Here is a 57,671-nt window from a genome sequence, read left to right on the forward strand (position 1 = left end):
GCGACCGCGAGCAGGCGGTGTACTGGACCGACATCCAGCAGTCGAAGTTGTGGCGCTACCGTCCACAGGACGGGGCAATCACCCGCTGGCCGATGCCGGAGCGTCTGGCCGCGATGGCGCTGTGCGAAGCGGACGGTTGGCTGCTGCTCGCCCTTGCCTCCCGGCTGGCGTTCTTCCACCCCGAACGCAACGAATTCCGCGACCTGCAGGACCTGCGTGGGTTGGCACCCACCGATACGCGTGCCAATGATGGCGCTTGCGACCGTCAAGGCAGATTCGTGTTCGGCATGCTGCATGAGCCCGCCGAAGGCCCAAAGCAGGCGGTAGCGCCGTTCCTCCGCCTCAATGCGGACCTTACTTTGGAAACCCTGCCGCTGCCGCCGGCCGCCATTTCCAACAGTATTACCTTCAGCCCCTCAGGCGACACGATGTACTTCTGTGATTCGCTACAGAAGCAGATCCTGCGATGTGATTACGGCAAGACGCTCGGGCCGGCGCAGCTGTTCGTTGACCTGCAGGCCGAACCGGGCGAGCCCGACGGCAGCACCGTCGATGCCGAAGGCGGCCTCTGGAACGCCCGGTGGGGCGATGCACGCGTGGTGCGTTACCTGCCCGACGGTACCGAGGATCGCTCGATTGCCACGCCGGTCAGCCAACCGACTCGCCCGGCCTTCGGCGGGCCTGGACACCGCACGCTGTTCATCACCAGTGCGCACGAGGGGCTGGATGCCGCCGCGCGTGCAGTCGACCCCCTTGCCGGGCACCTGCTCTCCATCGAAAACGCCGGTATCGCCGGCCTTCCCGAAGCCCGGTTCGCCGGCGACCCCAGCAGCTTGCCGCCCCGCGCACCGCGTGGGACTTCCGCGGAGATTCCATGAGCCTTTCCACCCTTGATATCAGCATCGTGCTGGCCTACCTGGCGGGCATTTTCATCCTTGCACAGTGGGTATCGCGCGAGAAAGCCGGCCAGCAGAAGTCTGCGCAGGACTACTTCCTAGCCAGCCGCAGCCTGCCGTGGTGGGCCATCGGCGCCTCGCTGATCGCAGCCAACATCTCGGCCGAACAAATCATCGGCATGTCCGGTTCGGGCTATGCGATCGGCCTGGCCATCGCGTCGTATGAGTGGATGGCCGCGATCACCCTACTGATCGTCGGCAAATGGTTCCTGCCGATTTTCCTGCGCAATGGCATAACCACCATGCCGCAGTTCCTGCAAGAGCGCTACGGCAACCGCATCCGCACCCTCATGGCGGTGTTCTGGCTGGGCCTGTATGTGTTCGTCAACCTCACCTCGATCCTGTGGTTGGGTTCGATTGCCATTGCCGGTGTTGCTGGCCTCAACCAGGACGTTGCACTGGTGCTGCTCGGCGCGTTCGCGCTGGCTTACCAGCTGTACGGCGGCCTGAAGGCCGTGGCGCTGACCGATATCGTGCAGGTGTGCCTGCTGGTGCTGGGGGGCCTACTGGTAACCGTGATCACACTAAGCAAAATCGGTGATGGCAGCGTCAGCGACGGTTTCATGCAGCTCTGGCAGCAGCACCCGGAGCGGTTCGAGATGATCCTGAGCGAGGACAACCCGTTCTACAAGGACCTGCCGGGCCTGTCGGTGTTGCTGGGCGGCATGTGGATCGCCAATCTCAGCTATTGGGGCTTCAACCAGTACATCATCCAGCGGGCACTGGCGGCCAAGAACCTGCGCGAGGCCCAGAAAGGGGTGGTGTTCGCCGCCTTCCTCAAGCTGCTGATCCCGGCCATCGTGGTTCTGCCCGGCATTGCCGCGGTGATGCTGGCGCCGAATCTGGAGCGACCCGACGCCGCCTACCCCACCATGCTGGCCCTGTTGCCCAGCGGCATCCTCGGGCTGGTCTTCGCGGCGCTGGTGGCGGCAATCGTCGCGTCGCTGGCCTCGAAGATCAATTCGGTGGCGACCATTTTCACCCTGGATTTCTACGCCAAGCGCGCGCCGGACGCCTCGCAGGCGAAGCTGGTGCGGGTGGGCCGCATTGCCGCCTCCATCGCCATCATCGTCGCGGTGATGACCGCACGCCCATTGCTGGGCGGGTTCGACCAGGGCTTCCAATACATCCAGGAGTTCACCGGCTTCTTCACGCCCGGCATCGTGGTGATCTTCCTGCTGGGTCTGTTCTGGAAGCGCGCCAATGAGGCCGGCGCGCTGGCAGCCGCCGTGGGTTCGTTCTTGCTATCGCTGGTGTTCAAGCTGCTGTGGCCGTCGCTGCCATTCCTGGACCGCATGGGCGTGGTGTTCTTGGCGACCCTGCTGCTTGGGGTCGGTGTTGCGCTGGCTACCCGCGCCAGTGGCGACCGCGACCGCATCCGTACCGATGACGTGGGCTATGCCACCTCCCCGTCATTCAACGTCGCCTCGCTTGCGGTACTGGCGATCCTGGTGGCCCTGTACGCAACTTACTGGTGATGGACATGCAACTGATGCTTCCCCTGCGCACCCTGATGCTGGCCGTGCTGACAGCCGTGGCGCTCCCTTCGCTGGCGGCCGAGGTGACGTGGACCGATACGGCCACGGTCGATGCGGAGAATGCGGGCTGGGGCCGCCTGGCACGGCTGCCGGACGGACGCTGGCTGGCGGTCACGACGCGCTATCCCGGTGGCGAGACCACCACGCTGCAGCTCTCTGTCAGCGACGACAAAGCCCGCACGTGGGCGCCGCTCTCCCGGGTGGAAGAGCCCAAGCGAAAGCTCGACAACGGCGAGCTGATGGTCCTGCCCGAAGGTCGCGTTCTGCTGGCGATGCGCTCGCTCATCGATGGCGTGTCTTACCGATTGAACGTGTATGCCAGCGACGACCAGGGGCGCAGCTGGCGGTTCCTCAGCACCATCACACGCAACGAATCCCCTGCCGGTCGCAAGGACCGGGGGGTGTGGGAGCCGGTGTTCACGCACCTGGAAGATGGCACCTTGTCGGTGGTCTACGCTGACGAAACCCGGGCGGACGAGCAGCCCTCCTATAACCAGGTGGTATCGCAGCAACTGTCCCGCGACGGGGGGCGCACCTGGAGCAAGGCGGTGACGATCGCCAACCAACCCGGTGGCGGTCTGCTCCGGCCTGGCATGCCTGTGATGGCGCGGCGTCCGGACGGCGGTTACCTGATGGTGCTTGAGACCTGCGGGGATGACCCGCAGTGTCCGGTTTCCTACAAGACTTCCGCCGATGGCCACACTTGGCCGGCAGGCCTGGGCACTCCGCTGGCGGACCAGCGCTGTGGCCCACACGTCATGACCACCCAAAGCGGCACCATGTTTGTCACCTCCTGTTCCAACGAAGTGAGCGCAAGCGAGGATGGCGGTGCCAATTGGAAGACAGTGAGGCCACCCGCATGGCCGATCGGCTTCCGCCACTCATGGCCGGCAGTGATCGAATTCGGCCCGCAGGAAATTGGCGTGGTCAATGTGGTCGACGGAAGCGTAAAAGTCCGATTTGGAACTTACACGTCAACGGATCGCAACTGAGTACCGCTAACCCTGGCTAGTGACCACATAGGTCAGCGCGTCGTCGGCTTCAACCGGCCAACGGCGGAGATGCTACTCAGTTCACCCACCTGACCAAGGTGACCCAGCGAAAAAACCCCCGTTCGGCTACTGCTTCTATGGCGGCAGCCATTGCGTCACAATACTCGCACCTGTTCCCTCATGCTCTTCCATTCCAATGAGCAATCGAATCCTCTGGCTCCTCACTCTGACAGCTGCCGGGCTTGCGATTTTCGACTCGTCCGCCGCCTCGTGGCCTGAAAGCCGTAGCGATGCCGTAAAAGTGGTCGCGGAGATCCGCCGAGTGGTTGCGGACGACGGCGTGGAGCGGCTGGAGAAGGTCCGCATCGGCGGCATCGATCAGTGGGTATCGATCCGTGGGTCGGATCGTCGCAATCCAGTGCTTCTCATGCTCCACGGCGGGCCGGGCTGGGTATCGATGCCCACCAGTTGGTATTTTCAACGCGGCTGGGAAGAGTATTTCACGGTCGTCCAGTGGGACCAGCGCGGCGCTGGCAAGACCTACGCCGCTAACGAACCGTCCGTGATAGCACCCTCCATGACGCGCGAACAGATGGTCGCCGATGCGGAGGAGATGGTTGCATGGCTGCGGCGGGAGTTCGGAAAGGAGAAGATCTTCCTGCTGGGCCACTCTTGGGGCAGCTACCTCGGCCTGGAGGTCGCGCAACGCCATCCCAATTGGCTGCATGCCTACATCGGCATCGGACAGATATCCAACGCCCCGGAGAGCGAGCGGCGCGGGTGGGCGTGGACCCTTCACCAAGCCAAGGAGGACGGAAACGCGAAAGCAGTAGCCGAGCTCCAAGAGCTAGCCCCGTATGCGCAAGGCGCCGCGCCGGTTCCCTTGCAGAGCCTCTTCAAACAGCGCAAGTGGCTCAACCACTACGGGGGCATGGTTCACAACCGCCGTGGCGGCGATGCGGAAGCTGCAGCGATAAAGCTCTCCCCGGAGTATTCGGATGCCGACGTCGCGGCCATCTGGAACGGCAACGACTTCTCGATGGAGCACTTGCTGTCGGAGGTCTTAACCCTGGACATGTCATCGGTGCGTCGCATCGACACACCCGTGTTTCTGTTCTTGGGCCGTCATGACCACAACGTGTCTTCGGAACTGGCCGCCGAATGGGCCGACAAGCTCGCCGCTCCCGAGAAGCAGATCATCTGGTTTGAACAGTCTGCTCACGAGGTCATGATTGAAGAGCCGGGCAAGACACTGCTTACCCTCGTCCAACAAGTTCGCCCCATTGCAGAACGCGCAGGCGATACAGCACCTTAAATGAGGGGGCCCGCCAAAGAGTAAGTTCCACGCACTTTTATGCCCACAAAACCAGCCATGGAAGGGCTACCAGCCCTTGCGCGATTGCGTGGAGTTTGGCCGCCAGCTCAGGCCGATCGACGCTAGCAGTGAATTCCTGCAGATCCATCGCGGGACCAATAAAGGCCGATGTCAGACGAGCGCCGTCCAAATCCAAATGGATCCACGTGCCCGCGCGATTCATGGAAAAACTGCGAAGGGCGCCCCGCCCGCTTTCCGAGAGCCTGACCCTGAACTGCGGGTGCCCACTGGCGCCGTAGCCAAGAAATCGAATCGCGCTGAGCTCGACACGAGGTTGTATCAATTGTTGGATCTTCTATTGCCGTGATGGGTCGGCCTCTTCCCGATGCCTCCCCGCCTGAAACGAATTTACCCGTGTCTCTCCTGCCACGGACCGCTCAGAGTCAACTGCAAGCCAGTTTACGTCGAGATCATCCGTGCACCACCTAACTTGCTGACTCATTCATTGACCGGATGCAAGAGAGACGCAAGACGTGGGTAGGAAGAGGGAGGGGACAAAGAGAGGGCGAAAGCGACAGAGCGCTGCCATCTCGCAGCCGAATGTAAGCGCGCGGCCGGTATCGGTGACCAAGCAGCACGCCTTGCTCCGGTCGCTCAGATATTGCCCGGACTGGAAGCCGGGCAAGCTGCAGCCCCGCCCAGATCCACCCCGCCGTCACCAGCACCAAGAATGGCAAGGCGAAGCTGAGGCCATGGCGGGCGCTGCGTCGATTGCATGCCAGCGGCAAGCATCACCGCTACGCACAGCATCGGGACCCACCAACCACAGCAGCCGCTATGCAGGTGGGCGGGCTACGGCCCAATCCGCGACCATCGCCGTCCAAACCTTCATCGCTGTGCCTCAATCCACTGTGCCACGTCGTCCACAAGCTGCGGAAGGACGTTGCCGGGCGTGTTGTATTCCTGCAGCGAACCCGGGCCTTGGCCGGCGACGCCCAGGTGGTTCACCGCCGGATAGTGTTTGAAGCTGACTTGGCGCTGGCGAGCCAAGCCGTGTTGCCACAGCTGCCAGTCCGTATCCACGACTTGGAAGTCACGGCCGCCTTGGAGCAGCAAAATGGGCAGTGCTGAGGCCTTGGCGTCGGCGACCGGATCAATGTTCTCGAACGCGCGCCAGTAACTCGCCGGCACGCCCAGTGGCAGGTCCTTGGCAGCAACCGGTGCCGTGCCCCGTGCGGCGGCGATCTGCCCGTCCAGTTTGTCCAGGATGGCCTGGTCGTCGGCGCTGATGCTCCCATCCAGGCCCAAGAGGTAGCGGTTCTGTTCCGGCAACACGGTCAGCAGCGAGCGGGCCGGCGCTGACCACAGGACCAGCCCCGCCACCTTGCCCGAGCGCTGCGCAATGCGGGGCGCCAGCATGCCGCCCTGACTGTGCCCCATCACATAGACGTGGTGCGCGTCGATGCCCGGGGCCTTGGCCAGGCCGGCGACGGCGGCGACGGCATCGTTGGTGGTTTCATCGTCCATCGTGTAGTCGTTGCCGCTGAACTCCTGCGGCCGTGCCTTGGTACGCTTTTCGTAGCGCAGCACCGCGATCCCGTGGGCGGCCAAGCCGCGCGCTACGTCCAAGAACGGACGATTCGGTCCAATCGTTTCATCGCGGTCCTGTGGACCGGACCCGTGCACCAGCACTACCGCGCGGAACGGCCCTTTGCCCTTGGGCAGGGCCAGCGTGCCCGGTAGGGCGCCCTTGTCAGACACCACGTCGAAAGGCAGCTCTTGGAAACTTGCATCAGCTGGCACTGGGGGCGCTGGCGGCGCTTGTGCGGTCGCCGGTTTGAAGTTCAGGCCGGCAACGCGGCCGCCGGCATCTACCGCTACTTGCGTGTCGATGTCGCCCACCGCAAACCTCAGCCGCTGTGTCACCACGCTCACCTCGCCGCGCGCAGTGACCTGTGCCGCGCCGCGATCTTGCAGCGCGCCGAACGATTGCCACAGGGCCTGCAGCTGCGCCGCCGGCACGGCCTTTGCCATCTCTGGAGTGAACATCGCCTCGGCCGCGGTAGCCTCACCGGCCTGAAGATGATCGAGCAGGGCGGCAGCGGTCTGTGCCGGCGGCGCAGCTTGGGCGAGCGTGGCGGTGAAAAGCAGCATCATGCCCATGCCCCAACGTGTCAGCGCGCGCATCTCGCACCTCCTTCTTGAGAATCCGCACCGCCGGCGCCGACGGCAGGTGGACCGCGTCGTTCAGTTCCGAGCGCGGCCGCCCTTGCCGATTCACTTCGTCTCGGAGCGCCCTTCGGTTCGCCTATCGGATTCGTTTCGATTTGAACAGTCAGGTAGCTCCAGCGTGTGCTCATGGCTTGATCTCCAATTTGGGGTTGAGATTAGGCAGACAGGCTGCCAAACGCTGCTGGCCTCTCATTCCAATGCGTCGGAATTCCATGCAGGAGGCCAGCCTCGGGCGTCACAGTGTCAACCAGCATGGCTTGCCCACCAGGCAAAGTTCATTCTGGACACCGGCTGCGCTTCGGAGCCTATTGCACCCTCGCCAGTCCCGTTTCCGCCTCTGGCGCCAGCGTGTGAATTACCTCCCCTTTTGCATTGAGGAACTCGATGGCGCCGTACCCCTCTTCGGTTACGGTCAGCCGCAGGCGTGTCTTGTCCGCTTTGTCGTTCAATGCGATCGCAGGGGCACCGTCTGCACCCACCACCATTCGGATGCGCGTGGACGTTTTAACCCCGGGAACCAAGCGGTTGTCGAGGGCAGGCTCACGCAGCAGCGGCGGTGCTTGGTTGATCGAGAACGCCACCTCGCCGTCCGGCGAGACGCGCCAGCCGATGGCATCCATCGCCGGGTGATCCAAGGCCAGAACGGCCATCCCCCCGGCCACGTCGGCGGTTCCGAAGCCGCCCCGCTCGCTGCCCTTGTCGTCGTAAAGCACCAGCCCGGCAACGTTGAACGCCCGGCGGTATTGGATCCCATCGATGATCGGCGCCGGCGTCCGGCCTGAAAGGGTCATGCGGATGACCCCGTTCTCATCGACGATATCGATGCGCTGTGCAGTGATCCGATCATGGTCGGGCTTAGCGACCTTTGTCTCCGGACTGCGGGACTCAATGATGCGCTGCAGCGCGTCCAGAGAGGGTCGGGACGGGGCTGAATCCTCCGTCGCATTTGAGAGAGGAGAGACAAACATGGAAGCAAGGAAAACGGCGAAGGCAAGTTTCTTCATACAAGTTCCCGTGACGGTTAATGCTTCTGGCGTAGCGCTTTGACGCTTCAGCAAGACCTCACCTCCACGTCACCCACGCCCCCGGCTGCACTGACTGGACGTCGATGGCAGTTCCCCGCGCCACCCTGACCAGAGCGCCCAGAGGATCGTCTACTTCCTGATACTCATCAACCCCCGATATGCCGTAGTGGATTGGGACGAGAAGCCGCGCGCCCAGGACGGTTGCAGCGGCGATGGCCTGCTCGGGCGTCAGGACGCCCGGCTGTCCGCTGACAGGCTTGCGCCATCCGAACTTGGCGCCATTGATCGGCAGGAACGCCACGTCGAAGGGTCCGAGCTGACGACCGATCTTCCACCAGTGGCCGTGCCACATCGTGTCTCCCCCATGGAATATCCGGCGGCCGGCCGCCGACACCACCCAGGAGGCCTGGGTGTCGCCGTATCCGTCCGAGGCGGGCACCGGCGTGGCGGTGAAGTCACCCAGCAACTGCGGCTCCCAAAGGCGTGCTGGCCGTGCCCGGGCACCTCCAGGGATGGGAAGCGGATGGGTTCCCTCGGGGTAGATCAGGCTCCCGCCGTTCCGGAGTGCCTGCGCCACAGCCCCGGCGTCGAAATGGTCCGAGTGGACGTGCGTCAGCAAGACCGTTGTGTCGCCCACCCCGCCCTCAACGGGAACCAGGACGTCCGGCAGTGCCCTGCCCCACTCCGCAGCATTGGTCAGGGGGTCGATCAGCAGGGTTGAGCCTGGCAGCTGCAGGCGAATGCCCGCCCAGGCAAGGCGCTGAATCCGCAGGTCGTCCGACGCTGGCCGTGCGACGGCGTGGGAGACCGGCAACAGCGCGGCCGTGGCGCCAGCGGCGAGGCCGGAAAGAAAGACGCGACGGCCCATGCGTGCGCCATCTGGCACGTCGCCGCTCATGCGACATCCGCCGAGCGGGCCAGGTAGGTGTCCAGCTCAAAGATGCCCTGGGATTCGATGGCCTCCAGATTGCGCAGATGCCACGCCGTTTCGAACGCGCTTGCCTCGACGCCGGGTGCCAGGCAGTCCCCGATCCGAAGGGTGGCCAACCGGGACGCCAGCGATTCACCCTCGCCTTGCGCGCGTATCGCCACCACGCTCTGGCGGATCCGGTCCAGGTAGTGCAGTGCGTTGTCTAGCACGGCGGCGTCAAAGGGGCCCATGTGCCCACCGACGACAGTGCCGCGCCCGAACTGCTTCACCCGACCAATGGCCGTTCGAATCTGGACCGGGTCGGCCTTTGAGAGGTAGACGATGTTGCCCACGATGTTGTCGCCGACACAGACCAGGTCGGCGGTGGGAACATCCACGCTGATGTGATCCATCGTCTTGCCGGGGTTGTGCAGCAGGCGAAGCTCGTGGCGGCCCCAGCGGATACGCATCGCGCTGTCGAACACCACCTGCGGCTCGCAGTAAAACGCGTCGACACGGCGGTTCTGTGACAGGAAGGTGTGGCGGTAGTTGCGGTGCGCGATGACCATGGCATCGGGGAAGGTCGAGAGCCCCGCGATGTGGTCGCTCATGAAATGGGTGGCGACGATGACGCGCACCGTTTTCCCCAGCTCGTCGCAGATCAGCACGCGCAACGCAGCCGCGTCGGCCGCACTTCCGAGTGCATCCACCAGCAGCGCGTCATTGCCATCGAGGAACACGGTTGCAACGGATTGGTGGTCCTCGCCGACGCACAAGAACACGTCCGGACCCAGCGGTTTCAGATGCATGTCGGCTACCCTTTGAATGGAGGCCGCCATGATTGACGGACGGACAGACGCCGACAAACGAGAAAATTTGACCTTCAGATTAGTAAAACTAACCTGATAAGATCGGCCATCCGTGCTGGCAGGAACCCCCTGATGAAGCCGCGCCACGCCCCTCCCCTCACTGCGTTGAGAGCGTTTCAGGCCGCTGCACGTTCCTTGAGCTTCCAGAAGGCGGCCACCCAGCTCTTTGTCACACCGGCCGCGGTGAGCCATCAGGTCAAACGCCTCGAGGCCTACCTGGGCACCGAGCTCTTCGAGCGTGGCCATCGTACGGTGACGCTCACCCCGCAGGGCGCCGCCCTTGCGGCGTCGCTCACTGAGATTTTCGGGATGCTCGATCTCGCACTGGACCGAGCCGCACCGGCTGAACCCGGCCACCTGCGCGTCAGCACCATGGAGTCTTTCGCCGCGAAGTGGCTGGCGCCCCGGCTTCATCGGTTCCACGACGCCCACCCGGATATCCACGTTCGGCTTTTGACGACCGATCAGCTGGTCGACGTTGGCCAGGACCAAGTTGATGTCGCGATCCGATACGGCCTGGGGACATACCCGGGCGTGCAGGTCGAGAAGTTGATGGACGCCCCGGTGTTTCCGGTGTGCGCCCCGGGCACGTCACGGAAGGATGGCAAGCCGATTGCATCGCCCGCCGATCTCGCCGATGTCGCGTTCATCCATGATCAAAGCGCTGAAGGACGTCCGGGCGTTCCCGATTGGGCGGCGTGGCTGCAGGCGGCTGCCTTGCAGGGCGTATCCGCTAACGCCGGCCCCTTGTTTCCCAGTATCTATCTAGCCCAGGAGGCAGCGGTCAACGGGCACGGCGTTGCGTTGGGATTGGCTCCCCTGGTAGAAGAAGATCTGCGGCGAGGACGGCTTGTTAGGCCCTTCGACGGCAGCCTGCCTAATGCGTATGCGTTCTGGGCGGTCCGCCCGCTCGCCGCACGTCGTAAAAGCGCAACAGACGCCTTCTGTCACTGGCTGCAGACGGAAGCCACCGGAACTCTTTCCTCACCCGCCTTGCAGCGGACCGGTGCGCCTTGACCCCTCGACGAATCAAGGGCCGGTCCGAAGCCGGTGAGCAGGCTCGGGGGCGCCAGAGCCAGGGAGCCGGGGCATCCGCTGCGGAGAGGAGGTGGTCCGTCACTACAGCCCCATCACGCTCCGGCGGAGATGCTGCGTTTCAGCCCCCCCCTGTTCAGGAGCAGCGATGCCCACGTCAGCATCCTTCGTTATCCGCTCCTTTGAAGCGATCTATGCCTCGTCGGGCGATGTGGAGCGCATCCTCGCCCTGACTATGGAGTGTGGCGAGTGCAAGGCGACCTCATCCTCAGGAACGGGCTCCCTGGTTCAATTGCCTGGTGGTGCACTGTTCCGGTGCGCCCATTGCGGTTGCCACCAAGCCGTCAGCAACGCTCGGCTGTCGGCCATGCAGTGCCCGACTGGCGGGGGGATGTCCGTATCGAGGCCGCTTCCCCGAGAGGCGACTTCGGCACGCAAGCCCATCTGCGCCAGACCGCCGTCGCTGCCGCTTGCAATGACGAGGTAGCCACCTCATAGGGTGACCACAGCCAGTCGCTGGATCTTGGCGCGCTTGGATGGCCTTCGCTGAACGGAAGGCCCCGGACCCCGCGTTGGTAAGTTCCCTGTAAGTTCGGATGACCAAAGCTCGTAGCGTCCTCCCACGACGCTACTTTCATGCTCAAGTCCGTACTCGCCCTTCCGCTCCTTCTCCCCACCGTTGCCTTGGCCCAAGGCGTTTCCAGCAGCAGTGACTTGCTCGCCGATGCTCAAGACGATCGGTGGTCCCTAGGCGTCGCCGTTTCTGTCCGCGATAGCCCCTATGCCGGCGAAGGCACCCGCGTTCGCCCCCTCCCCTTGGTGACCTTTGACGGGCAGCGCCTCTTTTGGCGCGGGCTGTCTGGAGGGGTTCACCTTATCCAAGGCGAGGCCTTCTCCTTGGATGCGGTCCTTTCTGGACGCTTCGACGGGTTTGACATCAAGGACCTTTCCCGCGCCGGCCTAGCCCGCAATGGCCTGGACGCTACTGCCTTGGAGGACCGCGATGACGGGCTCGACGCCGGCGTGGCCGCCAGCTGGCGAGGGCGGGCCGGGGAGCTGAAGGTCAGCGCCTTGGCCGACGTAACCGACACCAGTGGGGGTTACGAGCTTGCTGTGGACTACGGCTATGCCCTGCAATGGGGGCGCACCACGGTCGTGCCTGGTGCCGGGGTTCGATGGATGTCCAAGGATCTGGTCAACTACTACTACGGGACCCTGGACGAAGAAATCAGTCGGGGCGTGGCAAGCTACCAGCCCGGCTCAGCGCTGGTTCCCCAAGTCAGCGTGGGCTTCTCCCGCCCATTGGGGGGCAAATGGCGGGTGCTCGGCGGCGTGGACTACAAGTTCCTGCCGAACGAACTGGCGGACAGCCCCCTTCTGGAGCCCGACTCGAACGGGTCCGCCGGGGTGCGCTTTGGAATATCCCGGAGCTTCTGATCGTTCATACTAAAGCCTGAGCCCCCATGGTCCCCTCCGTGCCCGCCCCGGCCGTTTCCAATCGAATTGCCTTGGTTGAGGATCATCCACGCTTGGCCAGCTTGGTTGAGCGTGGACTGGGGGCTGCAGGCATCGCCGTGGACACGTTCGCCACCTTGGAGGCCGCCTGGCACGGGCTGCTGCGCCTTCCTTACGCGCTGGCCATCGTAGATCGCGGGTTACCCGATGGCGACGGCTTGACCCTGATCCGAAGGTTGCGCGCGGCGGACAATCAGCTCCCGTGCCTGATGCTGACCGCCAAGGACGCGCTGCATGACCGCGTGGCCGGGCTGGACGCGGGGGCCGACGACTACCTGCCCAAGCCCTTTGCCATAGAAGAACTCACAGCGCGCGTGCGAGCGCTGATGCGACGGCCCGCAGAGTTCCGCGAGCTTCATCTCAGCTACCACGGTCTTCAGATCCTGCCCGAACTCAGCTGCATGCGGCACCAGCAAGAGCAGATCAGTCTGGCACCGGCAGAGCTGCAACTCATCATCCTGATGGTGAGGGCCGCCGGCCAAGTGGTCCGCCGCACCGCACTGGAGGCTGCCGCTTGGGGCGTTTCAGACGCTGTCACCCCCAATGCCTTGGACGTCGCTTTGCACCGCCTACGGAAAAAGCTTGCTGCGATTGACGCCCCGCTTGCCCTCATCAACGTGCGCAATTTGGGCTTCTCTCTCCTCCCCTCCGATGCTGCCGCGTAGCCTGACCGCGCGCTTGATGATCGGCACCATGCTGGCGGTGTTGGTCGCCGCAGTGGCTGCCATCTTGGTCATGCTCGCCATGACATCTCCCAAGCTGCCTGAGCGTTTACTTCGCACGGAACTGCAAGAGGAGCTTGATCACCTGATCGAAGGAATAAGAAGAGATGCGAAAGGGAAGTTCTTCGTCGACTTGAAGCCACAGAACGTCAACGCTTACGACGCCATGACCAAGGACTCTGCCTATTGCATCGTCGATAGTGCCGGAAACACTGTCCTCCAAAGCTCGCCCGGCCCGGCCTTGGATGCCCTGACAGCGCTGCCTACAGGCTCTGAATCGATGATGGTGCCGAGCAATGGGACGGTCGTTCGTCTTCGAGTGATGCAAGGCCCAGTGGACCTCCAAGGCCATCGCTACGTTGTCCGGGTGGCGCGCAGTGATCGGCTCGTGCTGACACTCAGTGACTACGCGGGCACACTCTACCTCAGGGCGGGCTTGACGACGCTGCTCTTGGCGCTCTTGACCTTCGCGATCGTGGTGTATTGGACCATTAGGCGAATGATCGCTCCTCTCAGGGAGGTCTCGGCGGTCGCCGCGCAGGTGAACCCCAGAAGTTTAGGAACCCGGCTCCGCAGCGAGGGGCTTCCCGCCGAAGTCATTCCGTTGCTGGAGGCCTTCAATGGCGCCCTCGCCCGGCTGGAAAACGGCTTTCGGGTTCAACAGGAGTTCCTGGCTGCGGCGGCGCATGAACTGAAGACGCCCCTGTCCCTGCTAACCGCGGAGATTGAGCTGAGCAACGCGCCCAATAGGGAACTGCTGCTGCAGGACGCCGGGCATATGGCGCGCCAGATCCATCAGCTGCTGCATCTGGCGGAAGTGAGCGAGGCCCACAACTACAGCTTCGAGTCGGTTCGCCTTGCGGCGATCCTTCAGGATGCGGCCGACTACCTGATACGCATGGCCGAACAACGCACGGTGACGGTTGAAGTGAACGACCAATGCGGGCAAATGCCGGTGCTGGCGGATGCGTCGGCGGTGTTTGTGCTGGCCAAGAATCTGATTGAAAACGCCATCCACCATGCGCCCCTGGGCGGTCGAGTGCGCATCGAATTATTCCTTGGGGGCTTCTCCGTGCAGGACGACGGCCCCGGCGTAGCCCCTTCGCAGCAGCCCCTGTTGTTCAAGCGTTTCTGGCGAGCCAAGCCGCGGGACAGCACGGGGGCTGGACTTGGATTGGCGATCTGCTTGGAAATCTGCACCTCCCACGGATGGGCTCTCCGTTATGATGCACCCCAAGACAGAGGTGCGCGATTTGTCGTGGATACAAACCCGCCACTTGAGTCTCAACTCGACCTACCGCACTGAGTATTCTCGGGCGACCAAGGCGGGAGTGTTAGCCCAAACGCCATGCGTTCCGTCCTGCCCGCCTACTAGAGAGAGAGCAACAGTGCCCAATACAGGTCGTTTCCACCTTCTGGATGTTGAAGGTTTGAGAAGTGAGGACGACCGACTCTTGGAGTTGACAAGGGTTTTTTGTCGCTGCCTTCAATGCAGTGCGGCGTTCACAGCCACGCCCGCTCAAGGGCTTGAACCCTTGGATGGCGGTGCCACGCTCCGCTGTCCCAAGTGTGGCGAGCACCAAGCCATCAGCCTAGTCCGATTTGAGGACTTCGCGCGCCGGCATGGGACGAGCGCTTCTTAGGCCGGCGTTGCTTGCGGAGCTGTTCGCCTAGACTGGATCGGGCGGACCCAAGGGTCCACGGTTTGCACTGGATTGGGATCGGTAGTCCAACGTCACGTCGTTGATCAGCGACGCCACCGCAGTCGCCAATCGCCTTCCGTCTGAAATGGAGCCGTAGAAGCGGATGGAGGCGCCGTCGACTTCCACCCCGGCGACGCCCAAGTCGTTCTTCAACGCATCAATACGCGCGTCGAACAGGGCAAGCCAGCTGGGATGCGGCGCCACGTCCAGCATGGCAACGATCGCCTCGTCTTCCGTTTGATCAACGTTTTCCTGTAGATCAGGGACGTCGAAGCCCAGAAGTCTGGGCGCACCGGTATCTGGGGATGCACTGCTCATGGTCATATGATATCGCGAAGCGCTGTCCTTTCCCTGGCTCATCGCGCCCCATTGGATTTCAGCCCAATGGGGCGCATGCCCGGGGGCTATCGCGGTTGTTTCACTTCAGCGGCGCATCGCTCTGTTGATACGTGCCGACGACGACGCCTTTTGCCAAGACGTGTCCCGCCGCGGCCTTAAGGACCTCATCCCGCGTCGCGCCCGGACGAACGTCGAGTGTCCTGTCCAGCGCCAGCACCTGGAAGTGATAGTGGTGTGGCGGGTCGCCCACCGGGGGCCTGGGCCCGTAGTAGCCTACGGAACCGCGGCTGGTTGCGCCTTGGAGGAGCCCTGCCGGGTTGGTCAGCCGGGGCTGGACTTGGACGCCCTCCGGCAAGCTGGTCACGGATGCGGGGATGTTCCAAGCAACCCAATGCACGAACGGCTTGATGGGCGTGGAGTCCGGGTCCTCGACAATCACCACGTAGGTCACCGCTTTCTGCACTGCATCCCACATCAGCGGCGGCGACAGCCCTTCGTGATACGCGCTGAATCGAGAGGAGAGCGCCTGACCGGCCTGGAAGGCCGGGGACTGGACGGCAACCGCGGGGGCCTGCGCCACGCGATCGAGGGCTAACGGGACGCCGTTTCCGGTCGCCACCTGCTTTTCAAGGGACTGCGCCGGGATGGCGGCGGAGGCAGCGGGAGCGGCCTTTCCAGCGCTGTAGCTCACGCGGTAAATAATGCCGTTGGCGTCGTCACCCACCAAGAGTGCCCCGCCCCGCGTGACGGCCAAGCCCACGGGGCGTGCGAAATGGGTCCGGCCTTCATCGGTCAGGAATCCGCTGAGGAAGGGCTCGAATGCGGTCGGCTGCCCGTTGCGGAACCGAATCCGCACAACCTCATAGCCCGAGGCCGGCTTCCGATTCCATGACCCCCGCATGGTGACGAACGCGTCACCTCGGAAGGCAGCGGGATACTGGTTACCCGTGTAGAAGACCAGCTGCATGGGGGCCGCATGCGCGGTATAGCCCAAGACCATGGGTTCGCTCATCTGAGTCCACTGGGCCTTCGTGATTTCCCCTAGAGGCGTGCTCTGTGGATTCTGCCCATCCTTGCCCCAGATATGCGGCCAACCATACTGCTTGCCTTTGACGATGTGGTTGAGTTCCTCCGGTTGCACGTCGTCGCCAAGGAAATCAATGCCGTGATCCATCCCCCACAGTTCGCCGGTCTTCGGATCCCAAGCGAAGCCCGAGGTGTTGCGCAGTCCACTCGCAAAGATCGTGCGGCTCTTGCCGTCCGGCGAGGCGCGCAACAGGGTCGCGTGCTCAGGATTGGATTCATTGCAGGCGTTGCACGAGGAACCCACGCTGATATACAGCATGCCGTCAGGGCCGAACGCCAACGTCCGGTTGGGGTGCTGCCCGCCGTCCGGGAGATCATTGATGATTCGCTCAATGGCTCCCAAAGACCCATCGGGGTTGAGAGGCGCCCGGAACACTTCGGTCGCCGTGGCCATGTAGAGGTGGCCGTCGCCGATGGCCAATCCATGGACACTCGGACGGTGGGCCACGGTCCGCGGGGCTTCATCCAAGACTCCATCCTCGTTGGCGTCCTTTAGCAACAACACGTCCCCTTGGTCACGGCGGGAAACGTAAATGTCGCCGCTGGGCGCCACGGCAATGATGCGGATGTTCTGAAGTTCCTTGGCGAAGGCTTTTGCCTCGAAGCCTTGGGGCACCTTTAGGCCGGCGATGCGCTCGTCGGTCGCCGGAACCTTGTCGGGTTTGAACGTATTGACCCGGGCGGGGACATCCGTCCCGTCGCCCTGCTGAGCAAGGGCCGGCCACGCTAACGTCGTGAGCAGGGCGGCGCATACGAGGGTCCGTTTCATGGGCGAGCGTTCCAAAAGGTTAACTGGGACCTGAAGGATCGTCCCGCACCGATCAACCGACCGCGAAAGCAATGCGAGCGCCGCGTGATCCGTCCATATTCCGAAGGTCTCAGACCTGACGGCGTTTCACCCTACTTGTGGGAAGTTCCCGTAGACGTTGCGTTTGCATCCGGGTCCGACGGCGCCTCGGGCTTGTCCTTGCCAGCGTGAGCATGAGCAGCGGTCGGGTCCTCGATCTGGATGACCTTCCCCTTCTGCCACGCATCGGCGCCCGCATCGATGGGGGGCGCTCCGATGTCGGCACGGCGCTTCCGCTTGTCCTCACTACTGACGCCCAACCTTGCGTCACGGGCAGCGACCATGGCTGGGTCCGCCTGGCCGTCTGCGGTGAACCCCATCATCAGCTGCGGCATGCCTCGGGGCAGGTCCTTGTCCAGGTCTGTGTGCCAGGTGTGCCAAGTCTTGCCATACGTGTGGATGAGCTTCTCCATCAGCGCATGCTCGGCCGCCTCGGGAATCCCTGGCGCAATGAGCTGACCGGATTTCACCTCTTGAACGTGGCTGTGCCACAGCGCTTTTTCCTGTTCAGGAAGGCCCGCAAACAGCTTCTCACTGATGATGTATTCCACCCCCATCAACTTGGCGTCTTTCACATTGCCATCGTAGATCGTGCACTGGATGACATCCTCGTTGAGGATGGAGCAGTAGTGGTGAGCCTCCATTTGGACCTTCATCTGGCCGTTGTAGAAATGGAACCCGTCCAGATAGGCGTTGATGGCGTCGACCGGAGGCCGGTCCTGCAGCACGGCCGCCCCGGTCTCGAGCGCTTTGGTCTTCGCGCTTTCTTCGGCCCCGGGCGCTTGGACGCTGGACTCTGTGTTCCCACCGCCGCACGCAGACAGGACAAGCGCGACGGCGGCGCAAACGATAGATCGACGCATAGTGATTCCTCCTGAAAAGCAACGGCAGCTGGTAAGTGGGATCAGTCGTCCTGTGCCCACCGTGCCAAGTTCTGTTGGATTGATTCGATACCTTCCCAAGGATCCTTGCGCCTGCGTTTGAGCTTGGCGGGCACGTCCTTCATGGTGAAGCTATCGGACCGGGTGAGCTTCGACAGCTCGCTCCACGCGATGGGCATTGCCACCGGCGCGCCAGGCCTGCCTCGCAAGGAATAGGACGCCACGGCGGTAGCCCCTCGGCCGTTGCGCAGGTAGTCGACGAAGATGCGTTTGTTGCGCAGGCTTTTGGTCGACGTCGCTAAGAATCGCTGCGGCTCGGACTGTGCCAAAGCGTCTGCGAATCCATGGGCAAACCGCTTGGTCAGATCCCAATCGCATCCCGGATTCAACGGCACCACCACGTGCAAACCTTTGCCTCCGGAAACGCGCAGGAAGGACTCCAGCTCCAACTGCTGAAGGAGCTTCCTTATGTCGGTTGCAGCTTTCTTGACCTCGGAGAACGGCACGTCTGGGCCCGGGTCAAGATCGAACACCACACGATCGGCGCGGTCGGGCGAATCGGCGTGGCTGCCCCAAGGGTGGAACTCCAAGGCGTTGAACTGCACAAGCTCCAAGAGACTGGCGGCGTCTTCGACCACCAGGTAGTAGGCATTGATCCCGCTGTCTTCCTTGAGCTTCACCGAACTGACCAACTCCAGACCCGCAGTGTGGTGTTTCTGGAAGAAGCACGGCCGGCCGGTGCCAGCTGGGCAGCGGATGATCGACAGTGGACGCCCAACGATCTCAGGCAGCAGATGGTCCATAACCGCGCTGTAGTAGTCCCACACATCCTGCTTGGTGGCCTTGATGTCGGGGAAGATGACCTTGGCCGGGCTTGAGAGCTTTGGGGGAACCCGCTCTCCGGCATCCGCCCTGCCCTTTCTGTTCGTGGGTTTGACGGCAACACCGCGCTCGGGTTTGGTGACGGCTTGCTTTCCACGTCTGTTCGGCTTGGCAGATACAGCACCGCCGCCGGAATCGTTGCTCCGATCTGAGTCCTTCAGATCGGCCACGTCTTTGTCGGGCCGCACCGCTTTCAGCGACGCTTGGCGCAGCAATTGTTGCCCGCCAATGCCTCGGTAAAAGACCTCGACGACAAACCGGGGCGCAAACCAGGTGGCGGCCCGCAAGTCGGTCTCTGTCGTTGGGACATGTGCGGTGGGCTTCTTCCCGCTGGCGGTGCCGATCAGCGCCGTCAGCTCCCCGATCAGGGTGTCCGAAAACCCCGAGCCGACGCGCCCCACGTAGAGCCACCCATGCTTGGGGTCGGGCTTGGCCAGTAGCAACGATCCGAAACCAGTGCGGCTTCCTTTGGGTGCCGTGTAGCCGACCACGGCAAATTCGTCGCTGGCCAACTGCTTGGTCTTCTTCCAATCCTCGCCTCGGCCGCCGTGGTAGCCGCGATCGGCGCGCTTGGAGATGATGCCCTCGAAATGCTGCTCACCCGCCAAACGGTAGGCCGCCTCCCCATCGCCGGCGATGTGCGAGCTCATGGCCAAATGGGTCGGGGCTCCCTTCAGGACGTCTTCCAACAGCGCCTTTCGTTCCAGCAGCGGCGCATCCGCGATGTCCACGCCATTAATATGCAGAAGATCAAAGAGCGCATACGACAGCGCACCCTGGCGCTCGCCAGATAGGGTGGCTTGAAGCAGATTGAAGTCTTCCTTCGTCCCGCGCCCCGCGATCAACTCCCCGTCCAGGGCGGCGGATTTCAAACTAAGTGCAGCGACGGCGTCACGTATCTCGGGAATCTTGTTGGTCCATTCCAACGCGTTTCGCGACCACAAGCGAACCTCGCCTTCCGCCACCGTGGCCAGGATCCGGTAGCCGTCCCATTTGATCTCATGAACCCATTGGTCACCCTTGGGTGGCAAGTCGCCCAGCTTGGCCAACTGGGGTTCAAACGGGCCTTGGGGGGCCTCGGCCTTTTTACCACTGGTCAGCGCCAACGCCCTCTTGGCCCAATCCACGCGTCGAGCGGGTTTTGCGAAGGGGATCGCCCTGAGCCGCTTCTTGTCGGGCTTCCCGCTGCCGGCCCGTTTGAGGTCTGCGGCAGGGGGCGCGGCGACATCGCCCAACAGGTCATCGGCTTCGACCTGGCTGGCGTAGGCATCGGCCTCCTTGAAGAGAAGCCACTGCGGTTGGCGCGCCGGCTTGCCGGACCGGACCAGGTGCCATCCGCCTTTGAGCTTGGAACCGAACAGTTCGAAGCGCAGATGCCCTTTGGCAAGTTGGGCCTCGGGATCCCCTTCGGTGGCCCAGACCCCGTGATCAAACTGGGCGACGTGACCCCCGCCATATTCGCCCTTCGGGATGTCGCCTTCGAAGCTGGCGTAGTCGACGGGATGATCTTCCACCTCAACGGCCATCCGCTTGACCTTCGGGTCGTAGCTTGGCCCTTTGGGCACGGCCCAACTCTTCAGCGCGTCACCGACTTGGAGGCGGAAGTCGTAGTGACGACGGCTGGCATGATGCAACTGAACGACAAAAATGGCTCGCTGCCCGGGGGGTAGTGCCTTGCCGGGTTCGGGCTCCTTGGTCTTGCTAAAGCTGCGCTTGCGGCGGTATTCGGTGAGGGACATGCCCCGCGCCCGTCACTTACCCAGGTGCTTACGAACCGCCGCCGAGGTCGGGCCAACGGCCTTGACCGCTTCCCTGAGCTGCGCAGCCGTGGCGCCCAAGGCCTTCGTCCAATACTGGAGCTCGTATTCCTCATTGACGTTGATGCGATCGCGATCGGGTGATCCAGTCTTCTTTTTGTCGTCGCTCATGGTGTTGTTACTCCTTGGCAAGTAGCCCGTTTCTAGCCCTGCGCCCGTCGGGTCCCCGTGAATTGACGTTGCCCACCCCTTCACACCTACTCCTCCGGCAGCTCGTCGCCACTTCGCTGCATCCATATAAGGTCCTAGCTCGACTAGACACACCAGCAGGCAAGGCCGGGCAAGGGCACTGCTTAAAGGCTTGGTGAGCGTGGCACTTGCAGACGATCGACCAGTTCGGGGCAGAAGGCGGGGCATGCTCCGCGAAAAGATCTCGGGGAAGGTGACTTTTCGGATGGAGCGATCTGGTCGCCGCAGGTTAATGCAAATCTTCCGAAATTCAGCCCGCTTGGACTGTAGCAAGCATTCCGCTTACCCGCCTCGCCGCGCTTGGGGGGTCTAAGGCCACGCCATGGATATAGACGAAGCAGCCATAAAACTTCGCCGACGCTAGTTGCATCCCTTCCGCGCGAGACATCTCCCTCTTGAGGGCCTTCAGCCACCGCCTAGGCACCGGGGCGTCAAGCTCCACCACTACGCCAGCGCCTCCCACCTCAACCGGCACTGCTTCGACGCGCACGACTTTTGGCGTTGGAACAGGCTTAGATGTCGCGACCATGGCTGCTTCCTCCGGATAGAAGGAGGAGATTATGTGCAATGGACGCCAATGCCGCGTTAACCCACAACGCAGCCGACCTTTCGGAGACGAAAAACACCGGCAGCCTCGGGGTAAGCGGCCTACATCCGATGACGCTGCGGCGTGCGCGTCGCGTGAGCCAGAGACCGTCCACTGCCTTAATGTGCGCCATTCAGGCAGACCTGCGCGCCCTCTTGACCGGTGTCTTCTTGGGAGAAGCCTTCTTGAGGGAGGCCTTCTTGGCGGCCTTCTTTGGCGGCGCACGCTTTTCCTCCTCCTTTCCCGATTTTGCTTGAGCCTTGGAGGCCGCCTTTACGGGAACACTCTTGGCGGGCGTGCGCTTGTTCGTCTCCAGGCTTTTCTGCAAGAGAGACATGAAATCAACCACGTTCGTGGCGGTGTCTTCTTGATGCGCGGGTTCTTCAAACTTGGTTGTGGCGCCTACATCTTTGACCCGCTTTTGAATGATTGCCGAAAGCCTTTCGCGGAACTCGTCGTGATAGCTCTCCGGGGCCCACTCGCTGGTCATCGAGTTGATCAACTGCTTAGCCATCTCCATTTCTTTGGGAGCGATCCTGTAATCACCCGTCTGTCCAGCCGGCAACTTGCAGTCATCCGGTGCTACCAATTCCTGAGGATATCGAAGCAGGATGAGGACCAAGGCGTCACCTTCAGGCATGACCGCGCACAGGTATTCGCGGGTGCGAATCACCACTCGGGCGATACCGACCTTTCCTGTGTCCCTCAGCGTTTCCCGAAGCAAGACATAGCCCTTCTCGGCCTTCTTTCCCGGGACTAGGATGTAAGGCTTTTCGAAGAACCGCAGACCGATGCTGGATGCGTCGACGAACGCCTCTACGTCCACGGATTCGTGGGTCTCGGGGGCCGCAGCGGCAATGTCTTCCTTCTCCACGACAACGTAGCTTCCCTTGTCGTATTCAAAGGCTTTGACAATGTCCTTCCACGGTACTTCTTCGCCGGTGTCAGCGTTTACCCGCTCAAATCGAATCGGCTTCTTGTCTCGGGAGTCGAGCATCCGGAAGCTGAGATCAGTTCGGCGCTCCCCTGACATCAGCGATACCGGAATGTTGAGGAGACCAAACGACAGCGATCCACTCCAGATAGGCCTGGCCATAGCAATCCTTGTGGCCGTGGTCCGGCCGTTCCCTCCTTCTATCGCCCCTACCATCGCGTATCCGTGAACGGTGCGCCAAGGCGTGGCTCACCGCAGAAACCAGCCTTGCCGAGAGGGCGGCAAGAGCGGGCGTTTGACTGGCCACTCCCGCCGACAGATCCCTGGAACGGACCACCTTCCTGAAGTGTCGCGATCCACGTCCCAGTCATCGCTTTCCAAGGTCTCTTCCAAATCGCTTGAGCAGCTCACGGCTTGGTAGATGGCGTCTGCTACTGCCTCCATCTCGTGGTCAAACCAACGACAACCGTCGGGCGAGACCTTCGTCGGCCCGTCCCCTAGTCCCGGGAATCCGGGCACCAACTCCTGAAGATGCTCCGCCGCGTCACGCACCGTAAGACAGCGAAAACCCTTCATTGAGGCCCAGATCTCAAGTCGACGCACGATGGCAGGAGTCATGACCCGGCCCTCATTCCGCTCAGGAGTTCAGCCTCGTTCCTCGGCTGTCACAGTCAGGCGATAGCAATGTAAAAAAAACCTTAACTCGCGGTTTGGTGCTGTGAACCGTGACGTGGTGCACCCGGACCTGAACTATTTAGGTTCTTGCCTTTTCTTTGCCATAACGCTCACCAAGCGAAGACGAGAGAGTTCCTATGGTCCTGCCACCACCCCTCGATGAATGAGCAAATGGGAAACGTCTTTTTTAACCGGGTTGCTTGTAGCGTTTCCAAGGCTTCCGGATCGCTGAGTGCATTTGTAGCCGCCTTGGGTGTTGTCGTCGTATGGGCAGGGAGCGGCCCGCTGTTTCGTTTCAACAACACTTGGCAGCTGGTCATCAATACGGGCACGACGATCGTAACGTTCCTGATGGTTTTCCTGATCCAACACACCCAAAACGCAGACACTGCGGCCATTCATATCAAGCTTGACGAATTGATCCGCGTCACGCACAACGCGAACGACGAACTGCTCAATCTTGAGGAAATGGACCAAGACAGGTTGGAGGAGATCCGCCAGCGTTACGAGCAGCTCGCAAAGACGGCCGCTCACCTGAAGGCCAAGAAAGACCGCTGCATGCCTGGGGCGTGCGAGGAAGAGGAACCCGCCGGTGTGTAGTACCCCTTCACGCCAACCCGATCGAAACTAACGTCGCGAAGCATAGCGTCTAACACCCACCCACTCTAGGAACCGCTGACATGGCGATTAAGACTGCCGAAGACCTCTTCATCCACGAGTTGTCTGACATCTACAGCGCTGAGAAGCAGCTCACCAAAGCCCTGCCTCGCTTGGCTCGCGCGGCCTCCAATCCGGACCTTGCCACCGCCTTCGAGACTCATCTGGAGGAAACGCAAGGGCAGATCGAGCGCATCGACAAGGTCGTTGAACTGCTGGGGATCCGTCTCAAGCGCATCAAGTGTGCCGCGATGGAGGGGCTTGTCGAGGAAGGCAAAGAAGCGATCGACAGCATTGAAGAAGGGCCGGTCCGCGACGCGGCCTTGATCGGCGGGGCGCAAAAGGTGGAACACTACGAAATTGCATCCTACGGCACCATCGCCGCGTTGGCCAAGCAGCTGGGCTACAAGGCCGCGATTCCGCTTCTTCTCGAGACCCTTGAAGAAGAGAAGGCGACCGACGAAAAGCTTACCCTGCTGGCGCAGTCCGGCGGGAACGCGGCTGCTGCGGCCGCCTAGTTCCGAGCGCTGCCGCACCGCTGCGGCAGCATTTCGTGTTGCCTGCACTTTTCAGGAGCCAGCCGTGGAAAGAGATCAAAAAGACCCGCCTCTTCTGGGGGAACACAGCGCGAAAGAAACGCCTCAAGAGCAACGAGCCCGAGAGGCACGCACCCACCGCAACCATGAGGAGGCGTTGGAGGAGACATTCCCAGCGAGCGACCCTATCTCACCGTTCGTGCCTGCCAAGCCGCCGGCGGAGGAAGGTGACCCTAGCTCGTTGGAAGCGGAGAACGCTGGCTATAACCAGCGCGGTCACGGTAAGGGCGGCAAAGCGGGCGAAGGAGAGGCTGAGGGCATCCCGGAGCGCTCTGGAAGCACCCAGCCCAACTTCGGGCAAGTCGGCAGCACAGGGAAAACACCAGGCTTCGGGAGCTGATCAAAAAAGGCGGCGCCACGGTGTCGCCTTTCCTCAAAGCCACGGCGCCCCTACGCGCAGCGGATTCAACACCCTGCGGCCTAGCAACCGCACTATTTGGGTAGCATCGGTCATGTGGAAGAGAAACGGATTATCGATAGTTTTGCTTTTTCTGCTCCTTTGCTTCCTGGCGGGACAGGTCTGGACCGGTTTCTTGGCGCACAATGAGGAGTTGCGGGAGGCGCACAGGCCGCTTTTGGGCCTGTGGCAGTATCTGCACAGCGGTCACTTCGTCAGCGCTACCTTTGAGAATTGGGAAAGCGAGTTCTTGCAGATGGGGATGTATGTGCTTCTGACCGTCACCCTTCGCCAAAAGGGATCAGCAGAGTCTCGGCCCTTGTCGCCCGATGAGGAGGAGGAGCGTGTAGAGGACGGACCTACGCCGTGGCCGGTTCGTCGCGGGGGCGTGTGGAAGGCGCTGTATGGCCATTCCTTGGCGATCGCCTTTGGCCTCCTATTTGCTATGAGCTTCTCTCTTCACTTGGCCGGCAGCTGGCACGCGGAAGTTGAAGAAATGCTGTCCAAAGGACTCCCTGCTCCGACGTGCTGGGAGCACCTTTGGAGCAGCAGCTTTTGGTTTGAGTCGTTCCAAAACTGGCAGAGCGAGTTCCTCGCCGTGTTGTCGCTGGTGATATTGACGATCTTCCTTCGTCAGAAGGACTCGCCTCAGTCCAAGCCCATGGCCGCACCCCACAGCCAAACGGGCGATTGAACGACTTAGGAATCCCCATGAAGAAGCCGATGCCCGCCCTGCTGATCGTTGACATGTTTAGCCGATTTGATTTCCCCGAGGCGGACCTGATCCAGGACAGCGCTCTGAGCGCCGCAAAGGCTATCGCCCGGCTTCGACAGCGCTTCAAAGACGAAGAGAAGCCGGTCATCTACGCCAATGACAACTTTGCAAATTGGCAGATGGATTTCAAAGAACTCGTCCAAGAGTGCTTGGTCACGGACGGCATCTCCGCAAAAATTGCGACGCTGCTCCGTCCCAGCGCGGATGACTACTTTGTTCTGAAGCCCAAGCACTCCGCGTTTCTCGCAACCCCCTTAGCTGTCCTTCTCGCGAAGTTGGGATGCAATCAGTTGGTGGTGTGCGGGATGGCCGCAGACTCCTGTATAGCCTCGACCTGCTTTGACAGCAATTCCCGAGAATACGAGACTGTTCTTATTCCCGAGGCCGTCGCCGGAATAGGAGCCAGGAAGGCCAGAGCGCTGCAGCTGCTCGAAGATGCCCAGGCAGCGAGGCTCGTGCCGATAGAGCGCTACCTCCGCTAGGACCAAGGCACGTTGCCGGCGAATGCCCGTTGCCGGCGATCCAGGCAGGCTTGGACCGAGGGGCCTCCGCCAGCCGGGGTAGAACATCTGCCCCTCATCTCCTGACAGCTCCGCCTTCCGTTGAAGGAGGCGCTTGATGGGGACTGCAACAGGTGGCACATTTTCTCCTACCTTATAGGAGCAGACCGTTGGAGTTCGAAGAAGAACAGCTTGAATTGATGGCTGACCTCAGCATGGTGGCGCAAGGGTTCCGGCCCTCCCCGTCACGATCGATGGAGCTCGTGGCGGCGGGCTTGGTGTGGGTGCTCATCGCCAAACCACCGCAGCATGGCCTCACAGGCTTGGGCAAAACGAGGTTAGTGTCCCTCGTGTGCGACGGATCCCGCCTTGACCCTACCGAACTGGCCGCGGTCGCAGAGCGCCTTACGCCTTCTGTCACTGACTTTGCTGCGGGGACGGCCTTCTTGGATGAACTCGAATCCCAAGCCAGATCTGGTCAAAAGCTGCTCCCCAGCTTGGAGCAGGGCACTTTCTTGCTCTGGCTGCTCGCTGAGATGCCCAGCACTGCGTCGGCCCCCGCCCCACCTTCTGATTCTCATTGCGAAGAGCCCCTGACCTGACCCTTCCTGGACGATGACCGGGTCTGCTAGCGTGGCAATCCCTATGGAGGAACACTGAAGTGGACATGGTCTGGACCCCGCCCGAGGGAAAGCAATTCGGCAATCTTGTGCTGGCCGACGAGCACACCCTGGTCGCAGAAGGGATAGCGAAGTTGCTGGAAGATAGCTTTTCAAGGGTCTCGATTGCATCAACGGCCGACCGCTTCCGAGAGGTTGTCCGCAATGTCCGCCCGAGCTTGGTCATCACAGACCTCTACCTGCCAGGCTCCGGCTGCATCGAGCTGATGGAGGGAATACTGCAGGAGCAACGAGCACCAGCTTTCATGTTCCTTCCTGCAGAGGCTGACCCAGATACTGTAGCGAGGGCGATGGCGGCCGGCGCGAAGGGATTCCTCCATCGGCGCTGCGGAAGCCAAGAGCTGTTCCGAGCGATCGATTGCGTCATGGGCGGCTGCACGTATGTGGCTGCAAGCTTGCTTGTCTCGCCGGCCGGTGCGCCCAAAAGGCGAAAGGCGATGCTAACCACCAAGCAGCTACAGGTCTTGGAGCACGTGGCCTTGGGCATGAGGGCGCAGGAGGTCGCGCAAAGGCTTCACCTTTCCACCCGGACTGTGGAATCGCACAAGCGCGCGATCATGCGCCAACTTGATGTGCGCACCTCTTTGGAAATGGTGCGGGTAGCACGGGATGAGGGAATTCTCGCGTAGGAGCTTTTGAGCATAACAAAAAGGCCCGACACAGACGGTCGAGCCCTGACACCATCAGGCAAGGAGAACTTACTCTTCCTCGTCTTTGCTGCCCTGCTGGCCCGAACGCTCGCGTTTGTCGTTCTGGTCCTGCTGCTGCTGCCCCTGGCGCTGGGTGTCACGATCCTGTTGCCCCTGCTGCCCCGGCTGGTTCTGCTGGCCCGGCTGGTTCTGACCCGGATTCGGACTCTGCTGATTCTGATTTCCCATGATCGTTCTCCACGTTCGGCGTCACCATGAAGCCGATGGCCCCACCGTACTACTCAAATGGTTAGGACACCGTGGCGTTCACGGTCGCCGCCTAGACGCGCCCGGCACTTTTTTGAACTGTTCACGTCCTCTCGTGGGACCCCCACCTAGTCGGCGGCGCGTCGACCGACCAGAACTCGTACAGCAGTCGCAGCGCTGGGTTGTTTTCTCCATCCTTTTCTAGGTAGGGATGGCTGCGCTCGTTCCATCGGGCGGCCTCAATGCGTTGGATCAAAGATGCATCGGCGTGCTGACACGCCATTGACCAGTTCCAAAAATAACGCTCGCTCACTTCTCCACTGAACAGCACGCGGATATCGGCGTGGCGGCTCGAGCTCTTGATGCGATCAAAAACAGAAGCGACGCCCTCGTCTGGGCCTTCAAGGTATTGAAGAAGGCTCGTGCCGTCATATAGCAACACCCCTGTGACATCGGCTATGCGGTTCTGAGCCGATGCATCAACGAGGATTGCTTCCAAGTCCGCGTTCTGGAGATCGGATGAGGAACGGCTCGCGTAAGCCAAGGCAAAGATTGGTGTACTGTCAGTCATCAGCAACACGATATCGCAGGGATCGCAGACCTTGGACCCTCACTCTCTTGCACCGTCGACGTCGCTGAATTGTTCACAGAAGATCTATCCACGAATTGATCCTAGCGGCCAAATGTTGATCATATCCGTAGCCCGCGCGTTCGCGGGCTGGGACGGCCCATACGGGAGGACGTGTTGTCATGTTGGTCACTGACAGATTTATCATCACGAACGTCACCGAGATCAAACGCTTGAGTGCCAGCGAGCCAACGCATGAAATGGGCTGGCAAGAATCGATTTGGCTAGGCGCCGAGAGCATGGATGCAGAATGCCTGTCGTGCCATGGGCGGTGGCTTGCTGTGTCAACGGGCCCCTCCCAGTTCGAGCGGGACGATGGCGCCACAGTGGTGCGCTGTCCCAGGTGTGGCGCCACAGAGGCCGTTCCGGATCGGGCGCTCCGTGACGAGGCAACCCTCTAGCTGGAGGGGTTTCGGTCCGCCCGTTGTCCTTCCTCGCACACCGCTTGGGCGAAGAAGAAAAAGGATTCCGGAGATAACGCCCCTGCGGGAGTCCGCGGAGGCTCGCTGGAGGTGGGCTGCACCGAGCAGAACTTACCTTGAGTACGCCGTGTGATTTTTCATCGGATATGCTCCAAATTGGTGCTATAGATCTAATCCACCGTGGACTGAACGCAGCGCGACCGCTATGAGCTTACCTATCACCGATGCCCAAGAACGGATGGCGGTCTTGGGAGCGATGCACGTCTTAGACTCGGAGTCCGGGCCTTCTCTAGACCGCATCACCTCACTGGCGGCGTTTGCCTTTGGGGCACCGGTTGCGTTCGTCTCGATACTTGAGTCAGACAAACAGCGCTTTATCTCTCGAATCGGCCTGCCTGTGGCGGAGACCGACATCAGAATGTCGATTTGCGCGCACGCGATTGCATGTAGGGATGTCATGGTTGTTCCCGACTTGCTTGCAGATGAGCGCTTCAAGAGCAACCCGCTGGTGGTTGCCCCTCCGCACCTTCGGTTCTACGCGGGTGCACCGCTGGTCGCTAAGAATGGAGTAGCGATTGGAGCCATGTGCATCATGGATACCCGGGTCCGGGAATTTTCAGAAGCCGACCGCGCCCAGCTCTCCACGCTTGCCCAACTGGTGATTGGGCAACTTGAACTGCGGAACATGTCAGGCCGCTTGGAGCCTGTCAGCGGCATACCGAATCGACACCAGTTCCAGATCGACTATGACGCCTTGGCCCAGCGACACAGCGGTCGGCGTATGTTCGCGGTCTTGGTCGATGTGTTTGACATCCCGCGAGCGAACGAAGCCGGCCAAGCGTTGGGTATGCGTCCGCTGGAAGTATTGATTCGGCGGGCCGCTGTGAGACTCAAGCTCGCCTTGGAAGGCTTGGCCGACGTCTACCACGTCGGAGTCACGCGGTTTGCCTTCTTAGTGGAGTTGTCCAGCGCGGCGGAGATGGAAGCGCTTGTGGATGAACTCCGGCAGCGAATGACCCGGCCACTAATGGCCGCTGCCGTTCCCATGTCCCCCCGCTTCCATGCAGGGGTGTGCGCGGTGACACTGGGCGAAGACACCAGTGACGATGTCATTCGGAAGGTGCTGATAGGACTCCACCAATCGTTTGAAGCCCGACATCCTTTCGCGTGGTATTCGGAGCAGCGCGACACCAAAATGCGGCGTGGGTATCGCTTGGCGGCCGACGCCGAGCGAGGGCTTCGAAAAGACGAGTTCTATATGGTGTATCAGCCGAGGTATCGCGCCTCGGATCTCCAGCCCGTCTCGGCAGAAGCCCTGCTCCGGTGGACACATCCTCGGCTCGGCCCGGTGAGCCCAGGCGAGTTCATCCCGGTCTTCGAGCGAACTGCATTGATGCAAATGGTAACGCCGTGGGTGCTCGATGCAACGCTCGATCAACTTGCCGCGTGGAGGGGGGCAGGCCATTTCTTGGCGCTGTCCGTCAACCTTTCGGGTGCTGACTTGTCATCTGAAGATGCTTGGAACAGGCTGCGCGGCAAGCTTCACGCTCGATCGCTCCCGTTTGATTGCATTGAGATCGAAATCACGGAAGGCGAATGGCTGCGCGCGGACTCTGTCGCCGGACGCCAAATCAAAGCAATGGCCGAGGCCGGCATCAAGATTGCGATCGATGACTTTGGCAGCGGTTATAGCAATTTTGGTTATCTGTCTGATCTGCCCATCGATACCATCAAGATGGACAAGTCCCTCATCGATAACCTAGAAACCGACCCAAAGGCCAAGCCAAAGGTAACGGCCATCATCAACTTGGCGCGAGAGCTTGGCTACCGCACCGTGGCCGAGGGCGTGGAGACGCCCGCCCAGTTGCATTTCCTGCAGGCTCAAGGATGCGATCAGATCCAGGGTTACCTCCTATCTAAGCCGGTCAGCGCTGAGGCGCTGCTCAAAGTGTTTGATAGGGCTTTGGATGGGCGAGGCCCCCAGGCCTCCTCCGAGATCGCGTGAGACCCTAAGGTGCGACGTTCGTGGTCTATGACGTGGAGGCGAGGGTCAACTCTCCCCCTGACCAGTCCGCCGGTGACGCCAACGGAGCTCCACACGATCTCCAAGACCGCGGCTTGTCGGCCTCAGCGTCCCACTCGCCCGTCCGTGCGCTTTTACGTCAACGCCTAGATTTGTAACGCTGGCATCGAAGGTGCTGAGGAGCGGGTCTGCTCATCGGCGCAGGCGGCCGCGCGTGCGGCTTTGGAAGCCTTGGGCTTCTTCGGCGCTCGGGTTGGGGTCGTCTCCTTTGTGGAGGCGACCAGCCGCGCTACCCGGTTGTGAGTGGCCGAGCCAGACGCTGAGCCGAAGCCGACAAAGAAGAGCCAGTAGCCATCCAAGCGTACGGCCACCTCCTCCATCCCAGGCGTTGAATCCACGATATCGCGCAGATGGTCCACCCATTCTGATGAGGGCTCCCGGTCCAGCTGGGCCACGACGGCTACCTCGCCAGCGTCCAGATCCATCACTTCAATGCGGAGAACTTCGGGAGCAAGGGTGGCGGTTGCCATGGCGGGGGCCTCTGTCGGTCTTTGCCGGAGTATCCACAGGGCCTGCCAACGAGGTGTCAACTTCCGATGACCGGAGCGTCAACGGCCCGGGCAGGACCGAGTGCCACAAAAGCTGGGGCCCGAGGCCCAGCTGCATTCAAGCGGCACGTTCCTTAGCCATGCCACCCATGACGGGGCCCGCGGCCAGGCGACGTCCAGAGGAGTCGGTCAAGGGCTTCCCGCGGCACCCATCCCGTAGTCGTTTGACAGGTGCATCAATGTGGAGTCAAGCGGCCTCATCATGTTCCTTGCCCCAGCATTCCCGGCCCACTGGCCACGCGCCCGCACCAGCACCAGCACCGTGGCGCAGCAGACCGATCAGTCGACGCCCGAAGGGGTGCTTGCGATCAGTCAATTCAGAGGGGGCTGCGCAAGCTTCTTTTTGGCTTGGAAGAAAGGCTACTGTGATTACGGGGCATGCCTTGCGCGGCGACCAGGAAACCAAACGAACCTGCCCTCGCATCGGCAAGTGCGCGCCATCCCACCGACCGCCCCCCTCTTTCGAGGGGATGTGGGGAGTGTGGAGGGGCGACCAACATGAACGGATGAAGTGAGACACCCGTCCCATGACCTCGGTGAAGAAAAACTGCAATTGGGGGAGCCAGAGGTGCTGAAGGCGCTGGAAGTGCGCAGGCTGCGGGTTGGATTACACCCAGATGGTTGAGGCGATCTGACGGGAACGCCGCACGGCCTCCCCGGCCAAAACTTCGGCCTCAAGCAGTGCAAGCTCCAACGAAGGAAATGGACGATCCAAGTCGGCGATTGCCACACCGATGTCGGGAAGAACCGCGAGCAATAACCATCGATCAGGGGCGTCCCGCCAGATCTCGGCCGTGTATTCCACCCCTTCCGTCGTGAGGCGAACGGAATAGAATCGCTCGTCTGAATGGTGTGTCCCCACGCGCCCACCTCCAAGCAACTTCCGGCCCAGGCCCTTCGCCCTGTCGCCGCCATGTCATTCCACTGATTGTACTGTCCAACCAGTGTTGGCCGTCACATTAAGGATGGCCTCTTCTCCGCCGGCCGCGTCCCAAATATTAAGCAGCCCCTTGTTGATCTCCCCGGCAACCTTCTCAAGCTCGATCAGGTTGTGCAGAGGGCGGAAGTGCCGCTGGACTGCGGCGTGCGCGTCAAAGTGGGGGTCGGCGTCCTCATCGACCGCCAACACCTCATCGACCAGCTGTGCCGCGGCGCTGGGCGCCAACAGAAGCGCTCTGGCCTCGAACAGAGCATTGACGTGGATCCAAGGCTCTTCCCGGTAGTCGACCTGCACCCCCACTTCCCGCCCGATCAACTCAAGCTTTCTCAGGACCGCCTTGTTCGCCAGCGGTCTTGCCCCATCGGTCCAACGGTCAGGAAATAGACCGGGACCGAGCGTTTGACAGAAGGCTTCTACCGCCAAAGCAGTGAGAACCAGCGCTCCCGTCACCACATGTAGTTTCGCAGCCCCCTGCTCGCGAGCGGCCCTCCTGAGGGTGCGAGCGGCATGATTCATCTCGGGCCATGGACGGTAAGACGCCTCCCCCACCACCCGCGTGTTCTTCTTCATGTTCAACTGCATGCCCCCCTTCTGGCGGCGGGAGTATGCCAGAGCCGATTCGGCTTCTCACCTGCGGCAGCTGCACCGCCCACGGGGAAATGTGACGTAGATCGTGGCTCCTGTCAGGGGCTATCCCCAACAGCTTCCGTCGCCGGAGCGCCGCAGCGGCCGACTCCAAAAACCTCCAGCGCCATCGTTAGGCTTCCCCACTTATCAATTATCCGAGGAGCGGATCAGCGACAGGGGCGGCCATAGCAGCGCTCAGGATCCCAGCCACCAGCTCGTTTTGGCTGCGGGGGGAACAGCGGCTCGGGAGTGCCCAAAGGCCTTCTCTGTTTTGCTCAGCCGCCCAGTCTTCCCCGCTGAGAGACACGTAGTGAAGGTGAGGCCGCCGCGCCGCGCGATGGATTGCGTCTGCAAGCGCTTCCATTTCGTTGCCAAACCACCGGTAGCCGTTGACGCAGATCGCCAAGGGCTGGTCCGCTGGGTGGGGGTAATGGGGCAATATCTCTTGAAGCTGCTGCTGCGCTGCGCCAACCGTCAGGTGGCGGAAGCTGGGCAATGCCGCCCAATGAGCCATAGCGGAAAGGGCGCCGGGGGTCATAGCGAAGGTCCAGTCAGGCAGGAATGAGCGGCAATAGTCCCGCCGCGGAAGTACAGGCCCCGTGATCATCCCTTACCGGGCCTCAGCCAACCGGAATCATCCCATTGGCGTCGATGCGCGGCAGCGGCAGCGAGGCGGAGATCCCGGCATCTCTTTGGCCCCAGGTCCCTCTAGCGCCTTGGCCAGGCTTGGGGGCGACCAGGGCCTTGCTCGGATGCCCAATAGGCCTTCGCCGTCAGAACGCTTCCGCCAAGCGGGACTACTCTGAAAGACGCTTTGCCATCCCTTCGAGCTCTTCGAGAACTGCTGCCAGCCCCTCGTTGCTGTCCAAGGCAAGGTCGTAACGACTGCGGCGAGCTTGGTCGCGCGCGCTTATCCAAGCCCGACCCTCGCTCCCTAAGATGAAGTCGGTCGCATCCATCAAGCACTCCAGCCGACCAGCCCGCGCCATGCGCACCAGCTCCGCGTCGTAGGCTTCTGCCAAGGTCATCCTTCCTATCAAAAACGACTGCCGAGGATTTCCGAGTCTGGCCCCGTCTACGTGGAATTGCGCAACAAGCGACTCCAGCAGGTGGCCCGTATCTAGGAGCAGCGCCCTTTCATCCTCCAAGGGCTGGCCACGGTCGCCTTCACTGGGGCTTAGGATGGCTTCGCCCGCCCGTTTGAACAGAACAACTGCGCGATCACGCGCCCGTTGGCACAGCGTCAGTCTGTCGCTGTCGGTGTAAGGATTTTTCATGGCCGCGGTCCTAAGCCTTGGTCCTTTTCACAACGTCAACCGGCGTGACGAAGCATGCCAGCACCTACAGCCCAGCAACCTGAATAGGGACGTAGAGTCGCCACGCGTTCAACTTACGACCAACAGCGCCGATGTATCAAGCGAACGAATGCGTTGCCGGAGTGGTCCGTCAGAGGGGCCAAGAACCTGGGCAGCAGCGTCTGGACTCCGGCGGGGAGCAAAATTGGCCCCCGCCGCCCCACGGAAGCGGGGCGTCTGTGCTCGGGGCCTGCCCCATTGGGCCGAACTCCAGGGAAGCAGCGAGGGCGTGTCGGGGCCCCCGATCCTCTTTGGGCTCAGTAACGGCACGCGCAGTCTCCAACACAGGTGAGCAAATACATGGGATGCGGCTTACCGGCTTCCCCCTGAACAAACAAAGTGCTATCAAATATCAGCGTTGGCGAGGACCTCCAAGCACAGCCATTGCTTCCGAAGGCTTAGACAGATGCGCAAACGCAACAGAACCCACGATGGCTTGGCTTTGGCAGCAGCCGTTGGGCTGTCCATGCTGACGACGCTCCTGATCACGCAGGCCGTCTTGTACGTCCAAGACCTCGAGCGCGCCACTGGGGCCGCCAAGCTGGCATTGAGCCAGGCCGAGGTCATAGCAAGAAGCAGCTCTGCGGCCGCCGTGAAAGCCCAAGCAGAACGTGGGGACGACTGCTCTGAAGATGACCTGCGCAATCTGAAATCTATTGCCTTCGGCTCGAGCTACATGAGCGACGTGGGCAAAGTCAGGGATGGCGAAATTATCTGCACCGCCCTGTGGGGAGTTCTGAAGGAGCCTATGTTGCTTCCTCCCCCACGGTTTGAGCGGAATGGGGCGCGGATCTGGCGATCGTCCGATTTGAGCAATTCACCCTACGTGGGCACCAACGTCGTCGTCCGAGGGAATGTCGCCACAGTCACCTCTCCTTCTGCATTTGACAACGTTGATCCCTCTCGGACGAGCACCATCGTGGTCACCACCGCCAACGGGGCCTACACGTTTAAAGCCGTAGACCCAGACCCACGTGCGGTCCGCGCGGGCCGAAAGGACACAATTCAACGGGCGGTGTGTAGCGACATATCGGGGGTGTGTGCCACCGTGACTTCCCCACGCACCGGCCTGTGGTCGCTTCCCCCCCACTCGTTGGCCTGGTTTGCGGGGCTGGGTTTGATCATGGGCCTCTGCCTGGGGTGGCTAGCTGTGCGATACCGAAACTTAGAAAGGAGCCTGGACCAGCGATTGCTGAGCGCCATCCAGAATCGGGAGCTAACGATCGTCTTTCAGCCGCTGCGGCGTATTTCCGACGGCAGCTTGGTTGGCTTCGAAGCGCTTTGCCGATGGCATGCATCGGCCAACGAAGAGATCGGCCCCGATATCTTCGTGCCGCTGGCGCAGGTCAACGGATTTGGTCCGCTGCTCTCGCGGTATGTTCTTGCGACATCGCTCGACGAAATCCAACCATTGCTATGTTCGGATCAGGAGCTGTACGTCTGCATTAACGTGGAACCGGAAGACATCGCTGACCCGTCGTTTCCCCGTTACGCCTGTAGCCAGGTTTCAGGGCGTTCCCTGCTGCCGTCCCAGATCTGCTTCGAGGTGACCGAACGCAACGACATCGTGACGCCCGAGTTTTTCGACAACATGGCAGCGCTTCAAAGAGCCGGGTTCCGATTCCTCATCGATGATTTTGGGACGGGGCATTCCAACTTCTCACATTTGGCACGGACCGGCTTCAACGGCATCAAGATTGATCGGCTGTTTACGGGGGCAATCACGACCGATTCACCGCTTCGGTCGGTATTGCCGGCCGTCTATGAGTTAGCGCTCAAGCTGGATCTTGACGTCACTATTGAAGGAATCGAAACGCATGCCGAGGCAAGCCTGCTCCGAAACTTGGCCCCAAAGGGCATCGGACAAGGTTGGTACTTCGGCAAACCGGTGAGGGCCGACAGCTTGGAAGCAGTGCTTCCGGCCGATGCTAGCGAAGGACCCTGAATGCCCTGCTCACCGCCCCTCCACATCGCTTCCACACCGATACTGCAAACATCCTTATCAGCTTTGCAAAGTCCGCCACAAAGCAAGGCCAGCTGTGCTCCCTGGATTGCCTGCCCGCCCCTTCTCCCCTCAGTAGGCTGCGGTGACTTCTCGGCAATGACGTTCCTACCCAGGCCGTCGTGACCAGTGGGCGCGGCTTTTTTGTTGTTGCAGAAAGGCGGGAATGCAAAACGCCAACGCCTGCTGCCTTGGCGGGTTCCCAAGCGCTGGGGGCAACTAAACCTTGAGTTCAATCACGAATTTTTTTCAGAATGCTCGAAGGACGGCTGTTCACCTCCAGCTGTCCACCGTACGCTTAGGGTGGCGCGAACTCACCGAGCTCCGGCAGCCGCTTTGCGGTGGACTCTAATTGTTCGCCCTGGCGCCATTTGACCAAGAAGGGACGCAGGCCGCATGCGGCATTTTGCAAGGCACCTCAACCTACAACGCCTGATCGTCGGATTGGCCTTCTTGTCAGCGGGGGTCATGTTGGCAAACGCGGTCTTTGCTGCTTACCAGGTTCAACGCGAGCAACTCATCGCCAGCGCCCTTGAGTCCAACCGGGTTTACGCCCACAAGCTCGCGCAGACCACCCACAACTTCTTGGTATCAACGCAGCAGCAACTTGATTACAGCGCGCGCGTCATCGGGACAAGCGGCATTGATACGGAAATCGGCGCATCTGAGGCACATCGGCTACAGTCCCAGACCAACGCGTTCAACTCGGTGATCGTGGTAGACCGCCAGGGGCTTGTGAGGGCGGCCTCCCCCGCCTTGCCCCAGATCGAAGGACGTGTGCTCTCGAGCTTGGCAAACTCCTTAGCAATCGCCAGCCGCGCGCCCTTGGTGAGCAACCCGTATGTTTCTGCCACCGGCAAGTTGGTGCTGACCATCTCCCAGCCCATCTTTGACCCGTCGGGGACCTACCAAGGCTATATCAGCGCGTCCATCCACCTGAAAGAGCCCAATGTCCTTCACACCCTCCTTGGAACGCACTACTACAAGGATGGCTCGTATCTCTACGTCGTGGGTCAAGACGGCAAGCTTCTGTATCACCCCGAGCCCGATCGGGTCGGCCAGTCCGCCCTGAAAAATGAGGTGGTCAGAGCAGTCTCGCGCGGGGAGGCCGGCGCCATGCCGACGATTAACAGCCACGGAGTGCACATGTTGGCAGGGTTTGCCCCCATTCCCGCTGTCCACTGGGGCATCGTTTCGCAGCGCCCCGTAGAGGCTACCCTTCAGCCGCTCAAGCGCTTGACGAACCTGGTCCTCTTGAACGCGGCACCTTTGGGATTGCTGTCGCTGCTCTTGATCTGGATCGTATCCCGCCGCATCGCGCGCCCCCTTTGGCAACTTGCGTCCACCGCGCAGAACAGCGACGTATCACAAGCCATCTCGACGGTGACGGCCGTGGACACTTGGTATTACGAGGCGGACCAACTGCAGAAGGCCGTGCTCATCAGCTTCAACGCATTCAACGATCGGATTGGTCGGCTGGATCGCGCAGTACTGACTGACCCCCTTACGGGCTTGCTCAACCGGCGCGGCTTGGAAAGAGCACTGGAGATCTTGGCGAGCTCCAATACCCGGTTTGGGGTCATCGCGCTGGACATTGATCACTTTAAGAACGTCAACGATATCCACGGACATGAGGCCGGCGACGTGGTCATTGCCGGCGTGGCAGACTTGATGCGACAGAACTCAAGGGTGGAAGACATTCTTTGCAGGATTGGTGGAGAAGAGTTTTTGCTATTGCTGCCAGACATCAGCGCGGAAGTCGCCGAGTTCGTTGCCGAGAGGCTTAGAAAAAGCATTCACGATCACGGCTTCCCCATCGTCGGCAGCATTACCGCCTCAATGGGCATCAGCCACTTCCCCGAGACGCACGAGGATGCCGACCATGCCATTCGGCAGGCTGACAAAGCTCTGTACAAGGCCAAGGGAGAAGGACGAGATCGGGTGGTGACCTACCGCCGCAGAAGAACGGATCGTTGAAGTCAGAAGGCGGGGCCGCAACTGGGCTAGGCTAACTGCGCCTGGTTTCCTGCGGCGACCATGGATCTCCGATGGACATGACGCCTGTTCAAGCTCTTGGCTGTCGCGGCCAGCATTGCCCAGTTCTCATGCGAAAAGTATCCGCCTTGGCATGATGCAGAGTTTGCTCGGCAAGGATTTGAAACCCCGATAGATCCTCGCATAGTCGGCTCCCGCCGCGGCACATCGCTTTGAACTCCAGCCGGTTGAACTCCAACAGGTTTAGCTCGATAAGCGCTCTCCTCTTGACCGGCGCTGGAGATGACGCTGCCACTCCGTTGCTAACGCCCAATTGATGGCAAGCAATGCTCCTCCCTCTCACCACGCGCCTCAGCACCGCTTGAAGCAGGAGCATCAACACTTCACTCCGCTCCGCGGCGCACCAGGAACTCCACAAACGACTCTTCCTCCGCCTCCTTCGCGTGGTCAAGTGCACCGCCTTCGTTGACATCCGCCCCGCGGTCAAGCAACAGCGTTGCGACGATGATCTTTTCATCGCTGCTCAAAAGTTCGTCTCGCGCCAGCCACACCAAGGCCGGCTCATCGTCTTCGTCTTCAGTGCAAGGATACGTGTCGGCTGCAAGGCCCGCGTCCAACAGTGCGGTCACCAGCTCCAAATCCGCTTCAAGGCATGCGTGGTGGAGTTGAGGAAAAGGAAGCTCCTGCCCGCGCACTAGCAGCAGCGGAGGCAGGCCATCCACGGCCTCATGCATCTCGTCGAAGATCGCTTTGAAGTCAGGGTTCGACGCATATGCCTTGCCCCAACCCAGTGCTTCCGCTTTTGCTTCCATGCACAGAATCCTTCTTGGTTAGATTGTATGGCTCTCGGACCGCGGCCTATGGGCCCGGCGCGTGTCCGACGTGACCGTGGCCATCCCTACCGCTTGATCTTCTTCAGCAACCAGAGCGCCGCCTCGGCCCGTTCCTCTGGGGAGAGCTCCTCCAACGCCAGAATTACGTCGGCGGTGTGATCGTCCTTAGCCACTAGGTAGGCCATCGGCACCTCCAGGGTGTCCGCCAGCTTGCCCAGCGCATCGAGATCGATGCCGCTCGTCTCGTTCTCGTAACGGTTCACTCGGCTGCTGGCCAGCTTCTTATCAAGCCCCATAAGCACCCCCAGCGCGCGCTGGCTTGGGATGGCGCGGAGCTCTCTGGCCTGCTTCAGGCGAGCGGCAAATAGCGAACGGGGGGAAGCCTTGGGCACGTGAACAGATGTTGAAAACTTGGGAAGACAGCATGACTTGGTCCCTCAATGCATGGCAGACTCTTCGTGAAATGTAGCACTCTCCCGACCAACGACAGGCGTTTTCATGAAGAAGATCAAGACAAGGATGGCCGCCAGCTTGGCTGCGGCGTTGCTTTTGGCCGCCCAAGGCGCAGGCGCGCAAAGCCACCCTGAGCAGGAAGAGGTTCCTAACAAGCCGGGCTTTTTCCGGCAGTTGGGCAGCAGCCTCAAGAACGCCGGGCAGCAGATGGTCGGCGTGAAGCCGGCCCAGGGCGGCTCCAAGACCGATGGTGCCCCTGGTGCGATCTACACCCCGATCAGTGGCGCCAGCAAGCTGCCCAACCTCTTCAGGTCGGACAACCACCAACAGGCCCAACTGGGAAAGCTCGATTGGCCCCGCGTCGCGTTGACGTTTCAGGAATGGGGCGCCTCTCTGCCGTGCTGGACCGTTGAGGCCCGGATTTGGACCAGTTCCACCGTCTCGACCACCGAGACGTTCAAGGCGTGCTCGGATGCCCCATTGAGGGAGACCGACGACCTCGGTGAGGTGGCCGAACTCAACGACGCGGCCCTTTGGAAGGGCAAAGACACGCTGCGCGGCATTCGGGTCCTGCCGAGCAAACCGAACACCGGGTCCACCCGGTCCACTGGGCCCAACCCGCCGGCGCAGCCGTTCCAGGTCAACGTGAGCCGGGATGCCGTGGCCAACCGTGCAGTCGAGGTCGCGCTACGCGCTGCCTGGGTTAGCGGCTTCATTCAGACCTCGGACCTCCACCCGGGCCCGTCGGGAATCCTGACCCCATTTAGGGATGGCCGCATGTGGATCGCCGGGTTCAAGCCGGAAGGCAACCGCGACCGCTGAAGCACCCCGGGCCTTGCGCCCTCACCAAAAGGGAAACGACATGAAAGCATGGATCCTGGCCGCTGCGGCGGCCCTCACGCTGACTGCCTGCAGCGGTAAGCCCTCCGAAGCGGAGGCCAAGCAGGCACTGGCTGACCTGATGGCTCAGAGCGCATCGGCGCCTGTCGTCATGATCGATGGGTTCACCCTGACGGGGTGCACGCCGGCGGAGGAGACGGACGGCTATCGGTGCGATACCCGAGGCACCGTCGTGATGGACGTGATGGGCAACCGAGTTCCGCTCCCCGTCGACAAAAACCTGCGCTATGCGAAGGTCGACGGCGCTTGGAGGGCCTACGTCCAATGAAGACTCAGTCTCCCTCCCGGCGCTTTGACGGCACCAAGGTAGAGCCTCGGGCTAAAAGGCTTATGACGCCGCGAAGCCGCTTCTTCGCGTGGTATGCCTGCTCGCTCATCATGCTGGGGCCATTGGGGTTCGTAGTCGGCCCGCTGGGGGCCAGTTACATGACCGGGCGCGCCGAACGTGCATATCCCCAAGAAGCCTACGCGGCTCGGCAGCGCGATGTGGGGTTCAACGTCGGGCAGTGGTGGATCATGGGACTCTTGACCCTCCTTGGCGGGATCGGGACGCTCGTGCTGCTCCAAGCGCTACCGATGCTGGCCTTGGTGCTTTGGGCGCAGCTGGCTAACGGGTGAGCAAACGGGGCCAGACAAAGTTCGCCCGGTCTCGGTGCACTCGGTTGCCGGGCCGGTCACCCACCCTTCCCCGCCCTTAGCCTGCGCAACGTCACGCCGTGAACCCCGAGAGCTCGGCGTGACGGGAGGGCTTAGACACAAGCACACCAATGGAAAGAAGCCAACAGCTGCTGCGCGGCTCGATGTCTTCACAGACGACGACACAGAGTTGACCGAACACTCACCGTTGGCAAACTTGCCAAAGTGTCTACTCCACGCCAGTTCGTCGAAGCCCGACGAGAGGCCACCGCGAAATGCCATATACAGGCCTTTTCCTCCTACGCCATGCGTCCGCCGACTCTGACCGCGAAAGTGGCCTGGTAAGTAGGGTCACCGCGGTGAAAGCGATCTGCCTGAGTTGCGAGCGACTGGTGGACGCCACCGACTCCCCGGATCTGGAAATCGTTACTGGGGGTGCGATTCTCTATTGCCGGGGCTGCGGGACTCGCCAGGTCATCAGCAATGTGCACTTCGATGAATTCTTGGCTCGCACGCGGAGGGACTGAACCTCAGGTGGATGTAGCTGCCTTGCAACGGGCCTAATTTGTGGCTTGGTCGCCCCGCCGCGAGTATGAGCGAGGGCTTCGGCGCGTGCGTTCGCAAGGGACGCCGGATTGGCTTGAACCAGATCGGCTGATGGCGTCCTAGCATCAGATTGCTGCCACATCGGTGATGATCGCCTGTCCGTTGCGCAGATCTGCCACCAGCAGCCGTCCCCCAGCCACGGTCCGACCCACGCTCTCGTTGAGGTAGTCCGCCTGCAGGCGGCCGGCCTCCAGGACGGCCTCAAGTTCGAAGCTGTCCGGACGCCCAGGCAATGGTTCCCCAGGTGACGCTACGCCGCCTTCCAATGGCTGCACTCGTGTCGGACCACCGCCCGCATCCTTGGCATAGGCCGGCCATCATCCGGCCGTTCTTTGGTGACCAGCCGCCCAGAACAAGCTCGCTGTGCAGGATGTCCCGCGTCATGCCCGCCTCCACGGCTGCCTGAAGGTAGTACGGCCAAAGGTGGTCCATGACCAGCCCCAGCTCAGCCATGAGCTGCTCCATCGTGAAATCCGCGCGGAAGCTTGCCTTAAGGCACAGCTCGTAGATCTTCAAGAAACACTGGGCGGAGCCACGACTGGCCAGCACCAAGTTGTGCTGAGGGATCAGCAAGAGCTTGGCGCCTGCCGACGGCCTATGAGTCAGCGCGTCTTCGGCCCACGTATCGACCGCGATGAGCACCCGGGAAGCCGACCACTCCGATGTATCAAGCTGCTCTGCAGTAGGGATTGAATATTGTTAGGGAGCAAGTCACGGAGTCGCTTGAGTGGCGCCCATAAGGGCACAGCTAGTCCGCCAGTCGCCCATCGCTTCTTCGGATAACTTGCAAAATATCTAGGACGGACTGACTGCCGGTCGCGCTGCCACCGAACAATCCCGCGCGTGGTGGTTACGGGAGCGGCCCAAACAGCGCCCAGGCACCGACCAGAGGCCTTCCTCGTTAAGCTCAACGTCCCAATCTGAGCCAGCCAGGTTCTCACCGAGACTAGCGGTTCTCCGCGTAGCCCGACGGACGGCGTCAGCAACCGCCTCCATTTCGGAACCAAACCACCGATATCCGTTGACGCAGATGGCCACGGGTTGGTCGCTGGGCTGCGGATAGCCAGGGAGGAGCGCATTCAACTGCTTGGCCGCTTCGCGGACGGTCAGCTGGCGAAAGCCGGGATGCGCTGCCCAATGATCGAGAAGAAGCACGGCACCAGGAGTCATGGCGGTTTCCTTCACTAGCCGGGCACTCAACACTCACGCTCTGCCGGTAAAGGGTGTGCGAAATTTGTGCTAACCGTGATTCACATCTTTTTCTGCGTCCCAGCGTGTTGCCATGCTGAGCCGCCCCGACGAGGGCGCCTTCGTGCCAAACACAGGCCTTTTCTACCTATATGAAGTGTCAGGCAAGCCTCGGCGAGCCACTGAGGTTACCTGCGAATCGATCAGCTCGGTCCGCGCAGAGTGCCTTTCCTGTCACGAGATGATCAGCATGTCCTCGCCGCCCCTCCTGGTGAACATTGCCGGAGGTGGAGCAGCCCTTCAGTGCCCAAGCTGCGGCGTCAGGCAGGCCGTATCCGGAGCGAGATTGCGGACCTCATCCAAAGATCTTCCGCTACGCCTCCCACAAGCAATCGTCAGACTTCGTTAGATCAGCTGTGACGTAAGCCAGAGCACATGCAACGGGTGACGAGTCTGGCTGATTAACCCAAGCCGCCAGCCTGAGTCGAAAAGCCCCCCACGTCGTTGACGAGATTTCCAACGATCTGCTTGGCCAGAGCTTCTGCGGCAGTCAAAGCGCCCAAGCATGACGAGGCTCTCCAGTTGATACGATCGGCCACAACGTCTCCGACCTTGAGTGAGAGCAAGGTCCAATCCGCGGCGCTGCTCCTCCAAAGCTCTGCGGAATAGCAATAGCCATCGACGGACAGCTCTACGGTGTAGCAAGCCTCATTGGATCGAGTGCCCATCGGCGTCCTTCGCAATGTCATGATCCGGAAGGCATCTAGTCGACTTTCCCCGGCGTAGCCTCCATGCACGCTCAGCCAATCCCGCAAGACCCAATAAGCAAGCAAATAGCGACGCAACTCCCAGCAGACTGATCAGCAACTTCATGGGGCGCCTCGTGGCGGAAATTACGTTTCTAGAATCGAAATGGATCTCCCGACGAGTTCGAATGTAATTCCAGGACCCCCAATGGAACTGAGACCTGCATCACCATTTCTCGTATGAGATAAAAGGAGGCGCCAAAGTTTCGATTCATGGTTCGTCGATAGGCCCACCACTGGGTGAACCTCCTTGGCTGTCTGCCGGATACGCGATGCGTAGGTGCGAAACACGCCACCCTCCATGTGACCTAAAACGGCCACTGTCTCCAGTGACTGCGTATCTCACCGCAAGAAGTGCGGCTTTTCCCTTACCCACGTGCCAAGTCCGAATCTTGTCGTAGGCATATCTGTAACGCGCAACATGCATCCGCATCTGTCCCAGTCATTCGTTTAAGCACTGCTCGAGAATAGGCGAGCTCCGACACATCTTGATGTATCGGAGCTAACTTCCGTCAACACTTTGACGCAGCATCCGATCCTCCAGCAGGTCTTGCCAACAGGTGGCGAGAGCCGTGCGATGGCGATGCTGCTGACCAGCGAGCCGCCGGCGATGGAGGAGTACCGCGTCAGCCGGGCCGTGAACACCCCGCGCAACAACGCCGAGGCGCTGCTGCGCCAAGTTGCCTGACTTACCTTCCCACCTCGACTGCGTCCGGCCGAATGGCGCGGAGCAGGCCCTAGCTGCCGCCCGACATGGATGCCAGGCGTTGCGCTGATGCTCATCGTCGCCCCGAAGACCAGCGCCGCTCCATCGGACCGACGGATGTCCGACATCGGCAGGTAGCCCGAGGTCTTCACCCTGCCCAGCCGGCCGGGTAGATGTCCTCCCACGCGATTCCCGCGAACAGGCTCGCCACGTCGGCCGCCGTCATCAGGCGCACGCGCTTGTAGCTGCCGTCGTAGGCCAGCACCGAGCCCATGGGGAAGTGCGCTGCTGTTTCAGGATCCAGCGCATCAATGGAGGAAAGCGTTGCCGTCCCACCAACCTCAGCGTCGTCCTCTAGCTCTTCCACGCCCCCATTGTCGATGAAGCAAGGTATCCACATTGTGGTGACGCAGATGGCCTTGGAACACTTCCAGCACCTCGTGGTGGCCTGCACAGGAGGGCGTAACTTGGGGCGACAAGGTTTAGATGGGTCATCAGGCAGGTCGGCGTATCCGAATGATTTTGACTACCGAGACGCCAACGCCTGGCAGCCCGAAGCCATTGATAAACCAATTTTTTTGGAACTAAATAGATTGGATCCATGCCGCGAAGTTTGGCCTGACGCGGGCGACCCCAGAGTTTGCATTAAGAAATAAATCCCCGCTCATTTTTGATTGACGTTTAGAAAGCCCGTCGTATCTGCACTTCCATTGTAAACAATGGAAGCAAGGCAGTGACGAAGTCGCAGACCGAAATACTAAATAGCTACATCGAAGCACCCGATGGTGGGTTGGTCTTGGAAGGCTTCCAGATTGGCCGTGTGAAGTTCGGGAAGATCACAATATCAACCGGTGAGGGTGCCTTCAGCGCCCAAGACCTAATCACGGCGGGCCGTCTGGACTTGCTGCACCCAATCAACCAGGTTCTGGACCGAGTCAACGCCTCGCTCCCAAATACGGGCAACTAGAGCATTGCGATCGATCTGCGGCGCTGAGCTAGCACGCTCCGCAAGCGCGCAGACATGAGCCATTACCTCAAATGTTAGCGGTCGCTGCTCCCCTACTAGCTGGGCTAGCCGGACTAGGTTAGACCCATGCTTGATAGCTTCTGGTGCGCATCGCGCATCACAGACAATTCCTTGCCGAGGACGAAGTCGCCAGGAATACTCGACAATTCTTGTCTCGTCTGCCCCCAAGGCTGTTCAAGTGCCGACTCGGCCGCGAACTCGTTACAAGTTCGGTGCAGCTCATGCAACCGCCGGAGTCTTCGATCAGGCCTTCGGGGCCTGCAGGGGTCTCCCAAGAGGCATCTGCGAGTGCGTCGGACCCGAAATGCGGCGCCGCCAGCAGAATCTTGGCTTGATCGATTGCGGCTTGCGGCGCGTCGAGGCTGTCGGAGAACGTAAGGTCGAGCATGCCGGTCAGCTCAACGGCGCGTTGCCTCCAGTCCTCCAGTTTATTAGCAAGGTCAGCCATCTCCCGAATCAACCGGTCCCGATCGTTCGGCAACAGCGTCTCGTTCTCGACACCGGCCCAAGCGTGCTGGTCTGGGACGCCCATTGTGCGGACACGGTCAAAAAGATCCTGAAGCAGCTTCTGGTTTTCTCCCACTCTGTCCCACGCCCACTCGAGCGGCGAATCGAGTCGGATATGCGCTGTGACATGCCCCTCCCGACGCAGCCGGACAAGGTTGCCGAACACTTCGTAGGGCGTCAGTTTCGACGGCAGGAGTTCTTGGTGCAGGCGCAAGGCATGGGCGTTAAGCAAATCGCGCCGCTCAGTGAGCTGACGAACGATCGGACCGCTGTCCTCCTCGGCCAGTGGGCTCAAATTCCATGTGAGCCGTAGTTCTTCGAGCAGGGCTCGCTTGTTCGCCTTGTTGCTGTGAAGCTCAAGACACGCGGCGCCGAGGCGAACTTGGTCCAAGCGCCTCTTCACAACTTCCAGTGCCGCCAGCTTTTCCGCCACGAACAACACGCGCTTCTTCTCGGCAATCGCCCCAGCAATAATGTTGGCGATGGTCTGGGACTTGCCGGTGCCCGACGGCCCTTGGACCACAATGCTCCGCCCCTTAAGCACATCATGGACGACGAGGGACTGGGAGCTGTCGCTGTCGACGACATGGCGCATATGCTCCGGGTCAACAGTAGCGTCAATGTCCTCATCGTTGGTGGAAATAGCCGCGCCGGAGAAGCCGTCCGAAACTACGCCAACAAGTGCGAAACGGGAAACATTGCCCATACCTAACGCTAAGCTCGTGGCGTAGTTGTAGCGGCCTCTGACTTCTACGCTCTCCCGGCGGTCGCGAAGTACCGGGCTGGTCCCCATTTCTGGGCGCCCAGGGCTTGCTAGTTAGCCTTCACGCGACGGCTGCTATCGGCCCGGCCAGGAACGGCTACTACCGTCGACTGACGCTCGGTCCGAGGTCATATTTTTGCTGTTCATCACCCTTCCGGACAAATCAGAATTTTCTGATACAGAGGCAATTGATTGATGTGATAAACGTTGAGGCGCCGCGCATGGAGGCGGCGATGGATTCACCCCAATCTGCAACGGATAACAAGGAGTTGTGAGATGTCTGCAAGTGGAATTCGTGACCTATCCCCCGAAGAACGTGCGCTGGTCTCCGGCGGCGCTCAAATGGACACGACCGATCTGCCGCCGATCGATGTGTCGCCTCCGGATGATGGCGGCTGGCCCGACATTGGTCCGCCGGACTGGACCGATCCGTATGATCCGGGCGGTGGCGACAATGGTGGCGGCGGTGGTGGCGGCGGTGGCGGCGATTCCGGCGGGGAGACGACGTTCAGCTCCAATGCCAGCATTGACGGCAATGGTATAGCCAGTGCGACTCAGACTTGGCAGATGCAGGACTACAACCTGACCTTCAATCTGACGGAAAATCTGAACCTCACCAACGGCAATTGGGGGCTGGCCGGTAACGGCAGCTTCGAGTATGCGGGCCAGACCTACTCACTTGGACTGACCACCGATCATTTCAATGTGAGCAACTACAACGCATCGTTCAATCAGGACTTTGGTAACGGCATCTCGTTCAACATCGGCCTGACCTTCGATCCAAACACCAATTCGTTCACCGGCCAGTTCAACCTGGTTATCAGCGGGTTCTAACGCAACACGTGTGTATCGGCCGCTCGGATGTTGCGGGCGGCCGATACACGTCCAAGAGGAGCTGGCGCAATGAGATTCTTGATGTCCGCGGCGATTTTACTGAGCGTGGCTTCGCCTACGTCAGCACGCAACGTTGTCGCTGAAGACAGCCATGGCATCACCGTAGCCGTGATGCAGGGCAATGGGGCAGCGCTGGAGCGCATCGGCAAGTCCGCGGGAACGGAACGCTTTGCCGCGCGCGCCGGCTACCACCGCACCCGCGGCGAAATCCCCCAATCCAACCGCTGGGCCGACACCTGCATCGCCGATGCCGCCGTCATAGCCGAGAAAAGCCAAGGTGTCATGTACCTCTGCCGTAGCCTGCGCGCAGGCAACCGCCTGCTGGAGGGCGACATCCAAGGCTGGGCTGCCGACATGCAGAAGGTCCATGCGCTCTACCAACAGTACGTCGCACCCTCGCTACGTGCCGGCGAGGAAGTGAGTGCCATTACTGCCCCCAACTTCAACGCGTTCAGCCGATGGCCGCGCTCGGCCACGCTGGCCGCACCAGCACCGCCCGGGTTCCGGCTGCCGCTGTCGTCCAAAGCCGGGGTGCCTGTAGTTCGGGGCAAGATTCAAGGTGGCGCAGATGGAAAGCAGCGCAACATCGACTCGGATTTCATCATCGATACGGGTGCCACGCGCTCGCACATCAGCCGCAAAGCTGCACAAGCAATGGGCCTGGCAGTCACCGATGGCTTTGCGATAGACAACACGCTGCCCGACCAGCCCGTTGCAATTGGCTTGGCCGCCCCGGTGGACGTCCAGCTGGGCGATCTCCACTTCAGAAATGTCTCCTTCACCGTTACAGACCAGATTCAGTTCAACATCATCGGCCTCGATCTGCTCTACCAGCTGGGTCCGCTGCTGCTGAGGCGCGGGGAGCTCCAGCTGCTGGCGGCGCTACCTGCCGGCACGTGCAAGCAACCATTAGCCGTCACGTCTGCACTCTGGGGGGGGCAATACTCGCTGCGCCTGCCCATGCGAATCGGCAAGCGCGACGAACTTGTCCTGCTTGATACGGGCACAGATGTCATGCTGGAAGCTTCTGGTGTCAACCTGGCCACTTATCCACAGACCAGCCTGGTGGAACGGCGACGCTGGACTATGCATGGAATGCAGGCTGTCCGCTATGCCGAAGCCACCGCACCGGTGACATTCAACGGCCGTACTGTGACCTTGCAGACTCAGGTCTCGGATCAGCCGGCCAATGTGTTCCCCATCTCCTGGAAGGTGGGCTTTGGCTTGAGCAATGATTACGACTATTACGTAGACGTTGCCGCCGGCCGCGGTTGCCTCGCCCCCCGAACTGCCGAATGAAGCGCTTTTCGGCCCGAAATTCCGCCACCGGTCGTCACCGCAGGTCAAATGGAACCAGCTCCCAAGGATGAGACAGCGGACGGGATACCCCTGTTCCGCAATGAAGCGATCGAAGCCGCCACGCAGCGCTTCGGTTCGCCGGTTCAGGCCCCGGGGGTCGGCATGTGGTTGGCGACCGGCTTCGTGGTGGCCCTGCTGTGTGTGGCTGCCTTGTTCTTGATCACCACCTCGTTTCCGCGCAAAGAAACGGTCGCAGGGGCGCTGGTGCCTTCGCGGGGCCTGCTGCCAATCATCAGCCAGCGCTCCGGCATCGTTAGCAACGTGTACGTCGAAGAAGGCGCGAAAGTTGGCCAAGGTGAGCCTATCGTCACCGTTTCGGTGGACTCGGTGATCGACACTGGCGAAAGCACCGGGGCCACCCTCTCAGGCATGGCCGAACGCCTGACCCAAGCTTCGGTCGATCGCGAGCACGCTACTGATGCATCGCTGGAAAGCCAGGCGGCGGGAATCCGTGAACGCATGTTGGGCACCACCCGCCAGCTCGCTGTCCTGCGCGAAAACGTCACGTTGTACCAACAGCAGCAGACCATCGCCGAAAAAACCGTGCACGACCTCGGCCGGCTGCGCGCCGAGCAACTGGTTTCAGAGCTGCAGTACCGTGATGCAGAAGTGCGGGTGCTGAGTGTCCGCCAGTCGATAGCCGAGGTCCAAACCCGCATAGCACAGCTTGGACAGGAACATGAGCAAATGCGGCACGAATTGGGCCGGTTGAAGGCCGAGCGCGATGCCAACCGCGCCACCTCTCTATCTGAGTTGCTAGGAGCGCGAGAGAAGGCTATCAATTACAAGCTTGGCACCCAATTCAACCTGGTCGCGCAGTCCGCAGGTCGCATCACCTGGCTGCAGGCCAAGCCCGGTGCCACGGTCACGGCCGGTCGCACGCTAGGTGTGATGATGCCGGAGGGTTCGCAGCTGTTCGCCGAGTTGTGGGTTCCGTCATCGGCGATCGCGTTCGTGGACGTCGGAACCGAAGTGAGATTGATGTACGACGCGTTCCCGTATCAGAAGTTCGGTGTGGGCCACGCGCGGATCGTGAAAATCGCACGCTCCCCCACCTCCCCGGAGGAGCTACCCGCTGACCTGCAAGCTGTCGAGAGCCAGTACCGCTTGCTTGCGGCGCTTGACGACCAACAGATGCAGGCATATGGCAAAGCTCTGGCGCTGGCGCCGGGCATGCGCCTCAAGGCGGACCTGGTTCTTGAGAAACGCTCGCTGTTGGATTGGTTGCTGGAACCCCTACTGGCGGCGAAACGACGGCAGGAGTGAGATTCACGGTCGGCATCGACACGGGCTGCGATGCATTGGGCTTGCGGGTATCGCCGACGATCCGACCGTTTTCGATGCGAATGAGGCGGTCGGCGAGGCGCATGGTGTCAGGCCGGTGGGTGATCAGGATCCGGGTGATGTCCAGCTGGGCGAGCGCCTGATAGATGTGGCTCTCGCGGACCACATCCAGATTCGCGGTTGCCTCGTCCAGCACCAGGATGCTGGGCTTGCGGTACAAAGCGCGAGCCAGCAGCAGCCGCTGCTTTTGGCCACCGGACAAGGTTGAGCCCATATCGCCGACCAAGGTTTCCAGCTGCATGGGCATGCGTTGCACATCTTCCTTTACGGCCGCCATTTCCAAGCATTGCCAGACCAGCGCGATGTCCGGGCGCTCAGTGAAGAAGGTCACGTTTTCCACGATCGAGCCCGTCAGCAGCTCATCGTCTTGCATCACTACGCCCATCCGCTGCCGAACTACCCGCGGCCCCCAGTTGGTGATATTCAACCCGTCAAAGAGCAGCTCGCCCGCACTGGGGGGATAAAGTCCAGTGAGCACCTTTACCAGCGTGCTCTTGCCGCAGCCAGAAGGCCCGGTGATGGCGACGAATTCACCCGGTGCGATTGCCAGGTTGATGTCCTTCAAAGTCGGCGTTTCCTGGGCCGAGTATTGGAAATAGACCGACCGCAGCTGGATGTGGCCTTCGATGCTGTCCGAAGCCGATGGATCTTTGCTAAAGCCCTCTTCGCTGGGGCTTAGGGCTATATCGGCGATACGATCAGAATGTAGCTCGGTCAGGCGCCAGGAAATACATTGATCTACCAGCGTGGTCAGCCGGTTGGTGAGCTGCTGGCGATAGGCCACGAAGGCGTACAACGCGCCCACTGTCATATCCCCCGCCAGGACGGCCTGAGCACCGATGTAGACGATGGCCACCAGACTGACGCCATCCAGAAGCGTACGGCCTGCCCCTATGCCGACCTGAAGGTTGGCGCTGTTCAACGTAGCACGCACCAGATCGGCGTATTTGTTGGCCCAGATCGCCTCTCGGGAGAACTCCCCGCCCATTGTTTTGATTGATTGCATCGCACGCAGCGTCTCGATGCGGGTTCCCCGCTCCGCAATGTTCGCCTGCAGGCTGGCCATGCCCAACTTCATCGAAAGTGGGATGGTCGCCACACGCATCAGCACGTAGATCCCCAGTGCAGCTAGCGCAACGAGGCTCATCAGCGGCGAGTAGATGAACATGAACACGATGATGCCAACAGCCAGAACGCCATCAAGCAGCGCACCGATCAGCCCGTTCGCGATCAGCTGGCGTATTGGATCAATCGATTCCATTCGCGACAGCGCGTCGGCCAAGCGGCGCCGATGGAACCAAGTGAGCGGCAGACTGACTAGATGGTGGAAAAGGCGCCGACTCATGTCCCAGCCCATCAATGCGGATGCACGCTGCAACGTGACGCCGCGAAGCGCCTCAGCCAGGCTGTTGAATAGAGCTACCGCGCCAAAGCCAAGTGCCAGCGCCATCAGAAAACCGCGATCCCCGCGCAGCACACCTTCGTCCACCGCCAGTTGCATGAAGAAGGGTGACAGCAGCACAAAGCCCTGAAGCAGTAGCGTATAGACCATTGTATGAAACAGCGCGGTACCGACACCGCCCTTGAATCGGACCATCGACCAGATGTTTAGCGGCGAACGCTGTTTTCTCGGGCGGAAGCTGGGCGAGGAACTTACTTCTACCGCGATGCCGGTGAACGACTTTGACAGCTCCACTTCATTGAAGGTCAGCGACCCATGCGCCGGGTCGATGATGTGATAGCGCCCCCGCGAGACCTTCTCCAGCACGACGAAGTGATTCAGCTTCCAGTGCAGAATTGCCGGTGTGCCCAAGTGTTGCAGGTCGCGTGGTTCGCAGCGCACCGGCCGGCATTGCATGTCCAAGGCGCTAGCCACCGCGATCAACTGGTTCAGGTCCACACCGCGCTGCGAGTTGTGATACTTGCGCCGCAGCTCACTCATCTCCAGATCCGCGCCCAGCATGGACGAGCAAATCGCCAGGCACGCCAAGCCGCACTCACTGACCTCGGACTGCACTCTCCAGTAGCGCTTATTGAACATCAGACATCCTTGATCATGTCGGGCGCGGCCGGCGTCTTTCCGAGCCACGCATATATATCGACTGCTGTGCAGTGATAGGCATACAGGCCATCCCAGCGACCGTACAGTTCTGCCTCGCGGAGACGGATTTCATACCCCCCTCGGGAGAACACCGTCAGCGTCTTCAATGGGACAAAGCACTCGTCCGGCAGGCCAGCCTGGTGGAGACACCAATTGAAGAGTGCGCGCCCCAGACGCCCATTCCCATCTGCAAAAGCATGGGCATTGTTGACCAGCGCTAATAGCTGCACCGCGGCACGCATGCCCACACCAAATACGCCGTCGGCGAGCTGTCGCATCAACTCGGCCCACCGCTCCACACTGAGGTCGGCCGGCACCATCGGCAGCTGTGACCGTCCATCGTGCGAGCGTATCCATACCGGCGTCGTGCGCAGGGCCCCATCACCCCTGGTGCAAAGGCTGATAAAACGCTGTATATCATTGATCGACAACGGCCAGCGTAGGGTGCGGCGCCATTCTTGGTAGATGCGCGCCTCGTTGGCCTCAATCGCTGCCAACGCCGTGAGATCCAATGCCGGTATCCGCATATACGGCGACAGCGGATGGTGAAGCTGCCGGATCGCCGCCATCATGTGCGGCTCCTGGCGCTGCGCCCAGAGGTGGTGACAGGGCAGTGCGCAGGGGTGGAGCGTCGGCAGCGCAGAGTCGCAGCTCTGTAGACGGATCGCCACCTCCATCGACGGGCCGGGAGGTGGCAGCGACATCAGCACACGGGCTCCGGGTGCGGCAGCCAGCTCAGGCGGAATGTCGGTGTGAGCTGTCATCGCCATGGTTAGCCCTGCCCGGGGTCCGGGACAAGTAACACCAAGCCATGACTGCGATCTTCTGTGCCCGGCCTGCGCGACTGATACAGCATGGTGAAATAGGAGGCCAGCTTGACCAGCAACCACGGCCCCGCGTCACACGGCACGAATCGCATGTCGATTTGTTCGAGCAGGAATTTGCGGGTCAGCCGCTGTAACGCTCTCCCCGGCTCAATCCGAACCTCAGCCCGGGCTTGGTAGAAAACCACGATGTCCAAATCATTAGGCGCTGTATTTGCCACATCCACGAAGCTGCCCCCGACCAAGCAGCATTGCACATCCACCACCTGGGCCAAGTCAGCGAGCGCACGCGTCAGTGCTGCCAGCAGCTGCTTTCGCAATGCACTATCACCGAAAGCGCACTGGAAGCCGGCGGTGTCTGTGAGCCATGGTGAAGCATTGCTTGGCGTACTAGCGGAAACCGGCAGGATGTATTGAGGAAGGCCGGCATCCACGATGTGCTGGAAATCAGTTCCTGCTGCAATGATGGGGGCAGCGGATGCAGTTGTAGGCGTGGCGACCGGTTCCTGGGCGGTAATACCGAGGAACTTACGGATCCGCACGGCCTGAGCGCGCACTAGCGCAGCCTGGTTAGGGAACACTGCCACCGAGACGTAAGCAAAGCGACCGGCCACCGACAGTGAGATGCGGTCGAAGGCCCTCCGAACTGCCACCCGCTCTTCGGCAGGGAAATCACGCTCGGGATACCGGGGCGCGTCAGAGGGGGCGTGGGGATCTACCGCGCAACGTTGAAAAAGCCCGGCATTGACTATCGCCAGATCAAGATCAGAGAACGAGGGGTCGAACGTGGTCCCATCCCGAAGCGAAAAACCGAAGCGCGCCGAGCCTACGATCCTCACGTCCGCAACCGGGACCGCAAGCAACTCACTTACGGCCTGGAGCAATGGCGCCAGAGTGTCAGGAGAGCCAGCACACATCACCGGCCCTTCAAGCGCGCCTTCAGCGATCCGTTCAATCTTTACGGAACGTACGTACTGCTCGCGAATCCATTCGGCGTAATTCATCAGGCGTCCGAGCCAACTGAAGTGCAACTAAAAACTAGCATATCCCGACACCGATTTGGTGCACGCCGGATCCAAAAATCGCTGACACTTTGCCCCACTAGCCCCCAACGGAAACTGGATGAATACGTGTTCCGACCCCGCCCAAATGATCATCTTGACAGCAGCCACCAAACAGGCACCTGCCCTGCCCCGAACGGTGAGAGCGAAAGGCTGGTGAAAGTGGAAGCCACGGCTATCCCCCCTAGCCCCCGAGTCAAAGCGGGAACATCCCTCTGTGCGAGGGCTGAGGCTCCTGGCTTCGATCAGCTCGATGCCAGTGTCCTTGAGAGCGGTCTAGGGCCAGTCATTTGATGCGTCGCCCGAGGGAGCCGGAGCCTCTTCGTAGACCGCTCCTCCGGTCAACCGCGAAGGCTTGATGCCCGATCATGGCTTGAAGGCGGTATTACAGCTCCCCGATATCCGTGATGGTTGCTTGCCCCATGCGCAGATCCGCGACCAGCAGCCGTCCACCCGCAACGGTCCGGCCAACGCTCTCGTTGAGGTAGGCCACCTGCAGCCGGCCGGCTTCTAGGACAGCCTCAAGTTCGAAGCTGTCCGGACGCCCACGCAATGGTTCCCCAGGTGACGCCACGCCGCCTTCCAATGGCTGCACCCGTGCCGGACCACCGCCCGCGTCCTTGACATAGGCCGTGGCCATCATCCGGCCGTTCTTCGGTGACCAGCCGCCTAGAACAAGCTCGCTGTGCAGGATGTCCCGCGCCATGCCCGCCTCCGCAGCCGCTTGAAGGTAGTTCGGCCAGAGATGGTCCATGACCAGCCCCAGCTCGGCCATGAGCTGCTCCATCGTGAAATCCGCGCGGAAGCTGGCCTGAAGGCACAGCTCGTAGATCTTCAAGAAAAACTGGGCGGAGCCACGACTGGCCAGCACTAAATTTTGTTGCGGGATGAGCAGCACCTTGGCGCCTGCCGACGGCTTCTGAGTCAGCGCGTCCTCGGCCCATGTATCGACCGCGATGAGCAGTTGGTCGGGGCGTAGCAGCACATTGAGGATGCTCATCGGATGGTCATTGGCCGAAAGGCGAAGACTATTGCCGGACCGCCTAAACTGTCCATAGATGCCCCTGCATTACTCGCTGATAGGCATCGAGGCTATGGGTCCGCGCGCCCCTTCGGCCGACAGGAACCAAGGAGACCTATCCGCAGCCCGGAAGCCGATGACCCGCCCGACCGGTTCTTTGGGTGTTATCCGTGAGCCTCGCTCCTTGGGGCCTTTTGGATTCGTCGCGGGGGCCGCTCATGCCTGACGCGCAAACCGGAAGGCTGTGCTCTACCCGGTCGAGGCGAACGCTGCTCAGGCCCGGAACACTGGGTTCTCATGGTGGCAGTGGTGGCTCATGACCCCGCTGACCCTGCTGGGCGCTTTCTGGGTCTTTGGGCTGCTAAGTGGGTTGCCCATGGTTCTCCTTGTGCTTTGGGCGGAACTGACCCAAGCCTAAGCAACGGCTCAAGATTAAAGAAGGCCCCCAGTTTGGGGCCTTCTTTAATTTATTAGATCTTATAATTTTTCCACTTCGAGGACTCGCCTCCAGCCTCTACGATTGACACCAAAGCACCCAGTGATATAACGATTCAAAAGCCGTTGAGGGGTCAATATGAAGCACAATGAAGATGGGAAAAAACGTCGCCATTTTACGTTTAGCGAGAAGCTCACTCTCGCACTTTGCGCCACCTGCGTGGCGATGTGCATCGCAGTCTTCCCGTTCCTCCTCAAAACTTAGACCATATCGATTGAACGAGAATTCTGAATTCTGCGATGCTCTGGGTGGAAAGTGCGTACAACCACATAACTGAAACCACAAGACTAAGCACTAACAACGCAAGTGCAACTGGTCTAAACCTTCTATCAGCAATCGTTCGTCCGTAAATCATCCTTTTATTGCTGACCATTACCAAAGCAGAGCACAGGACTGATCCAGCAAACCCAAAGAAAATCCACACAACACCCAAAAAACCAACCTTGAGCGACAAATAGGATGCCAGCCCCATGAAGAGCATGAGGATGGAGACCTGATAACAGATTGAGTTCACTTTAGACGTATTCTCGGCGCCGGAAACCAACCCCACCCTTTCGAAGTAGATACCAATACCACCCACGACCCCGCCTAGTATCGGAAAAACGTAAGCAGAGTAGTCCAAGAGCATCTCTACAGGCTTCTGGAACATAAAGTAGCAGAAGGCACCAATAACCATGGCGGCAACAATCCCAAGAAAAATAATAAACATTGTGAACCCTTCACCACCCGTACTCTTATCCGAAATATCAGAATCAGCGGTGCGCAATTCTGGCTTGCTGACAGGCTTGACAACCTCACCACTCCGCCTATCCAGCCTCCTCTCACCTGTAGACCTTAATTTCCTGGCCACCTGAAAAGCCTTGTATGCGATCACTCCGAATAGGACGGATTCAAAGACCAGGAACGTTCTATTCTTTCGCATTGAAAATTCCCTTATTTATTGAAGTCGAACCCATTACCGATTGACATGAGGCAACATTGCCAGTGAATCGAGACCTGGAGAGTGCGGCCCCAAGCCTCGAAGCCTTTCTCTCACCGTGAAGTGCCGGCTGTATGTAGCATGGTGTTCGTCGTCGAGTTCGTGCCCTACGATTTGTGCTCGGAGCTCTGACACCACCCCCGCGCCTTGCAGCTCCTGGATAAATGTCTTCCGGAGCGAATGGAAGCCTCTCTTCGCTGGCTCCCAGCCCTTGCCTACTTCAGCCAAGTGCCTGCTAAACGCCTTGGTGATCCAGTTGCCCTGCCCATTGACCGCCGTGGCCTTGGCGGCGGGGAACAGCCTTGTCTCGCCAGCCTTTCGCTTCCCGTCGACCCACTCCAAAAGTCCCATCTTGAGCAATTCAGGATGTAGCGGCACGGTGCGAAGGCTCACTTCTGTCTTGACCTTCTGATGCTCACCGTCGTCTGAGATGCGGATGCACGGGATGCCGTCCTCCTCAAACACGTCCTTGATTAGGAGTTGCCCGACCTCAGAAGCCCTGGCACCGGTGTAGAGTCCAATGAGCGATGCCCAGCGGGCAGATTCGGACAGTTTGGCCAGTGCCTCGGGCGCGAACAGAGCCTGGATCTGCGCCATATCGTAGGCTTTGAAACCCAGCTTCTTCCGGGCGCGCTTCTCACGCTGGGAGTAGCTCACATGGCCGGAGGCGGGGTTGTCGCCTCGCGGGTAGTGACCAGAGGCCATGGCCCACTCGAAGAAGCCGCCCTTGCCGCCGATGTAGGACTGCTTGTTCGTCAGGGTTGGCGTGGAAGCCCCCTTCTCACGCATGTCCTGATACCAGCGGGCCAAGTCCGAGCGCGTGATGGTGTGGACTTTGGCCTTCGGTCCCAAGAACGCCACCAATGCCTCGATCGCGGTCTTCTTGATCGTGTAGGTCTTGGGCAGCGTGGAGCCCTTGAGGGTCGCCAGGAACGCATCGCGCGCCTTTCCCAGCGTGATCGTCTCGATCGCCTGGGCCGGCGGTGCTGCGGGCGCGCGGGGCGCCTGTGGCCAGATC

At 61.0% G+C, this 57,671-nt stretch carries 48 protein-coding genes and 1 pseudogene (2 of these 49 running past the window's edge); 22 read left to right on the forward strand and 27 right to left on the reverse strand.

What is annotated here, in order from left to right; genetic code table 11:
• The 4 genes from AC1DIQ_RS00540 to AC1DIQ_RS00555 form a co-directional block, all read left to right on the forward strand.
• Nucleotides 1–878: the 3' portion of an SMP-30/gluconolactonase/LRE family protein gene (locus tag AC1DIQ_RS00540; protein ID WP_478049503.1), read on the forward strand. It extends 52 nt beyond the left edge of the window; 878 of the gene's 930 nt are visible here — the last part of the coding sequence; its start codon lies beyond the left edge, outside the window; its stop codon occupies nt 876–878.
• Nucleotides 875–2,434 (forward strand): sodium/sugar symporter, encoded by a 1,560-nt coding sequence (locus tag AC1DIQ_RS00545; protein ID WP_478049253.1) that lies wholly within the window; start codon nt 875–877, stop codon nt 2,432–2,434. The genes AC1DIQ_RS00540 and AC1DIQ_RS00545 overlap by 4 nt, the downstream gene beginning before the upstream one ends.
• A gap of 5 nt (nt 2,435–2,439) precedes the next feature.
• Nucleotides 2,440–3,486 (forward strand): sialidase family protein, encoded by a 1,047-nt coding sequence (locus AC1DIQ_RS00550; RefSeq protein ID WP_350463493.1) that lies wholly within the window; start codon nt 2,440–2,442, stop codon nt 3,484–3,486.
• Between the two features lie 196 nt (nt 3,487–3,682).
• Entirely contained in the window at nt 3,683–4,801 is a 1,119-nt protein-coding gene (locus tag AC1DIQ_RS00555) for an alpha/beta fold hydrolase (RefSeq protein ID WP_152153246.1), read from the forward strand.
• Between the two features lie 888 nt (nt 4,802–5,689).
• Here the strand turns inward: AC1DIQ_RS00555 and AC1DIQ_RS00560 are convergent.
• The 4 genes from AC1DIQ_RS00560 to AC1DIQ_RS00575 form a co-directional block, all read right to left on the reverse strand.
• Nucleotides 5,690–6,988: an alpha/beta hydrolase gene (locus tag AC1DIQ_RS00560; protein ID WP_457319643.1), complete on the reverse strand. Its 1,299-nt coding sequence runs from the start codon at nt 6,986–6,988 to the stop codon at nt 5,690–5,692.
• A 350-nt stretch (nt 6,989–7,338) separates the two neighbouring features.
• Nucleotides 7,339–8,037 carry a hypothetical protein gene (locus tag AC1DIQ_RS00565; RefSeq protein ID WP_152153247.1) on the reverse strand — a complete coding sequence of 233 codons (699 nt, stop codon included), beginning with the start codon at nt 8,035–8,037 and terminating at the stop codon, nt 7,339–7,341.
• A 58-nt stretch (nt 8,038–8,095) separates the two neighbouring features.
• Complete coding sequence (locus AC1DIQ_RS00570) at nt 8,096–8,956, reverse strand: MBL fold metallo-hydrolase (RefSeq protein ID WP_152153248.1); 861 nt, start codon at nt 8,954–8,956, stop codon at nt 8,096–8,098.
• A complete protein-coding gene (locus AC1DIQ_RS00575; RefSeq protein WP_478049254.1) occupies nt 8,953–9,777 on the reverse strand; it encodes an MBL fold metallo-hydrolase in 825 nt (274 codons plus the stop codon). Before AC1DIQ_RS00575 ends, AC1DIQ_RS00570 begins: the two co-directional genes overlap by 4 nt.
• A 132-nt stretch (nt 9,778–9,909) precedes the next feature.
• Here AC1DIQ_RS00575 and gcvA point away from each other — a divergent pair, with 132 nt between their 5' ends.
• The 4 genes from gcvA to AC1DIQ_RS00595 all read left to right on the forward strand — a co-directional run bounded on the left by gcvA (nt 9,910) and on the right by AC1DIQ_RS00595 (nt 14,415).
• Entirely contained in the window at nt 9,910–10,854 is a 945-nt protein-coding gene (gene gcvA, locus AC1DIQ_RS00580) for a transcriptional regulator GcvA (protein ID WP_350463496.1), read from the forward strand.
• Between the two features lie 654 nt (nt 10,855–11,508).
• Complete coding sequence (locus tag AC1DIQ_RS00585; RefSeq protein WP_152153251.1) at nt 11,509–12,309, forward strand: MipA/OmpV family protein; 801 nt, start codon at nt 11,509–11,511, stop codon at nt 12,307–12,309.
• A 26-nt stretch (nt 12,310–12,335) separates the two neighbouring features.
• The gene (locus AC1DIQ_RS00590; protein ID WP_152153252.1) at nt 12,336–13,052 is read left to right on the forward strand and encodes a response regulator transcription factor; all 717 of its coding nucleotides are present in this window, start codon (nt 12,336–12,338) and stop codon (nt 13,050–13,052) included.
• A gap of 16 nt (nt 13,053–13,068) precedes the next feature.
• A complete protein-coding gene (locus AC1DIQ_RS00595) occupies nt 13,069–14,415 on the forward strand; it encodes a sensor histidine kinase (RefSeq protein WP_478049255.1) in 1,347 nt (448 codons plus the stop codon).
• Between the two features lie 364 nt (nt 14,416–14,779).
• Here the strand turns inward: AC1DIQ_RS00595 and AC1DIQ_RS00600 are convergent, their stop codons facing one another.
• The 7 genes and pseudogenes from AC1DIQ_RS00600 to ku all read right to left on the reverse strand — a co-directional run bounded on the left by AC1DIQ_RS00600 (nt 14,780) and on the right by ku (nt 22,535).
• Nucleotides 14,780–15,130, reverse strand: coding sequence for a hypothetical protein (locus tag AC1DIQ_RS00600; protein WP_478049256.1), 351 nt, complete (start codon nt 15,128–15,130; stop codon nt 14,780–14,782).
• 100 nt (nt 15,131–15,230) lie between these two features.
• Complete coding sequence (locus AC1DIQ_RS00605) at nt 15,231–17,006, reverse strand: YbhB/YbcL family Raf kinase inhibitor-like protein (RefSeq protein WP_478049257.1); 1,776 nt, start codon at nt 17,004–17,006, stop codon at nt 15,231–15,233.
• Between the two features lie 131 nt (nt 17,007–17,137).
• Nucleotides 17,138–17,947, reverse strand: a complete 810-nt coding sequence (locus AC1DIQ_RS00610) for an OBAP family protein (RefSeq protein ID WP_478049258.1) — start codon at nt 17,945–17,947, stop codon at nt 17,138–17,140.
• Nucleotides 17,948–17,988: 41 nt separating this feature from the next.
• Entirely contained in the window at nt 17,989–19,974 is a 1,986-nt protein-coding gene (ligD, locus tag AC1DIQ_RS00615) for a DNA ligase D (RefSeq protein ID WP_478049504.1), read from the reverse strand.
• Nucleotides 19,975–20,175: 201 nt separating this feature from the next.
• Nucleotides 20,176–20,586, reverse strand: a pseudogene (locus AC1DIQ_RS00620) (DNA polymerase ligase N-terminal domain-containing protein); the annotation flags it as partial.
• 12 nt (nt 20,587–20,598) lie between these two features.
• Entirely contained in the window at nt 20,599–20,775 is a 177-nt protein-coding gene (locus AC1DIQ_RS00625) for a DUF3606 domain-containing protein (protein WP_350463504.1), read from the reverse strand.
• A 797-nt stretch (nt 20,776–21,572) separates the two neighbouring features.
• Nucleotides 21,573–22,535, reverse strand: a complete 963-nt coding sequence (gene ku, locus AC1DIQ_RS00630; RefSeq protein WP_478049259.1) for a non-homologous end joining protein Ku — start codon at nt 22,533–22,535, stop codon at nt 21,573–21,575.
• A gap of 672 nt (nt 22,536–23,207) precedes the next feature.
• Between ku and AC1DIQ_RS00635 the strand changes: the two genes are divergently transcribed.
• From AC1DIQ_RS00635 to AC1DIQ_RS00655, 5 genes are all read left to right on the forward strand, one after another.
• Nucleotides 23,208–23,648, forward strand: coding sequence for a low affinity iron permease family protein (locus AC1DIQ_RS00635; RefSeq protein ID WP_226956667.1), 441 nt, complete (start codon nt 23,208–23,210; stop codon nt 23,646–23,648).
• 80 nt (nt 23,649–23,728) lie between these two features.
• Nucleotides 23,729–24,223 (forward strand): YciE/YciF ferroxidase family protein, encoded by a 495-nt coding sequence (locus AC1DIQ_RS00640; RefSeq protein WP_152153263.1) that lies wholly within the window; start codon nt 23,729–23,731, stop codon nt 24,221–24,223.
• Between the two features lie 530 nt (nt 24,224–24,753).
• On the forward strand, nt 24,754–25,392 hold the full coding sequence (locus AC1DIQ_RS00645; protein ID WP_478049260.1) for a DUF6766 family protein: 639 nt from the start codon (nt 24,754–24,756) through the stop codon (nt 25,390–25,392).
• A gap of 17 nt (nt 25,393–25,409) precedes the next feature.
• On the forward strand, nt 25,410–25,955 hold the full coding sequence (locus AC1DIQ_RS00650) for a cysteine hydrolase family protein (RefSeq protein WP_350463507.1): 546 nt from the start codon (nt 25,410–25,412) through the stop codon (nt 25,953–25,955).
• Nucleotides 25,956–26,640: 685 nt separating this feature from the next.
• Nucleotides 26,641–27,282, forward strand: coding sequence for a response regulator (locus AC1DIQ_RS00655; RefSeq protein ID WP_478049261.1), 642 nt, complete (start codon nt 26,641–26,643; stop codon nt 27,280–27,282).
• A gap of 69 nt (nt 27,283–27,351) precedes the next feature.
• Here the strand turns inward: AC1DIQ_RS00655 and AC1DIQ_RS00660 are convergent, their stop codons facing one another.
• On the reverse strand, nt 27,352–27,531 hold the full coding sequence (locus tag AC1DIQ_RS00660; RefSeq protein WP_350463509.1) for a hypothetical protein: 180 nt from the start codon (nt 27,529–27,531) through the stop codon (nt 27,352–27,354).
• Between the two features lie 121 nt (nt 27,532–27,652).
• Nucleotides 27,653–28,120, reverse strand: a complete 468-nt coding sequence (locus tag AC1DIQ_RS00665) for a BLUF domain-containing protein (protein WP_478049262.1) — start codon at nt 28,118–28,120, stop codon at nt 27,653–27,655.
• Between the two features lie 684 nt (nt 28,121–28,804).
• Here AC1DIQ_RS00665 and AC1DIQ_RS00670 point away from each other — a divergent pair.
• Complete coding sequence (locus tag AC1DIQ_RS00670) at nt 28,805–30,604, forward strand: putative bifunctional diguanylate cyclase/phosphodiesterase (protein WP_447594463.1); 1,800 nt, start codon at nt 28,805–28,807, stop codon at nt 30,602–30,604.
• Between the two features lie 164 nt (nt 30,605–30,768).
• On the opposite strand, the gene AC1DIQ_RS00675 is transcribed toward AC1DIQ_RS00670, so the two are convergent.
• From AC1DIQ_RS00675 to AC1DIQ_RS00685, 3 genes are all read right to left on the reverse strand, one after another.
• The gene (locus AC1DIQ_RS00675) at nt 30,769–31,152 is read right to left on the reverse strand and encodes a hypothetical protein (protein WP_152153275.1); all 384 of its coding nucleotides are present in this window, start codon (nt 31,150–31,152) and stop codon (nt 30,769–30,771) included.
• 994 nt (nt 31,153–32,146) lie between these two features.
• Nucleotides 32,147–32,740 (reverse strand): hypothetical protein, encoded by a 594-nt coding sequence (locus AC1DIQ_RS00680; RefSeq protein WP_478049263.1) that lies wholly within the window; start codon nt 32,738–32,740, stop codon nt 32,147–32,149.
• 854 nt (nt 32,741–33,594) lie between these two features.
• Entirely contained in the window at nt 33,595–34,074 is a 480-nt protein-coding gene (locus AC1DIQ_RS00685) for a hypothetical protein (RefSeq protein WP_478049264.1), read from the reverse strand.
• A 484-nt stretch (nt 34,075–34,558) separates the two neighbouring features.
• Here AC1DIQ_RS00685 and AC1DIQ_RS00690 point away from each other — a divergent pair, with 484 nt between their 5' ends.
• Both AC1DIQ_RS00690 and AC1DIQ_RS00695 read left to right on the forward strand, forming a co-directional pair.
• Nucleotides 34,559–36,097: an EAL domain-containing protein gene (locus AC1DIQ_RS00690; RefSeq protein WP_152153282.1), complete on the forward strand. Its 1,539-nt coding sequence runs from the start codon at nt 34,559–34,561 to the stop codon at nt 36,095–36,097.
• A 453-nt stretch (nt 36,098–36,550) separates the two neighbouring features.
• Nucleotides 36,551–38,131 carry a sensor domain-containing diguanylate cyclase gene (locus tag AC1DIQ_RS00695; protein ID WP_152153284.1) on the forward strand — a complete coding sequence of 527 codons (1,581 nt, stop codon included), beginning with the start codon at nt 36,551–36,553 and terminating at the stop codon, nt 38,129–38,131.
• 401 nt (nt 38,132–38,532) lie between these two features.
• On the opposite strand, the gene AC1DIQ_RS00700 is transcribed toward AC1DIQ_RS00695, so the two are convergent.
• Complete coding sequence (locus AC1DIQ_RS00700; protein ID WP_152153286.1) at nt 38,533–38,961, reverse strand: ankyrin repeat domain-containing protein; 429 nt, start codon at nt 38,959–38,961, stop codon at nt 38,533–38,535.
• Nucleotides 38,962–39,047: 86 nt separating this feature from the next.
• On the reverse strand, nt 39,048–39,374 hold the full coding sequence (locus AC1DIQ_RS00705; protein WP_152153288.1) for a helix-turn-helix domain-containing protein: 327 nt from the start codon (nt 39,372–39,374) through the stop codon (nt 39,048–39,050).
• A 106-nt stretch (nt 39,375–39,480) separates the two neighbouring features.
• Between AC1DIQ_RS00705 and AC1DIQ_RS00710 the strand changes: the two genes are divergently transcribed.
• Genes AC1DIQ_RS00710 through AC1DIQ_RS00720 form a run of 3 tightly spaced genes read left to right on the forward strand, consistent with a single transcriptional unit; the run spans nt 39,481 to nt 40,953 of the window.
• Nucleotides 39,481–40,257 carry a hypothetical protein gene (locus AC1DIQ_RS00710; protein WP_478049265.1) on the forward strand — a complete coding sequence of 259 codons (777 nt, stop codon included), beginning with the start codon at nt 39,481–39,483 and terminating at the stop codon, nt 40,255–40,257.
• 40 nt (nt 40,258–40,297) lie between these two features.
• Nucleotides 40,298–40,603: a hypothetical protein gene (locus AC1DIQ_RS00715; RefSeq protein ID WP_478049266.1), complete on the forward strand. Its 306-nt coding sequence runs from the start codon at nt 40,298–40,300 to the stop codon at nt 40,601–40,603.
• Entirely contained in the window at nt 40,600–40,953 is a 354-nt protein-coding gene (locus tag AC1DIQ_RS00720; protein ID WP_153165309.1) for a hypothetical protein, read from the forward strand. Before AC1DIQ_RS00715 ends, AC1DIQ_RS00720 begins: the two co-directional genes overlap by 4 nt.
• An 825-nt stretch (nt 40,954–41,778) precedes the next feature.
• Here the strand turns inward: AC1DIQ_RS00720 and AC1DIQ_RS00725 are convergent.
• From AC1DIQ_RS00725 to AC1DIQ_RS00735, 3 genes are all read right to left on the reverse strand, one after another.
• A complete protein-coding gene (locus tag AC1DIQ_RS00725) occupies nt 41,779–42,219 on the reverse strand; it encodes a hypothetical protein (RefSeq protein WP_478049267.1) in 441 nt (146 codons plus the stop codon).
• A 2,206-nt stretch (nt 42,220–44,425) separates the two neighbouring features.
• On the reverse strand, nt 44,426–44,644 hold the full coding sequence (locus AC1DIQ_RS00730; RefSeq protein ID WP_399622523.1) for a hypothetical protein: 219 nt from the start codon (nt 44,642–44,644) through the stop codon (nt 44,426–44,428).
• A 757-nt stretch (nt 44,645–45,401) separates the two neighbouring features.
• Nucleotides 45,402–46,517 carry a DEAD/DEAH box helicase family protein gene (locus AC1DIQ_RS00735; protein ID WP_478049268.1) on the reverse strand — a complete coding sequence of 372 codons (1,116 nt, stop codon included), beginning with the start codon at nt 46,515–46,517 and terminating at the stop codon, nt 45,402–45,404.
• Between the two features lie 333 nt (nt 46,518–46,850).
• Between AC1DIQ_RS00735 and AC1DIQ_RS00740 the strand changes: the two genes are divergently transcribed.
• From AC1DIQ_RS00740 to AC1DIQ_RS00750, 3 genes are all read left to right on the forward strand, one after another.
• Complete coding sequence (locus AC1DIQ_RS00740; RefSeq protein ID WP_478049269.1) at nt 46,851–47,408, forward strand: hypothetical protein; 558 nt, start codon at nt 46,851–46,853, stop codon at nt 47,406–47,408.
• Nucleotides 47,409–47,489: 81 nt separating this feature from the next.
• The gene (locus tag AC1DIQ_RS00745; protein ID WP_478049270.1) at nt 47,490–48,767 is read left to right on the forward strand and encodes a retropepsin-like aspartic protease; all 1,278 of its coding nucleotides are present in this window, start codon (nt 47,490–47,492) and stop codon (nt 48,765–48,767) included.
• Between the two features lie 48 nt (nt 48,768–48,815).
• Nucleotides 48,816–50,093, forward strand: a complete 1,278-nt coding sequence (locus tag AC1DIQ_RS00750; protein ID WP_478049271.1) for an HlyD family secretion protein — start codon at nt 48,816–48,818, stop codon at nt 50,091–50,093.
• Here the strand turns inward: AC1DIQ_RS00750 and AC1DIQ_RS00755 are convergent.
• From AC1DIQ_RS00755 to AC1DIQ_RS00780, 6 genes are all read right to left on the reverse strand, one after another.
• A complete protein-coding gene (locus AC1DIQ_RS00755) occupies nt 50,008–52,212 on the reverse strand; it encodes a peptidase domain-containing ABC transporter (RefSeq protein WP_478049272.1) in 2,205 nt (734 codons plus the stop codon). The two genes, AC1DIQ_RS00750 and AC1DIQ_RS00755, sit on opposite strands and share 86 nt — an antisense overlap.
• The gene (locus tag AC1DIQ_RS00760; protein ID WP_478049273.1) at nt 52,212–52,844 is read right to left on the reverse strand and encodes a Fic family protein; all 633 of its coding nucleotides are present in this window, start codon (nt 52,842–52,844) and stop codon (nt 52,212–52,214) included. Before AC1DIQ_RS00760 ends, AC1DIQ_RS00755 begins: the two co-directional genes overlap by 1 nt.
• A gap of 200 nt (nt 52,845–53,044) precedes the next feature.
• Nucleotides 53,045–54,100: a DUF6932 family protein gene (locus AC1DIQ_RS00765; protein WP_478049274.1), complete on the reverse strand. Its 1,056-nt coding sequence runs from the start codon at nt 54,098–54,100 to the stop codon at nt 53,045–53,047.
• Between the two features lie 442 nt (nt 54,101–54,542).
• Nucleotides 54,543–55,157, reverse strand: a complete 615-nt coding sequence (locus AC1DIQ_RS00770; RefSeq protein ID WP_478049275.1) for a hypothetical protein — start codon at nt 55,155–55,157, stop codon at nt 54,543–54,545.
• A gap of 710 nt (nt 55,158–55,867) precedes the next feature.
• Nucleotides 55,868–56,596, reverse strand: a complete 729-nt coding sequence (locus tag AC1DIQ_RS00775; RefSeq protein ID WP_313160348.1) for a hypothetical protein — start codon at nt 56,594–56,596, stop codon at nt 55,868–55,870.
• A gap of 33 nt (nt 56,597–56,629) precedes the next feature.
• A protein-coding gene (locus tag AC1DIQ_RS00780) for a DUF6538 domain-containing protein (RefSeq protein WP_313160349.1) crosses the window boundary here: on the reverse strand, nt 56,630–57,671 show its 3' portion. It continues 437 nt past the right edge of the window; the window shows 1,042 of its 1,479 coding nt (coding positions 438–1,479); the start codon falls outside the window, past its right edge; the stop codon is at nt 56,630–56,632.

The sequence above is a fragment of the Stenotrophomonas sp. 05L413 genome (assembly GCF_056397945.1).

Excerpts from the sequence above, each read along its gene's own strand:
- AC1DIQ_RS00545 (WP_478049253.1), top strand. The coding sequence starts at position 875 with ATGAGCCTTTCCACCCTTGATATCAGCATCGTGCTGGCCTACCTGGCG.
- AC1DIQ_RS00550 (WP_350463493.1), top strand. The coding sequence starts at position 2,440 with ATGCAACTGATGCTTCCCCTGCGCACCCTGATGCTGGCCGTGCTGACA.
- AC1DIQ_RS00555 (WP_152153246.1), top strand. The coding sequence starts at position 3,683 with ATGAGCAATCGAATCCTCTGGCTCCTCACTCTGACAGCTGCCGGGCTT.
- AC1DIQ_RS00560 (WP_457319643.1), bottom strand. The coding sequence starts at position 6,988 with ATGCGCGCGCTGACACGTTGGGGCATGGGCATGATGCTGCTTTTCACC.
- AC1DIQ_RS00565 (WP_152153247.1), bottom strand. The coding sequence starts at position 8,037 with ATGAAGAAACTTGCCTTCGCCGTTTTCCTTGCTTCCATGTTTGTCTCT.
- AC1DIQ_RS00570 (WP_152153248.1), bottom strand. The coding sequence starts at position 8,956 with ATGAGCGGCGACGTGCCAGATGGCGCACGCATGGGCCGTCGCGTCTTT.
- AC1DIQ_RS00575 (WP_478049254.1), bottom strand. The coding sequence starts at position 9,777 with ATGCATCTGAAACCGCTGGGTCCGGACGTGTTCTTGTGCGTCGGCGAG.
- gcvA (WP_350463496.1), top strand. The coding sequence starts at position 9,910 with ATGAAGCCGCGCCACGCCCCTCCCCTCACTGCGTTGAGAGCGTTTCAG.
- AC1DIQ_RS00585 (WP_152153251.1), top strand. The coding sequence starts at position 11,509 with ATGCTCAAGTCCGTACTCGCCCTTCCGCTCCTTCTCCCCACCGTTGCC.
- AC1DIQ_RS00590 (WP_152153252.1), top strand. The coding sequence starts at position 12,336 with ATGGTCCCCTCCGTGCCCGCCCCGGCCGTTTCCAATCGAATTGCCTTG.
- AC1DIQ_RS00595 (WP_478049255.1), top strand. The coding sequence starts at position 13,069 with ATGATCGGCACCATGCTGGCGGTGTTGGTCGCCGCAGTGGCTGCCATC.
- AC1DIQ_RS00600 (WP_478049256.1), bottom strand. The coding sequence starts at position 15,130 with ATGAGCAGTGCATCCCCAGATACCGGTGCGCCCAGACTTCTGGGCTTC.
- AC1DIQ_RS00605 (WP_478049257.1), bottom strand. The coding sequence starts at position 17,006 with ATGAAACGGACCCTCGTATGCGCCGCCCTGCTCACGACGTTAGCGTGG.
- AC1DIQ_RS00610 (WP_478049258.1), bottom strand. The coding sequence starts at position 17,947 with ATGCGTCGATCTATCGTTTGCGCCGCCGTCGCGCTTGTCCTGTCTGCG.
- AC1DIQ_RS00625 (WP_350463504.1), bottom strand. The coding sequence starts at position 20,775 with ATGAGCGACGACAAAAAGAAGACTGGATCACCCGATCGCGATCGCATC.
- ku (WP_478049259.1), bottom strand. The coding sequence starts at position 22,535 with ATGGCCAGGCCTATCTGGAGTGGATCGCTGTCGTTTGGTCTCCTCAAC.
- AC1DIQ_RS00635 (WP_226956667.1), top strand. The coding sequence starts at position 23,208 with ATGAATGAGCAAATGGGAAACGTCTTTTTTAACCGGGTTGCTTGTAGC.
- AC1DIQ_RS00640 (WP_152153263.1), top strand. The coding sequence starts at position 23,729 with ATGGCGATTAAGACTGCCGAAGACCTCTTCATCCACGAGTTGTCTGAC.
- AC1DIQ_RS00645 (WP_478049260.1), top strand. The coding sequence starts at position 24,754 with ATGTGGAAGAGAAACGGATTATCGATAGTTTTGCTTTTTCTGCTCCTT.
- AC1DIQ_RS00650 (WP_350463507.1), top strand. The coding sequence starts at position 25,410 with ATGAAGAAGCCGATGCCCGCCCTGCTGATCGTTGACATGTTTAGCCGA.
- AC1DIQ_RS00655 (WP_478049261.1), top strand. The coding sequence starts at position 26,641 with ATGGTCTGGACCCCGCCCGAGGGAAAGCAATTCGGCAATCTTGTGCTG.
- AC1DIQ_RS00660 (WP_350463509.1), bottom strand. The coding sequence starts at position 27,531 with ATGGGAAATCAGAATCAGCAGAGTCCGAATCCGGGTCAGAACCAGCCG.
- AC1DIQ_RS00665 (WP_478049262.1), bottom strand. The coding sequence starts at position 28,120 with ATGACTGACAGTACACCAATCTTTGCCTTGGCTTACGCGAGCCGTTCC.
- AC1DIQ_RS00670 (WP_447594463.1), top strand. The coding sequence starts at position 28,805 with ATGAGCTTACCTATCACCGATGCCCAAGAACGGATGGCGGTCTTGGGA.
- AC1DIQ_RS00675 (WP_152153275.1), bottom strand. The coding sequence starts at position 31,152 with ATGGCAACCGCCACCCTTGCTCCCGAAGTTCTCCGCATTGAAGTGATG.
- AC1DIQ_RS00680 (WP_478049263.1), bottom strand. The coding sequence starts at position 32,740 with ATGAAGAAGAACACGCGGGTGGTGGGGGAGGCGTCTTACCGTCCATGG.
- AC1DIQ_RS00685 (WP_478049264.1), bottom strand. The coding sequence starts at position 34,074 with ATGAAAAATCCTTACACCGACAGCGACAGACTGACGCTGTGCCAACGG.
- AC1DIQ_RS00690 (WP_152153282.1), top strand. The coding sequence starts at position 34,559 with ATGCGCAAACGCAACAGAACCCACGATGGCTTGGCTTTGGCAGCAGCC.
- AC1DIQ_RS00695 (WP_152153284.1), top strand. The coding sequence starts at position 36,551 with ATGCGGCATTTTGCAAGGCACCTCAACCTACAACGCCTGATCGTCGGA.
- AC1DIQ_RS00700 (WP_152153286.1), bottom strand. The coding sequence starts at position 38,961 with ATGGAAGCAAAAGCGGAAGCACTGGGTTGGGGCAAGGCATATGCGTCG.
- AC1DIQ_RS00710 (WP_478049265.1), top strand. The coding sequence starts at position 39,481 with ATGAAGAAGATCAAGACAAGGATGGCCGCCAGCTTGGCTGCGGCGTTG.
- AC1DIQ_RS00715 (WP_478049266.1), top strand. The coding sequence starts at position 40,298 with ATGAAAGCATGGATCCTGGCCGCTGCGGCGGCCCTCACGCTGACTGCC.
- AC1DIQ_RS00720 (WP_153165309.1), top strand. The coding sequence starts at position 40,600 with ATGAAGACTCAGTCTCCCTCCCGGCGCTTTGACGGCACCAAGGTAGAG.
- AC1DIQ_RS00735 (WP_478049268.1), bottom strand. The coding sequence starts at position 46,517 with ATGGGCAATGTTTCCCGTTTCGCACTTGTTGGCGTAGTTTCGGACGGC.
- AC1DIQ_RS00740 (WP_478049269.1), top strand. The coding sequence starts at position 46,851 with ATGTCTGCAAGTGGAATTCGTGACCTATCCCCCGAAGAACGTGCGCTG.
- AC1DIQ_RS00745 (WP_478049270.1), top strand. The coding sequence starts at position 47,490 with ATGTCCGCGGCGATTTTACTGAGCGTGGCTTCGCCTACGTCAGCACGC.
- AC1DIQ_RS00750 (WP_478049271.1), top strand. The coding sequence starts at position 48,816 with ATGGAACCAGCTCCCAAGGATGAGACAGCGGACGGGATACCCCTGTTC.
- AC1DIQ_RS00755 (WP_478049272.1), bottom strand. The coding sequence starts at position 52,212 with ATGTTCAATAAGCGCTACTGGAGAGTGCAGTCCGAGGTCAGTGAGTGC.
- AC1DIQ_RS00760 (WP_478049273.1), bottom strand. The coding sequence starts at position 52,844 with ATGATGGCGGCGATCCGGCAGCTTCACCATCCGCTGTCGCCGTATATG.
- AC1DIQ_RS00765 (WP_478049274.1), bottom strand. The coding sequence starts at position 54,100 with ATGAATTACGCCGAATGGATTCGCGAGCAGTACGTACGTTCCGTAAAG.
- AC1DIQ_RS00770 (WP_478049275.1), bottom strand. The coding sequence starts at position 55,157 with ATGAGCATCCTCAATGTGCTGCTACGCCCCGACCAACTGCTCATCGCG.
- AC1DIQ_RS00775 (WP_313160348.1), bottom strand. The coding sequence starts at position 56,596 with ATGCGAAAGAATAGAACGTTCCTGGTCTTTGAATCCGTCCTATTCGGA.